Annotated in this window: 56 protein-coding genes and 1 tRNA gene (1 of these 57 only partly in view); 24 read left to right on the forward strand and 33 right to left on the reverse strand. The window is 67.1% G+C overall.

What is annotated here, in order from left to right; genetic code table 11:
* The 3 genes from K343_RS24620 to K343_RS24625 form a co-directional block, all read left to right on the forward strand.
* The coding region (locus K343_RS24620) for a hypothetical protein (protein ID WP_211226289.1) at positions 1 to 647 on the forward strand (647 nt) is incomplete at its 5' end.
* A 91-nt stretch (positions 648 to 738) separates the two neighbouring features.
* A complete protein-coding gene (locus K343_RS0114815; RefSeq protein WP_028008741.1) occupies positions 739 to 1113 on the forward strand; it encodes a hypothetical protein in 375 nt (124 codons plus the stop codon).
* Between the two features lie 75 nt (positions 1114 to 1188).
* Positions 1189 to 1560, forward strand: coding sequence for a hypothetical protein (locus tag K343_RS24625; RefSeq protein ID WP_154662595.1), 372 nt, complete (start codon positions 1189 to 1191; stop codon positions 1558 to 1560).
* Positions 1561 to 1640: 80 nt separating this feature from the next.
* Here K343_RS24625 and K343_RS24140 read toward each other — a convergent pair.
* Positions 1641 to 2752, reverse strand: a protein-coding gene (locus K343_RS24140) for an IS3 family transposase (protein WP_154662596.1) whose coding sequence is annotated in 2 segments (ribosomal slippage) — positions 1641 to 2491 and positions 2491 to 2752 — 1113 coding nt in all. Because the reading frame shifts where the segments join, the coding sequence is not laid out codon by codon here.
* A gap of 349 nt (positions 2753 to 3101) precedes the next feature.
* On the opposite strand from K343_RS24140, the gene K343_RS24920 reads away from it, so the two are divergent.
* Complete coding sequence (locus tag K343_RS24920) at positions 3102 to 4295, forward strand: hypothetical protein (RefSeq protein ID WP_211226291.1); 1194 nt, start codon at positions 3102 to 3104, stop codon at positions 4293 to 4295.
* A gap of 360 nt (positions 4296 to 4655) precedes the next feature.
* Here K343_RS24920 and K343_RS22370 read toward each other — a convergent pair whose 3' ends face one another.
* The 10 genes from K343_RS22370 to infC all read right to left on the reverse strand — a co-directional run bounded on the left by K343_RS22370 (position 4656) and on the right by infC (position 13150).
* Positions 4656 to 5837, reverse strand: a complete 1182-nt coding sequence (locus K343_RS22370; protein WP_084615912.1) for an HNH endonuclease — start codon at positions 5835 to 5837, stop codon at positions 4656 to 4658.
* Between the two features lie 241 nt (positions 5838 to 6078).
* Complete coding sequence (locus tag K343_RS0114840) at positions 6079 to 7314, reverse strand: tyrosine-type recombinase/integrase (protein ID WP_028008744.1); 1236 nt, start codon at positions 7312 to 7314, stop codon at positions 6079 to 6081.
* A gap of 174 nt (positions 7315 to 7488) precedes the next feature.
* Positions 7489 to 7565, reverse strand: a tRNA-Pro gene (locus K343_RS0114845).
* Between the two features lie 78 nt (positions 7566 to 7643).
* Positions 7644 to 8066, reverse strand: a complete 423-nt coding sequence (locus K343_RS0114850; RefSeq protein ID WP_028008745.1) for a MerR family transcriptional regulator — start codon at positions 8064 to 8066, stop codon at positions 7644 to 7646.
* The gene (locus K343_RS0114855; protein WP_026352958.1) at positions 8050 to 8346 is read right to left on the reverse strand and encodes an integration host factor subunit alpha; all 297 of its coding nucleotides are present in this window, start codon (positions 8344 to 8346) and stop codon (positions 8050 to 8052) included. The genes K343_RS0114850 and K343_RS0114855 overlap by 17 nt, the downstream gene beginning before the upstream one ends.
* 20 nt (positions 8347 to 8366) lie before the next feature.
* A complete protein-coding gene (gene pheT, locus K343_RS0114860) occupies positions 8367 to 10736 on the reverse strand; it encodes a phenylalanine--tRNA ligase subunit beta (RefSeq protein ID WP_028008746.1) in 2370 nt (789 codons plus the stop codon).
* A 36-nt stretch (positions 10737 to 10772) separates the two neighbouring features.
* Positions 10773 to 11774, reverse strand: a complete 1002-nt coding sequence (locus tag K343_RS0114865; protein WP_028008747.1) for a phenylalanine--tRNA ligase subunit alpha — start codon at positions 11772 to 11774, stop codon at positions 10773 to 10775.
* A gap of 87 nt (positions 11775 to 11861) precedes the next feature.
* Positions 11862 to 12224 (reverse strand): 50S ribosomal protein L20, encoded by a 363-nt coding sequence (gene rplT, locus K343_RS0114870; protein WP_028008748.1) that lies wholly within the window; start codon positions 12222 to 12224, stop codon positions 11862 to 11864.
* Positions 12225 to 12239: 15 nt separating this feature from the next.
* The gene (gene rpmI / locus K343_RS0114875) at positions 12240 to 12437 is read right to left on the reverse strand and encodes a 50S ribosomal protein L35 (protein WP_020649084.1); all 198 of its coding nucleotides are present in this window, start codon (positions 12435 to 12437) and stop codon (positions 12240 to 12242) included.
* 179 nt (positions 12438 to 12616) lie between these two features.
* A complete protein-coding gene (infC, locus tag K343_RS0114880; RefSeq protein ID WP_084615913.1) occupies positions 12617 to 13150 on the reverse strand; it encodes a translation initiation factor IF-3 in 534 nt (177 codons plus the stop codon).
* Positions 13151 to 13445: 295 nt separating this feature from the next.
* On the opposite strand from infC, the gene K343_RS0114885 reads away from it, so the two are divergent.
* Complete coding sequence (locus K343_RS0114885) at positions 13446 to 13679, forward strand: hypothetical protein (protein ID WP_154662597.1); 234 nt, start codon at positions 13446 to 13448, stop codon at positions 13677 to 13679.
* Entirely contained in the window at positions 13676 to 14164 is a 489-nt protein-coding gene (locus K343_RS0114890) for an OsmC family protein (RefSeq protein WP_051278503.1), read from the forward strand. Before K343_RS0114885 ends, K343_RS0114890 begins: the two co-directional genes overlap by 4 nt.
* Before the next feature lie 3 nt (positions 14165 to 14167).
* Here the strand turns inward: K343_RS0114890 and K343_RS0114895 are convergent, their stop codons facing one another.
* The 3 genes from K343_RS0114895 to K343_RS0114905 are packed head-to-tail and all read right to left on the reverse strand — an operon-like array spanning position 14168 to position 18695.
* Positions 14168 to 15409, reverse strand: a complete 1242-nt coding sequence (locus K343_RS0114895) for an MgtC/SapB family protein (protein ID WP_028008752.1) — start codon at positions 15407 to 15409, stop codon at positions 14168 to 14170.
* Complete coding sequence (locus K343_RS0114900; protein ID WP_028008753.1) at positions 15376 to 17748, reverse strand: bifunctional acetate--CoA ligase family protein/GNAT family N-acetyltransferase; 2373 nt, start codon at positions 17746 to 17748, stop codon at positions 15376 to 15378. Before K343_RS0114900 ends, K343_RS0114895 begins: the two co-directional genes overlap by 34 nt.
* Positions 17745 to 18695: a histone deacetylase family protein gene (locus tag K343_RS0114905; RefSeq protein ID WP_043112874.1), complete on the reverse strand. Its 951-nt coding sequence runs from the start codon at positions 18693 to 18695 to the stop codon at positions 17745 to 17747. Before K343_RS0114905 ends, K343_RS0114900 begins: the two co-directional genes overlap by 4 nt.
* Positions 18696 to 18858: 163 nt before the next feature.
* Here K343_RS0114905 and K343_RS0114910 point away from each other — a divergent pair, with 163 nt between their 5' ends.
* Entirely contained in the window at positions 18859 to 20052 is a 1194-nt protein-coding gene (locus K343_RS0114910; RefSeq protein WP_028008755.1) for a cytochrome P450, read from the forward strand.
* Here K343_RS0114910 and K343_RS0114915 read toward each other — a convergent pair.
* Positions 20018 to 20209 (reverse strand): hypothetical protein, encoded by a 192-nt coding sequence (locus K343_RS0114915; protein WP_028008756.1) that lies wholly within the window; start codon positions 20207 to 20209, stop codon positions 20018 to 20020. The two genes, K343_RS0114910 and K343_RS0114915, sit on opposite strands and share 35 nt — an antisense overlap.
* Before the next feature lie 123 nt (positions 20210 to 20332).
* On the opposite strand from K343_RS0114915, the gene K343_RS0114920 reads away from it, so the two are divergent.
* Positions 20333 to 20842, forward strand: coding sequence for a CC0125/CC1285 family lipoprotein (locus K343_RS0114920; RefSeq protein WP_028008757.1), 510 nt, complete (start codon positions 20333 to 20335; stop codon positions 20840 to 20842).
* A gap of 21 nt (positions 20843 to 20863) precedes the next feature.
* On the opposite strand, the gene gcvA is transcribed toward K343_RS0114920, so the two are convergent.
* Positions 20864 to 21859: a transcriptional regulator GcvA gene (gcvA, locus tag K343_RS22375; protein WP_211226293.1), complete on the reverse strand. Its 996-nt coding sequence runs from the start codon at positions 21857 to 21859 to the stop codon at positions 20864 to 20866.
* A 187-nt stretch (positions 21860 to 22046) separates the two neighbouring features.
* The gene (locus tag K343_RS0114930) at positions 22047 to 22634 is read right to left on the reverse strand and encodes a 2-hydroxychromene-2-carboxylate isomerase (protein ID WP_028008758.1); all 588 of its coding nucleotides are present in this window, start codon (positions 22632 to 22634) and stop codon (positions 22047 to 22049) included.
* Positions 22635 to 22794: 160 nt separating this feature from the next.
* Here K343_RS0114930 and K343_RS0114935 point away from each other — a divergent pair, with 160 nt between their 5' ends.
* On the forward strand, positions 22795 to 23565 hold the full coding sequence (locus tag K343_RS0114935) for a proteasome-type protease (RefSeq protein WP_028008759.1): 771 nt from the start codon (positions 22795 to 22797) through the stop codon (positions 23563 to 23565).
* A 64-nt stretch (positions 23566 to 23629) separates the two neighbouring features.
* On the opposite strand, the gene K343_RS0114940 is transcribed toward K343_RS0114935, so the two are convergent.
* Together K343_RS0114940 and K343_RS0114945 are read right to left on the reverse strand one after the other, a co-directional pair.
* The gene (locus tag K343_RS0114940; protein ID WP_028008760.1) at positions 23630 to 24601 is read right to left on the reverse strand and encodes an alpha-E domain-containing protein; all 972 of its coding nucleotides are present in this window, start codon (positions 24599 to 24601) and stop codon (positions 23630 to 23632) included.
* Complete coding sequence (locus K343_RS0114945; RefSeq protein ID WP_043112875.1) at positions 24602 to 26056, reverse strand: circularly permuted type 2 ATP-grasp protein; 1455 nt, start codon at positions 26054 to 26056, stop codon at positions 24602 to 24604.
* A 126-nt stretch (positions 26057 to 26182) separates the two neighbouring features.
* On the opposite strand from K343_RS0114945, the gene minC reads away from it, so the two are divergent.
* The 4 genes from minC (at position 26183) to K343_RS0114965 (ending at position 29127) form a co-directional block, all read left to right on the forward strand.
* Complete coding sequence (gene minC, locus K343_RS0114950) at positions 26183 to 26908, forward strand: septum site-determining protein MinC (RefSeq protein WP_028008762.1); 726 nt, start codon at positions 26183 to 26185, stop codon at positions 26906 to 26908.
* A gap of 45 nt (positions 26909 to 26953) precedes the next feature.
* Complete coding sequence (minD, locus tag K343_RS0114955; protein ID WP_028008763.1) at positions 26954 to 27763, forward strand: septum site-determining protein MinD; 810 nt, start codon at positions 26954 to 26956, stop codon at positions 27761 to 27763.
* A 10-nt stretch (positions 27764 to 27773) separates the two neighbouring features.
* A complete protein-coding gene (gene minE, locus K343_RS0114960; RefSeq protein WP_028008764.1) occupies positions 27774 to 28031 on the forward strand; it encodes a cell division topological specificity factor MinE in 258 nt (85 codons plus the stop codon).
* A 319-nt stretch (positions 28032 to 28350) separates the two neighbouring features.
* A complete protein-coding gene (locus K343_RS0114965; RefSeq protein WP_028008765.1) occupies positions 28351 to 29127 on the forward strand; it encodes a ferredoxin--NADP reductase in 777 nt (258 codons plus the stop codon).
* Positions 29128 to 29338: 211 nt separating this feature from the next.
* Here the strand turns inward: K343_RS0114965 and K343_RS0114970 are convergent, their stop codons facing one another.
* Complete coding sequence (locus tag K343_RS0114970) at positions 29339 to 30691, reverse strand: MFS transporter (RefSeq protein ID WP_028008766.1); 1353 nt, start codon at positions 30689 to 30691, stop codon at positions 29339 to 29341.
* Between the two features lie 234 nt (positions 30692 to 30925).
* Between K343_RS0114970 and cyoA the strand changes: the two genes are divergently transcribed.
* The 7 genes from cyoA (at position 30926) to K343_RS0115005 (ending at position 37724) form a co-directional block, all read left to right on the forward strand.
* A complete protein-coding gene (gene cyoA, locus K343_RS22380) occupies positions 30926 to 32017 on the forward strand; it encodes a ubiquinol oxidase subunit II (protein WP_245585208.1) in 1092 nt (363 codons plus the stop codon).
* Entirely contained in the window at positions 32014 to 34026 is a 2013-nt protein-coding gene (gene cyoB / locus K343_RS0114980; RefSeq protein WP_043112878.1) for a cytochrome o ubiquinol oxidase subunit I, read from the forward strand. Before cyoA ends, cyoB begins: the two co-directional genes overlap by 4 nt.
* Positions 34027 to 34030: 4 nt before the next feature.
* Positions 34031 to 34648: a cytochrome o ubiquinol oxidase subunit III gene (gene cyoC, locus K343_RS0114985; protein ID WP_051278505.1), complete on the forward strand. Its 618-nt coding sequence runs from the start codon at positions 34031 to 34033 to the stop codon at positions 34646 to 34648.
* A complete protein-coding gene (gene cyoD / locus K343_RS0114990; protein ID WP_020649106.1) occupies positions 34648 to 35052 on the forward strand; it encodes a cytochrome o ubiquinol oxidase subunit IV in 405 nt (134 codons plus the stop codon). The genes cyoC and cyoD overlap by 1 nt, the downstream gene beginning before the upstream one ends.
* 74 nt (positions 35053 to 35126) lie before the next feature.
* Positions 35127 to 35843 carry an SURF1 family protein gene (locus K343_RS0114995; protein WP_051278519.1) on the forward strand — a complete coding sequence of 239 codons (717 nt, stop codon included), beginning with the start codon at positions 35127 to 35129 and terminating at the stop codon, positions 35841 to 35843.
* Between the two features lie 26 nt (positions 35844 to 35869).
* Positions 35870 to 37195 carry an ATP-binding protein gene (locus K343_RS0115000; protein ID WP_043112896.1) on the forward strand — a complete coding sequence of 442 codons (1326 nt, stop codon included), beginning with the start codon at positions 35870 to 35872 and terminating at the stop codon, positions 37193 to 37195.
* Positions 37179 to 37724, forward strand: a complete 546-nt coding sequence (locus K343_RS0115005) for a response regulator transcription factor (protein ID WP_028008771.1) — start codon at positions 37179 to 37181, stop codon at positions 37722 to 37724. The genes K343_RS0115000 and K343_RS0115005 overlap by 17 nt, the downstream gene beginning before the upstream one ends.
* A 34-nt stretch (positions 37725 to 37758) precedes the next feature.
* Here the strand turns inward: K343_RS0115005 and K343_RS23580 are convergent, their stop codons facing one another.
* The 4 genes from K343_RS23580 to K343_RS0115025 all read right to left on the reverse strand — a co-directional run bounded on the left by K343_RS23580 (position 37759) and on the right by K343_RS0115025 (position 41616).
* Entirely contained in the window at positions 37759 to 38715 is a 957-nt protein-coding gene (locus tag K343_RS23580) for a hypothetical protein (RefSeq protein WP_051278508.1), read from the reverse strand.
* A gap of 13 nt (positions 38716 to 38728) precedes the next feature.
* A complete protein-coding gene (locus K343_RS0115015; protein WP_028008772.1) occupies positions 38729 to 38956 on the reverse strand; it encodes a hypothetical protein in 228 nt (75 codons plus the stop codon).
* Between the two features lie 75 nt (positions 38957 to 39031).
* Positions 39032 to 40447 (reverse strand): DUF1329 domain-containing protein, encoded by a 1416-nt coding sequence (locus K343_RS0115020; RefSeq protein WP_043112880.1) that lies wholly within the window; start codon positions 40445 to 40447, stop codon positions 39032 to 39034.
* 140 nt (positions 40448 to 40587) lie between these two features.
* Positions 40588 to 41616 (reverse strand): AraC family transcriptional regulator, encoded by a 1029-nt coding sequence (locus K343_RS0115025; protein ID WP_028008774.1) that lies wholly within the window; start codon positions 41614 to 41616, stop codon positions 40588 to 40590.
* Between the two features lie 165 nt (positions 41617 to 41781).
* Here K343_RS0115025 and K343_RS0115030 point away from each other — a divergent pair, with 165 nt between their 5' ends.
* Complete coding sequence (locus K343_RS0115030) at positions 41782 to 43911, forward strand: DUF1302 domain-containing protein (protein WP_084615917.1); 2130 nt, start codon at positions 41782 to 41784, stop codon at positions 43909 to 43911.
* Between the two features lie 108 nt (positions 43912 to 44019).
* Here K343_RS0115030 and K343_RS23585 read toward each other — a convergent pair whose 3' ends face one another.
* On the reverse strand, positions 44020 to 45327 hold the full coding sequence (locus K343_RS23585) for an OmpA family protein (RefSeq protein ID WP_051278510.1): 1308 nt from the start codon (positions 45325 to 45327) through the stop codon (positions 44020 to 44022).
* A 150-nt stretch (positions 45328 to 45477) separates the two neighbouring features.
* On the opposite strand from K343_RS23585, the gene prfB reads away from it, so the two are divergent.
* The 3 genes from prfB to K343_RS0115050 all read left to right on the forward strand — a co-directional run bounded on the left by prfB (position 45478) and on the right by K343_RS0115050 (position 49605).
* A protein-coding gene (gene prfB / locus K343_RS0115040; protein ID WP_154662599.1) for a peptide chain release factor 2 occupies positions 45478 to 46573 on the forward strand; the annotation gives its coding sequence in 2 pieces (ribosomal slippage) (positions 45478 to 45549 and positions 45551 to 46573; 1095 coding nt in all).
* A gap of 2 nt (positions 46574 to 46575) precedes the next feature.
* On the forward strand, positions 46576 to 48147 hold the full coding sequence (gene lysS / locus K343_RS0115045) for a lysine--tRNA ligase (protein WP_051278512.1): 1572 nt from the start codon (positions 46576 to 46578) through the stop codon (positions 48145 to 48147).
* A 270-nt stretch (positions 48148 to 48417) separates the two neighbouring features.
* A complete protein-coding gene (locus K343_RS0115050; protein ID WP_028008778.1) occupies positions 48418 to 49605 on the forward strand; it encodes a multidrug effflux MFS transporter in 1188 nt (395 codons plus the stop codon).
* A 19-nt stretch (positions 49606 to 49624) separates the two neighbouring features.
* Here the strand turns inward: K343_RS0115050 and K343_RS0115055 are convergent, their stop codons facing one another.
* From K343_RS0115055 to K343_RS0115090, 8 genes are all read right to left on the reverse strand, one after another.
* Positions 49625 to 50752 carry a sulfate/molybdate ABC transporter ATP-binding protein gene (locus K343_RS0115055; RefSeq protein WP_028008779.1) on the reverse strand — a complete coding sequence of 376 codons (1128 nt, stop codon included), beginning with the start codon at positions 50750 to 50752 and terminating at the stop codon, positions 49625 to 49627.
* A 106-nt stretch (positions 50753 to 50858) separates the two neighbouring features.
* Positions 50859 to 51704, reverse strand: a complete 846-nt coding sequence (cysW, locus tag K343_RS0115060; RefSeq protein ID WP_043112900.1) for a sulfate ABC transporter permease subunit CysW — start codon at positions 51702 to 51704, stop codon at positions 50859 to 50861.
* Between the two features lie 225 nt (positions 51705 to 51929).
* Entirely contained in the window at positions 51930 to 52775 is an 846-nt protein-coding gene (gene cysT / locus K343_RS0115065) for a sulfate ABC transporter permease subunit CysT (RefSeq protein WP_043112882.1), read from the reverse strand.
* 78 nt (positions 52776 to 52853) lie between these two features.
* Positions 52854 to 53852, reverse strand: a complete 999-nt coding sequence (locus tag K343_RS0115070; RefSeq protein WP_028008782.1) for a sulfate ABC transporter substrate-binding protein — start codon at positions 53850 to 53852, stop codon at positions 52854 to 52856.
* Positions 53853 to 53880: 28 nt separating this feature from the next.
* Positions 53881 to 54504, reverse strand: coding sequence for a class II glutamine amidotransferase (locus K343_RS0115075; RefSeq protein WP_028008783.1), 624 nt, complete (start codon positions 54502 to 54504; stop codon positions 53881 to 53883).
* A 5-nt stretch (positions 54505 to 54509) separates the two neighbouring features.
* Positions 54510 to 54728 carry a TOBE domain-containing protein gene (locus K343_RS0115080; protein ID WP_028008784.1) on the reverse strand — a complete coding sequence of 73 codons (219 nt, stop codon included), beginning with the start codon at positions 54726 to 54728 and terminating at the stop codon, positions 54510 to 54512.
* Positions 54729 to 54768: 40 nt separating this feature from the next.
* Positions 54769 to 54999, reverse strand: coding sequence for a TOBE domain-containing protein (locus K343_RS0115085; protein ID WP_020649126.1), 231 nt, complete (start codon positions 54997 to 54999; stop codon positions 54769 to 54771).
* Positions 55000 to 55081: 82 nt separating this feature from the next.
* On the reverse strand, positions 55082 to 55815 hold the 3' portion of the coding sequence (locus K343_RS0115090) for a sulfate ABC transporter substrate-binding protein (RefSeq protein ID WP_028008785.1). It continues 265 nt past the right edge of the window; 734 of the gene's 999 nt are visible here — the last part of the coding sequence; its start codon lies beyond the right edge, outside the window; its stop codon occupies positions 55082 to 55084.

Genomic DNA, 55815 nt, shown 5'->3' on the forward strand with positions numbered 1-55815 from the left:
TGCCTGACAGAGCCATCGCCTTCGCCATGAATCGCTCTGAAGACGCGATCGCAGATAACCGTGTCTCGCGCGGCGTTTTTCTACAGCCTCGTTGGACCTACAGGAACCACTCCATGAAGGAAATCTCTTTCTGCGCGGCGCTGCTTCTGTTTGCCTCATCTGCCTCCGCAGAGCCGGCGGCACTGCCATGCAGTGCTAAGGGCGCATTCGGCCAGTTGTTTGGATCGGGAAAGGTCATGGGAACAGTTCAGTCTGAAATGATGAACGGTGCGTCCTTTCTGCCGCCGGACCCGCTGCCTCCATTTACATATTTCGAGGCTCTGACCACCCAAAGAACAAAGAAGGTATGGGGTGCTCGCGGCGTATCGCCATTACCTGGCAAGAGTGAAGCGGTCGCATTTTCTCAGAGGCTTGAAGGCGATTTTCGCTCGGCGCTCTCCGTGTCCGAAGTGAAAAAAACACGGCTCGGCGTTACTGAAATATACACAGGCACCGGTGGGTTTAAGGACACCGTTGGCGGCGAAGAGAAGTTCTATCACACAGATGGGCTGCTCATTCAGATTGAACCCACCGAGAAAGATGTCATGGTTACTTGCAAGGACTTAAAGCTGGAAGCGAAGCAAGTAGAAGAAGCGATGGGCAGGTGAGCAAGGTCCAACTAGCGGTTCCACGCGACGTCCACGCCTTCAGCGTGGCCGCGCGTGAACCTGAGCGTTATACGGCACAAGCGAAGATGCGATGAGCGACAAAAACTACGAAATGCAGAGCCTGGCTGCGGCCCGCGCCGCAATCGCAAAGGGATGGCGTGATCCCGAGGCCTTGAGAGAACTCCTAATCTGGACGACATCCAAAACCACGGCCGAGATTGTGGAGGACTACTTTGCCAAGCACAGAAGGGAGCCTGCCCTGCTCGAAGCGTTGATTACCATTGCGGAGGAAGGGGAGGACGCTGGTGATGCCCCATGGGCCGCAGCTAACGAGGTTGAAGAGTTTTCCGCTGAACTGCTTCGCCCGCATGTGTCGCGTTTAGAGGCGTTGAGCCAGCATCCTTGGATGTACCTAAGCGATCCGGCCGTGAGAGCCCTTCGTAAGGTGGGTACCAGTGCTGTATAACCAGCTAATGCAGCCGACGGCCTCGCCTCCGCTTCGCTCCGGCGAGTCCGCGGCTGATCGCCGGCGTTGGGCGTCATGAACTATTACGAAGAGCACGAGCGTCATACAACACCGGCGCAGAAGCTGCTGGTGGACGAAATTAAGGGGCTTCTGGCCCAGTGCCTAGCCGAAGTGGAGAGCGCCTCTAAAGAATTGCACTCTCAGCCTGATACAGAGCAGTCATTTGTGCGCCGCTGGGACGACACGCTTGTTGGCGGTCTAAGAGTTTGGAAACAGAACTTTGATGAAGGCTTGTGGCGGCGCGCGGTAGAAGCGGTTGCTCAGCTCGGGCGCATGATGGACTACTACTACACAGACACAGTTTCAAACAGCAAACGGATAGAAGCCCTGGCAAGGTCACTCACACTGAAGGCTTACGATCTATGCGACATCAAGTGGGATCGCTAGCAGCTATGCCGCCCAACCAGCGCTTCCATCCGACGTGCCCGCCTTGCGGCGGTCACGCGGCTGAAGCGTAAGCTTCCCCATCAAGGCGACAGTTCAAACCCAGAGCTTCTGGCGGCTTGAGCGTACTCGATCGGTGTGAGATCGCCGAGCGAGTCATGGGGTCTTTGCTCGTTGTATTCCAGCATCCACCAGTAGACCGCTTCGCGGACGTCGTCGAGCCTGGAAAAGAGGTGCTGGTCCAACAGTTCGTTGCGCGGCGTGCGGTTGAAGCGTTCGATGTAGGCGTTCTGGTTGGGCTTTCCGGGCTGGATGTACTGGATCGCCATGCCGGCCGCCTTGGCCCACTGCGTGAAGGCTTCGCCGAGAAATTCGGGGCCGTTGTCGGTGCGAAGCACTTGCGGCAGTCCGCGTGTCTGCCGCAGGTGCTCGAAGACGCGGATCAGCCGCTCCGAGGTAATCGACGTGTCGACCTCGATATGCAGTGCTTCGCGGTTGAAGTCGTCGACGACATTGAACAGGCGATAGCGTCGGCCACAGATCAGGGCATCGCTCATGAAGTCGGCCGACCAGACGCTATCGGGTAGCCGCGGTACGTACGGCGGAATGCGTTCCCGCTTCGGCAGTCGCCGCTTCGCAGCACGGCGCAGGTTGAGCTTCATGAGTTTGTACACACGATAGATGCGCTTGTGATTCCAGGGCCGGCCCTGTCGGCGCAGCTGCTTTCGACACTTCCAGAAACCACGGCTCGGGCGATTCTCGACCAGCGATGCGAGCGCAGCGATCACTTCGGCGTCCCGAACCGTCCAGTGCGCAGGCTCGCGATAGAACGCTGACCGCGATAATCCAACGCAGCCACACGCGCGAACGATCGATAGCTCGTGCTGATCGACCAGAAAGCCGGCCGCTGCGCGCTTGGCGTCCGGCCCTACATTTTTTTTGCGATGAGATCCTTCATCGCACGGTTTTCCAGCGCCAGGTCGGCGTACATCCGCTTGAGCTGCGACAGCTCGGCTTCCAGCTCCTTGGTCCGCTTCAGGTCGGAAGCCTCCATGCCGCCGTACTTCGACTTCCAGCTGTAGTACGTCGGCTCGCTGATCCCGGCCTTGCGGCAGATGTCCTTCACCAGCACGCCGGCGTCAGCCTGCTTCAAGATCGCGATGATCTGCGTCTCGGTAAAACGCGACTTCTTCATGATGCCTCCTGGCAGTTACGATGCCAGAAAGCTCTGGTTATGAGTTGTTGCTCAGGCAGGGAAGCTTACGCGGCGCTATACGCGATGCTGGCATGCCACCAGCCCCAGGGTTGGGACGGCGTCTTTACCACCTTGGTGATTATTGTGTACCGGCGAGGTGGGAGGATCTTCTACACTCGGATGGATGGGGACAAGTACGAGGCTCGCGTTGACTGGAGCCAGCCATCAGAGTTTCCGCTACGTCCACATCTTGAATAGGTCCGACCGGTCGGCTCCTACGTTACGGTATGAACCTGCCGTACTCGATGTTCCTAACCTGCTCGAAGGCTGGAAGGTCTAAGCGTGGCTCATGGCTAAGCAAAAGAATGAAGGCGGTGCGCCTGTAGGCGCCAAGTCCGGCATCCTTGTGGGCAACCTGGGTGAGCCCATCAAGCTGAAGGACGTGAATCTGGCCGGCATCTCGGCCGAAGCCGCGCCGAAGGGCGGCAACGTCAAGATCTGGACGAAACTCGCCCTCACATCCGACGAGCCGCTCTTCCACCAGGCTGCCGAGGGATTCGCCGGGGTGCTTGCACATCATGCCCAGCAGGCGCAGGTCCCTCTCTCCCTGAGGCACGCCGACACTGTGCTGCTGGTGATCAAGCCGGATCGGACAGCTGAGATTTGGGTCGACACGGCAGCGATGGCGATGCAGATGCGCGTCACGAGGGATATGGCCGCGGGAAGCGTCGTTTTCGAAAGTGACATCGCCGACGTCATCGGAATGAGCTTCCCGCTCGTAAAGATCGAGAAATCCGACCAGGTTGTCTGCATCTTCAGACAGGACTGGCGGTTTGGAATGTATTTCGACTTCAACCCCAAGCGGGACTTATCGCTGGAGGAGATGAGCAAGACCCTCGGCGCGCTCTATCGAGAGCTTCGCTATCGCCACCTTTACGAGGCGCTGGCCAACAAGGGCGTCGTCGAGCGGCTTACGGCTGCAGGCTGGTTTCCGTTCGTGGAAATCATTGGCTCAGGATTCAAGGGGCTGGCGGATTCCTGCGCGGCCGGCTTCGACCTGGTGGACGAAGAAGCAAAACTGGTGGCGAAATTTGATGCGGCGCGAATTGAACGAATGTACGAGCGCTGGGTCGCCAAGCCTCATTTTGGATCAAGGGCAAACATACTGCGGGCTGCGGTCGATGCATACTTGAGGAATGAGCCAGTCCCCGTCCTCAAGATCGTCCTTACAGAAATCGAAGGCATCCTGCAGGAGGCGTACACCGTGAAGCACGGCACGACGACGAAGCTTGCCGGCTTGCTCAAGTTTGCTACCGAGTCGGCCGAGGAAAGGGCAGGGGCGCCCGACACGCTGTTCTTCCCGCATGCGTTTGCAAACTATCTCAGTGACTACACATTCGCCAAGTTCGATCCGCTGGGGCCCCCGGGCCTTGCCGGATCACGCCATGCTGTCGGGCACGGAGCTGCGCGCGCTGATTCGTACACGGTGACGCGAGCGTTGCAGGCGCTGCTGACCATGGACCAGCTCGCGTTCTACACCTGAGCCCTTTGATGCCCGCTTTTTGACCCCTCTCATGTCAACGTCTGCGTTTGTGCGTTTTAGCCTTTGGCCAGTTGCAGCCAATGATGGCGAGCCGGCCGGCGATGATCTAGTAAGGGCGCCGCTGATGCGGAGCATGGCGACAAGGCGCCTTATCGCGGCACTGGTTGCGAGGGCGCGCCGTTGCCGCGCGTGGCACCTGACAGTGAGTACAGTCGCGGGGCTGTGCAACGACGCATTGGAAGAACAGAGATGTATTCGAAGTCACCTTCGCGAGTTATCCGAGCGGCATCGTCGAAACCGTATCTATGTAGAAGATAGCGCACCGTTCCTGATCATGAGCGCACCTAGCGACAGAGCCGGCTAGCTCGTTCCGCTGTCCTGTTGGGCATCGTCCGACTCTGGATCGAATGCCGGCAAGGGGCGATCGCGAACCAGTCTGGGAAGAATGTACGGCATCATCTTCTCGGTCATCAGGGCAGAGAGACGGGAAATATGTTCATCCGTGAGTACCTCTCCTTCCTTGGCGCCGCAATGCTCGAATGCGTAGTGCACGGCTTCGCTGATGACCCGGTCTCTGACCCGCTCGGAGGAGCGTTGATGGGCCACTGCCAGCGGCATTGAGAACGCCTCTTCCACCGCGCGCGCAGGGCTCTCTTTTCCGGCGAGGCAGTCGTTGACGACATCCCTGCCGAGATTCAGTGCGAAATTGAGTTCGAGCGTCGTGCCTGTCGTCGGATCGATGGCGTGCGAACAGTGGACTTCGGGGCCATCGTAGTTACCCGCGAGGCGGACGAGACAGCGCTGCGCGGTGAAGAGCTCGATGTAGCCGAGCAGTTCCCCCTCTGTCCCTTTCGAGCTGACGCCAATGAAGTGCAGCGGGACACGAGCTGGACGGTCGATCAGCAGGTCGCGCTCATAGAAGTAGCCGAAGCAGGCTTCGGCTTGTGGATCTCGCAGATACTGGCGCGCCGCATTGCAGTGTGCTGCATCGACACCGGCTGATACGGCCAGACACAGCACAGACTTGACCAGCGATCGCCCAGCCAGGGGACCGCCGAATTGGGGCTGGAAGTGAAAAGGACTGGTCGGATAACTCGATTCGACCTTTATTTCCCGCAGTAGCGCGTCGACATCGAGATTCGGATACTTGCCCTTCGCGCCGGTCAGCATGCGGCGTGCTTCGGCGTTCGTGCGCGCCATGATCTGGATTTGTACGCGGCCGTCTGGCATTGGCGTCGCCGAGTAGCTCGGCTGCACTGGTGTCAATGAACCATGGTGATACAGTGTGTATTGCTCACCGCCGACGGTCTTCACGCGTTCAGGAGGGCTCACCCCGCGGTCACGACTGATACCGAGGAGTAGGCATAACCAATTGAGTTGCGCAGCGAGCACGCTGTCCCACTCCTCGCCGCTGCGACTGTTGCATGCCGCGCAGAGCACGTCTGGGAGTTTCTTGCGACCGCCCAACGCGTTGAGGATGACGTGCTCGAGCGAGCGCTGTTCTTGGCCGTCGAGTGGCTCGCTACAGATTGCGCAGGGCATGCGGGTCTCCCATGAGGTTTCCGCCCATGATCTTTCAAAAATTGAGCTAAGCGTCTATAAAAGGACGGGACGTACTAGATTGAGCCGACCTAAGTTATGCGGTGTTTGACGGTACTCGGATAGGGGCTACCGGGTGAGGTGCGGCACTAGGCCACCTTCAGGGGTGGGCTGCGATGTATGCATCGAACTTCAGCTGTCAGCGCTAGCCAAGTAAGTTAGTGGCGAGGAGGGGTACGTGCATCTATGCAGCGCACAGTGCTGCAGCGTCACGATCCTCGCGGAGAGCGTCTAAGTAGTCGGCCCAGTCCTGCATCATACGGCGGCGTTCATCGAGAAAGGCGGCGCGATCGTATGCCGCTCCAAGTGGGCCGGCAGCCTTATGAGCTAGTTGCCGCTCAATCGCATCGACTCTCCAGCCGCGCTCAGCCAGCAGGCTGCGCGCCATAGCGCGAAACCCATGTGGAGTTACATCGTCGTTCGTAAACCCCATCGTTCGCAGTGCCGAGCGTACTGCGTTCTCCGAAAGGGGGCGCAGCTTCGACGATTTCGGGGAGGGAAAGACATAGTGCGGAGTGCCGGGCTTTAGGCCCAGCTGGTGTCCCGTCAGCGGGTGCAGGTCGCGCAGAATTTCCACGACCTGCTTCGCCAGCGGAACAATATGCGCGGTTTGCGTCTTGCTGACGACATAGCGCCACTCGGCTTTTTCAAGGTCGATATGAGGCCACTGCATCGTGCGGATTTCGCCTGGCCGCTGAAAGGCGAGAGCAGACAGCTTCAAAGCAGCCCGGACCTCGGGCGTGCCTTTGTAGTTGTAGATCGCGCGCATCAGCTTGGAGACATCCGCGGGATCGGTGTAGGCGGGAAAGTGCCGGACCGGCTTGATGCGGCGCTCGCCGCGCAACGCTTGCGTGGGGTCGTTCTCGGCAATGCCACGTCGGATGGCGTATCGGATGATCTGTCCGACGATGGCTCGGGCTCTCCTGGCTGTTTCGTCCACTCCGCGCTCACGGATGCGGTCGAGGAGGGTGACCAGGTCGCGCGCCTTGATCGAGTCGACTGTCTGCGCACCAATATAGGGCAAAACATCGCGTTCCAACATGCGGCTGATGTTGTTGCAATAGCTTTCGGAGGTCGATGCCAGTTCGTCGCCCTTCCAGCGCTCAACCACCGCCGCGAACGTGTGCTCGACCGCTGCCGCGGCGGCAGCGCGAGCTTCCCTGCGCTGTTCGGCCGGGTTCACCCCAACGGCTACCAGCTTCCGGGCTTCGTCGCGGCGCTCACGGGCCAGAGCCAGTGAGATATCAGGGTAGCTACCGAGCGACAGGGTGGTTTCCTTCCCGGAGAAGCTATATCCGTACCGCCAGAGCTTGCTTCCGTTGGGCATCACCATGACGTAGAGGCCGTCCTCTCGCAGAGACTTCTGCCGTTTGGTCGTTGGCTTGAGGGATCGCAGGTAAATGTCGGTCAGCTTCTTCACGGTCGGGTCACTTTTTCGCGGGTAGCGGCGAAATACAAAGTGACCCGAGAAGTGACCCGACGCAAGCGGTGGATGTTGCTGGACATCGATGGACGGCTAAAAACAAAAAACCAATAAAAAACCGCGCAAAAGCGCGGTTTTCTGGACGGCCTTGGAGGCCGCTGTACATATAGTTGGTCGGGGCGAGAGGATTTGAACCTCCGACCACTTCCACCCCAAGGAAGTGCGCTACCAGGCTGCGCTACGCCCCGACGCGAGGCTTGAAACGGGATACAGCGGGGCGCGCAGTGTAACGAAGGGCGCCCCGGTTTTGAAGGCGAGCGGGCGCCTTATTCCGGGAACAGCCGCAGCAGCGATTCGAGCTCGTCGCGCAGGTTCTTGATTTCCTGCACGCGGGCCGGCATCGCCACCTCGATCGTGCGCGGCTTGCCGACAGCGACGACGGTGCTGATGCTGCGGACGCCGTCGTGGCCGTTGCGCGGCATTTCCTTGAGGCGCTGGCGCGCGCCGCCGATCGTGAAGCCCTGTTCGTAGAGCAGGCTGCGGATACGACGCACCATCTGCACGTCGTCCTGCTGGTAGTAGCGGCGGTTGCCGCGCCGTTTCACCGGCTTGAGCTGCGGGAATTCCTGCTCCCAGTAGCGCAGCACGTGCGGCTTGACGTCGCACAGCTCGCTGACCTCGCCGATCGCGAAGTAACGCTTGCGCGGAATCTCCGGAAGGGCGGCGAGCGGCTTATCGGCGGGTCGCATCGGCTTCCACTCGCAGGCGCAGCTTCTGTCCGGGGCGGAAGGTGACGACGCGACGCGCGGAGATCGGAATCTCCTCGCCGGTCTTCGGATTGCGGCCCGGGCGCTGGTTCTTCGAGCGCAGCTCGAAGTTGCCGAAGCCGGAGAGTTTGACCTCCTTGCCGGCTTCGAGGCGCTCGCGGATTTCTTCGAAGAAAAGATCGACGAATTCCTTCGCCTCGCGCTTGTTCAGCCCGAGATCTTCGAACAGCGCTTCCGCCAGTTCGGCTTTCGTCAATGCCACGAACTTCTTCCCCTTGTTCACTACTGTCGAATCGTGGCCCCCAGATCACGCGCCAAAGCTTGCGTGATCGTAGCGCTCGCCGTATCGATTTCTTGCAAAGTTAGGGTGCGCGAGGCGTCATTGAAAAGCAAGCCCAGCGCAACACTTTTGTCGCCGTCGGCGAGACCCTTGCCGCGGTAAATGTCGAAGATTGTCGCCTGCGTCAGGAAGGTGACGCCGGCGCCACGGACGGAGGCAAGAATCCGATCGGCAGCGACGTCTTCCGGCACGACGATCGCGAGGTCGCGGCGCGACGACGGGAACTCGGACAGCGGTGCGGCTCTGGGCACGCCGACGTTGCGGATCGCTTCCCAGTCGAGTTCATAGACGAGCGGCGCTTCCGGCAGATCGAGGTTCTGTACCAGCTGCGGATGCAGTTCGCCGATCCAGCCGCAGATCTGCTCGCCGCGGCGGATGCATGCCGCGCGGCCCGGATGCAGAGCCGGATGGCTGGCCGCCTCGAAGCGGTACTCGGCGGCGGCGTTGCCGAACAGGGCGAGCACCTCGGCTTTCACGTCGTAGAAATCGACCGGGCGCGCGGCGCTGGCCCATTGCTCGGGCAGCGCGCGTCCGGCGGCGAGGCCGGCCAGACGCGCGGTCTCGACGATTTCGCCGTCGCGCTGCGTGAAGCAGACGCCGGCCTCGAACAGCCGTACGCGATCCTGCTGGCGCGCGCGGTTGTAGAGCCAGGCCGGGATCAGGCCCGCCCACAGCGTCGTGCGCATCACCGACAGGTTGTCGGCGATCGGGTTGTCGAGCGCGATCGCCGCGACATCCGGATTGAGCGCCTGCTGCAGCGACGGCTCGACGAAGGCCAGCGTCACGACTTCCTGCCAGCCGCGGGCGGCGATCTGCTCCTTGACGCGCTGCAGCGTGCGCTGCGCTTCCGGCGGGCGCGACGGCGCGAGCTGCGCGGCGTAGGGCCTGGCCGGAATGCGGTCGTAGCCGTACAGGCGGCCGACTTCCTCGATGAGGTCGGCCTCGATGCGCAGGTCGTAGCGGTAGCTCGGCACGCGCGCGATCCAGGCGTCGCCGACTTCGGCGCGCAGCATGATGTTGAGGCGGCCGAGCAGGGTCTCGATGTCCTTGGCGCCGACCTCATGGCCGAGCACCTGCACGAGGCGCGAGCGGCGCAGGCGGATCGACACGGTTTCCGGCTGGCTGCGGCCGGCGTGCGTGACCGGATGCGTCTCGCCGCCGCAGATCTGCAGCACGAGCTGCGTCGCGCGCTCCAGCGCCTGGCGCTGCAGGCCCGGATCGACGCCGCGCTCGTAGCGGAACGAGGCATCGGAGAACAGCTTGTGGCGGCGGCCGGTGCCGGCAACCGCGGCCGGCGCGAAGCAGGCCGATTCAAAGAAGATGCGCGTCGTGCCGCCGTGCACGGACGTCGACTGCCCGCCCATGACGCCGGCCAGCGCGATCGGACCGGAGTCGTCGCAGATCAGCAGCTCGCGGTCGCGGCATTCGACGAGCTGTTCGTTGAGCAGGCGGATCTCTTCGCCGCGCTGCGCGCGGCGCACGCGGATGGCGCCCGACAGCTTGTCGGCGTCGAAGGCGTGCATCGGCTGGCCGAGCTCGAGCATCACGTAGTTGGTGATGTCGACGACCGGGTGAATGCTGCGGATGCCCGAGCGGCGCAGGCGCTCGCGCATCCAGTCCGGGGTGCGCGCCTTCGTGTTCAGGCGCGAGATCACGCGGCCGGCGTAGCTCGGACAGTCATCGAGGTTCTCAAGCTCGACCTTGAGCTGCTGATGGCCTTCGACCACGGTCTGCGGCAGGTTGGGGCGCTTGACCGGCGCGCCGTACAGCGCCGAAATGTCGCGCGCCAGGCCGAGCACCGACAGGCAGTCGCCGCGGTTCGGCGTGATTTCCAGATTGAGGATCTTGTCGGCGAGCTGCAGGTGCTCGGCGATCGGTGTGCCGGGCCGGGCGTCGGCGTCGAGTTCGAGCAGGCCCTCGGACTTGTCGGACAGCGCCAGCTCCTTGGCCGAGCACAGCATGCCGAAGCTGTCGACGCCGCGCAGCTTGGCCTCGGTGATCGCCAGCCCGCCGGGCAGCACGGCGCCGACCAGCGCGCACGGCACCTTGATGCCGACACGTGCGTTCGGCGCGCCGCAGACGATCTGCAGCAGCCGGCCTTCGCCGGCGTCGACTTCGCAGACCTGCAGGCGGTCGGCCTGCGGGTGGCGTTCGGCCTTGACGATGTGGCCGACGACGACGCCCTCGATCGTTTCGGTCATCGCCGGCTCGATCTCGAGTTCGAGGCCGCCCATCACCAGACGCTCGGCGACCTGCTCGATGGTGGCCGCCGGGTTGACCCATTCGCGCAGCCAGTTTTCGCTCAGTTTCATGATCTCGATCCTGTGTTCTTCGTTGGCGACGGCACTTCAGCGGAACTGCTCGAGGAAGCGCAGATCGTTGTTGAAGAACAGACGCAGGTCGTCGACGCCGTAGCGCAGCATCGCCATGCGTTCCATGCCCATGCCGAAGGCGTAGCCCGAGTACTTCTCGGAATCGATGCCGACGGCTTCGAGCACCTTCGGATGCACCACGCCGCAGCCGAGCACCTCCAGCCAGCGCCAGCCGCCGTCGGGCAGCGTCCACTTGATGTGCACGTCGGCGCCGGGTTCGACGAACGGGAAGTACGACGGACGGAACAGGGCTTCGACGTCGCGCTCGAAGAAGCGCGACAGGAAGTTCTGGATGTCGTACTTGAGGTCGGCCAGCGACACCTTCTCGGCGACGTAGAGGCCTTCCATCTGATGGAACATCGGGCTGTGCGTGCGATCCGAGTCGACGCGATAGACGCGGCCCGGGCAGATGATGCGGATCGGCGGCTGCCGCTTCTGCATCGCGCGGATCTGCACCGGGCTGGTGTGCGTGCGCAGGAGGCGCGCGCCATTCAGCACGTAGAAGGTATCCGCCATCGCCCGCGCCGGATGCGCGTCCGGAATGTTGAGCGCGCCGAAGTTGTGGAAGTCGTCCTCGATCTCGGGCCCTTCGACCATCTCGAAGCCCATCTCGCCGAAGATTTCGGCAACCCGGTTGATCGTGCGCGTGATCGGATGCAGGCCGCCGCCGGCTTCGCCGCGACCGGGCAGGGTGACGTCGATGCGCTCCGAAGCCAGGCGCGCTTCGAGTTCGGCGCTGGCCAGCGCCAGGCCGCGCGCTTCGAGCGCCGCGGCCAGCGTTTCCTTGGCGCGGTTGACGCGCTCGCCGTAGGCCTTGCGCTCGTCCGGCGCCATGCCGCCGAGCTGCTTGAGCAGGTCGGTGACGCGGCCCTTCTTGCCGAGCAGGTCGACGCGCAGCGCTTCGAGCGCGCGACCTTCGCCGCAGGCGGCGATGTCGACCTGCGCCTGCTGCACCAGTTCTTCGAGTTGGTCAGTCATGTCCGGGTTCTTGAAAACAAAAAAGGGGAACGGCAGGGCGCCGCTCCCCTTTCGCAACAGCTTTGGTCAACGACAGGCTGGCTGTGCTTAGGCGACGCCGAGCTGGGCTTTCGCCTGGGTCACCAGAGCCGCGAACGCCGCCTTGTCGTGAATCGCCAGATCCGCGAGGACCTTGCGATCGAGGGCGACGCCGGCCTTGGCGAGCCCGTTGATAAATCGGTTGTACGACAGACCGAGTTCCTTGGTCGCCGCGCCGATGCGCACGATCCACAGCGAACGGAACTCGCGCTTCTTGACGCGACGGTCGCGGTAGGCGTACTGGCCCGACTTGATGACCTGCTCCTTGGCGGAGCGGAATTGGCGCGATTTGGCGCCGTAGTAGCCCTTGGCCTTCTTCAGGACCTTCTTGTGCTTGGCGCGGGCGGTAACACCACGTTTGACGCGTGCCATGTGCTATCTCCTCGCTTAAGCGTACGGCAGCATGATGCGGACTTCGCGGACGTCCGACGCGTGAATCTGCGCCTCGCCACGGAGCTGACGGATGCGCTTGCCCGACTTCTTGGTCAGGATGTGGCGCTTGTGCGAGTGAGAGCGCTTGAAGCCGCCCTTACCAGTCTTGGAAAAGCGCTTGGCCGCGCTCTTCACGGTTTTCATCTTCGGCATGACTAACTCCTTTTCTCGAACCACATTGCCGGTTTCACGTCCTTGCCAGGGAGCTGACCGGGCCTTCCCCGACGGGGAAGGACTTTTTCTCGAGTTCGGGTCCGACTGCGACCCTGTCCCGCTTCATCGGGGATGTCTCCCCGCTGACCGTGCGGGCCGGCAAGCCGGCCCGCGTGTTCTCACTTCTTCTTCGCCGCCATCACCATCACGGACTGGCGGCCTTCCATCTTCGGGTGCTGCTCGATGGCAGCCAGCTCGGAGAGTTCGGTCTTCAGGCGTTCCATCACCTGCATGCCGAGTTCCTGGTGCGCCATTTCGCGGCCGCGGAAGCGGACCACGATCTTCACCTTGTCGCCTTCTTCCAGGAAGCCTCTGATCTGACGCAGCTTGGTCTGGAAGTCCGCGTCTTCGGTGCCCGGACGGAACTTGATTTCCTTGATCTGGATCTGCTTCTGCTTCTTCTTCGCAGCGTGCGCGGCCTTGTCCTTTTGGTAAAGGTACTTGCCGTAATCCATGATCTTGCAGACCGGCGGTTCCGCGTTCGGCGAGACCTCGACCAGATCAAGGCCGGCTTCCTCGGCCTTGGCGATGGCGTCGCGCGTCAGCATGATGCCGACTTGCTCACCATCATCCGCAATCACGCGGACCCGCGGCGCCGTGATCTGGTGGTTGCGCCGATCTTCACGTTCAAAAGCGATGCGACATCTCCTGATGTATCCGTCCCCAGGGACGGACCGGATACTCGTGCCGTGGGCATGAAATGCCCATCCGGTTCGAGGACAAGGGCGCGCATTCTACGGACCTGCGGCCCTTCTCTCAAGGGGAATCAAGCGCTTCGCCGCCGTTGACGGCCGTTTGGCGCCTTGCCGGAGGGTGCCGGCGCTGCGTAGCCTAAAGATCCCGGCCGCCGGGCCGCTAAGAGGCAACCCCCTTGGGGGCGCGGTGACGGCATAAGGATGTGTGCCGTCGCGGCCACTTTCGACAAGGATCATCAGGGATATCCGGCTGTTGCGCCCCAGACGCCCCTCCTGGCTCGTCACGTTCCTCGTGGCGGTCGTGCTGCCGCTGCTGGCCTGGGCGCTATGCCTGTGGCTGGCGCTGGAGCCGCTCGAGGCGCCGCTGCACGGCCTCCATCACGCCCTGCAGCTGCCGGCCGCCGGCCGCGAAGCGCGACCGCCCATAGGCACTGCAGAGCCGGCGTGCGACGATCGCCGCTTCACCTGCACGCCTGACACGCCATGAACGACATCATCGTTTCCGCCGCCCTCCCGGCCTCGTTGCCGCACAACGAAGTGCAGGTGGTCGAGGCGGGCGAGGGCAACTATGTGCGCCAGCTGCGGATGGGCTCGCACTTCGCGCTGGCCGACGAACCGCTCGACGTCGGCGGTCAGGACGCCGGCCCCAACCCCTACGAGTATCTGCTCGCCGCGCTCGGCAGCTGCACCAGCATCACGCTGCGCATGTACGCGGATCTGAAGAAGCTGCCGCTGACGCGCGTCACCGTCCAGCTCAAGCACCGCAAGATCCACGCGCGCGACTGCGCGGAATGCGCGGCGCAGGCGGCGCCCAATGCCAAGATCGACGAGATCGAGCGGCATATCCTGCTCGAAGGGCCGCTCAGCGACGAGCAGCGCCAGCGCCTGCTGGAGATCGCCAACCGCTGTCCGGTGCACCAGACGCTGATGTCGGATATCCGCATCACCACGGCGCTGGTGGCCGAGTTCTGAGGTCTACAGCAGCCGGTAGCCGACCAGCAGGCCGCCCATGCTCAGCAGATAGCCGACCGCCACGTGGCGCGCCGCCGCGCGACCGCCGATGCCGGCGACCAGGCCGAACTTGAAGATCAGGTTGGCGCCGAACGCGGTCAGCACGACGCCGAGCGCGGTCGCCGCGGCGACCTGTCCGCCGCCGAACAGGCGCAGCGTCGACAGGGTGATCGCGTCGACGTCGGTCAGGCCGGAAATCGCCGCGACCGCGTAGAGGCCGCCGGTGCCGAAGCTGTGGTGCGCGGCGGCGGTGACGACCAGGACCAGCGCGAACAGTGCCGCGAAGCCGAGTGCCGCTTTCAGCTCGGCGGGATTGGTGACGCTCATGGCCACCTGCGGCTGCTCGGCCGGCAGGTGCAGCCGCAGCCAGAGCGGCGCGATCATCCCGCCGGCGACGCCGCAGGCGATGACCGGCAGCAGCGACGGCAGGATCGCCGGCGCGGCGATGCCGGCCAGCACGCCGAGCCGCAGCAGCACGGTCAGGTTGGCGAGCAGGATGCCGAGCGCGGCCAGCTCCGGCGGTACGCCGGCGCTGCGTACCTGACGCGACAGCGCCAGCGTCGTCGCGGTGCTCGACACCAGGCCGCCGAGCAGGCCGGTGATGGCAACCGCGCGGTGGTCGTCGAACAGGCGCAGCGCCGCGTAGCCGCACAGATTCATCGCGCAGATCAGCACCGCCATCTGTCCGACGCGGGCCGGATTGACGGCCGCGAACGGCCCGAAACCGCGATCCGGCAGCAGCGGCAGCAGCACGAAGGCGATCACCGCGAACTGCAGGAACGACAGCAGCTCCTCGCGCGTCAGGCGATGCGTAATGCCGTGCAGCTCGGCCTTGAAGTAGAGCAGCAGGGTCACGACCACCGCGATGGCGACGGCGATGTAGGTGGCGTGATAGACGAGCATCGCGCCGAGCAGGAAGCACAGCACGAAGGCGATGCCGGTCGTCGTGCCGGGGTCGCGGGCGTGCTCCGGATCGCGCAGGTCGGCGGCCAGCCACAGTGCGACGACGCCGAGCAAGGCGACCGGCAGCAGCCACGGCGTGCCGCTCTCGCGCGCCAGCCAGGCGGCGGTGGTGCCGGACAGCGCGATCAGCGCGAAGCTGCGCAGGCCGGCGCTGCCGGCGTCGGCGCGCTCGCGCTCGACGCCGATCAGCAGGCCGATGCCGAGGCTGATCAGGTACGCGCGAAGGATCTCAGGGTCGTCCACGAGCGGGCCTTCTCCGGCGGGACCTCCAGCACCACGCGCACGCAGCCCGGGTCGTCCGGGTGGCGTTCGCGGCGGAAGCCGAGGCTGTGCGAGAGCGCCAGCATCGGCGCGTTCTCCAGCAGCACGTCGCCGTAGATGCGGCGGATGCCGCGCTGCGCGCCGTAGTCGAGGATCGCGCGCATCAGCTGGCGACCGAGACCGAGGCCGGCGAAATTGTGGTGCACCAGCGCCGCGAACTCGGCTTCGCTGCCGGTCGGATCGGACACCAGCGTCGAGACGCCGGCCAGCTCGCCGGGCCGCGAGTCGGCCTCGGCGACGAACGTCATCTCGCGGTCGTAGTCGATCTGCGACATGCGCGCCGCCATCGCGTGCGTGAACTGGCGGATGTAGCGGAAGAAGCGCAGGCGGATTTCCTCCGGATCGAGTTCGGAGAGCATGCGGATCAGTGCCGGCTCGTCGGTCGGCCGGATCACGCGCAGCAGCATCTGGCGCTCGCCCTTGAGCGGTGCGACGCGGGCCAGCGCGCTCGGATACGGCGCCAGCGCCAGGCGGTCGCGCTCGCTCGGCGGCTCGGCTTCGGCGACCAGACGGGCGTAGCCGATCTCGGCGATGCCGTCGGCCGGCAGCAGGCGCACGTCGGCCTCGAGCAGGCGCGGCTGCTCGACGGCGAGCTGCGACAGGCGCGCGACCGCGGTCGCGTAGTCCGACGCGCGCAGGCCGAGCGGGGCGTTGACGCGCGAGCCGAGACCGATCTCGCCGAGCATCGTCGTCGCCAGCACGTCGTCGACCGGCGGCAGGGCGTAGGTGGTCGGCGCCGCCGCCGAGGCCGGGTCGAGGCGGGCTTCGATGTAGACGCCCATTTCCGGGTGACGCTTGAGCTTGACGCGCAGGCCGCGGCCGGCGGCTTCCGCCCAGGCGGCCGGCTGCAGGCCATAGCCGATCAGCAGTTCGGCGGCATCGGCGGCCGGCAGGACCCAGCTGCCCTTGAGCTTGGCCGGCACCGGCAGCACCGGTGGTTCGCGGCCGTGTGCGAGCGGGTCGAGCGTCGGCGTCTGCATCAGCAGTTCCTGCGTGCGGCGATGCTCGCGGCGGTAGCGCAGCGCGCGCGCGGCGGCCTCGACCGAGGCGAACGCGGCGATGCCGCCTTCGGCGCAGCGGCGCAGTGCCGGCGCGGCGCGAGCCTGGCCGAGGAACACGACGACCAGACGCTCGCGCAGCCGCGCCGTGACCAGGCGCTGCGCGAAGGCTTCGTCGTCACGGCCGGGCGCCGGGCTGCGCACGAACATCACCATGTCGACGCCGGGCGCGGCCAGCGTCGCGCGCAACGCGTCGAGCGTCTGCTCGTCGGACGCCAGGCCGACGTCGAGCCATTGCGTGCCGCTCTGCATGTCGGGCAGATGCTCGCGCAGCGCGGTCCAGGCGCCGTCGCTCGGCGCCGCCGGCGTCAGGCCCTCGCGCCACAGCGAGGCGCGGGCGAGCTGGCAGATGCCGCTGCCGGTGCCGACCACGGCGATGCGGCCCTGCATCGCTTCGCCGATGCGCGACATCGCGGCGAGCGCGCTGAAGATCGCGGTGATGCGATCGACCTCGACGAGGCCGGCGCGGCGGAACGCCGCCGACAGCACCGGGTCGGTCGGTTGCGCGGCGTCGTCGTGCGCGTCCGGCGTCTGCAGCACGACGACCGGCTTGCTGCGCGCGCAGGCGCGCGCCGCCGACATGAACTTGCGCGGGCTGCGGATGTGCGAGAGCTGCAGGACCACGGCCTGCGTGCTCGGATCGAGCGCCGCGTAGTCGAGCAGGTCGGCGACGTCGACGTCGGCCTCGCCGCCGGTCACCGCGATCCACGAGAAACCGAGCGCATGGCCGGCCGCCCAGTCGAGCGCGGCGGCGGCGATCGAGCGCGACTGCGCGATCAGCGCCGTCGTCCCGGCGGCCGGCAGGCCCCAGGCCGACAGGCTCAGCGTGCGCGCGTGCGCGGCGCCGGAGCTGCCGGGGCCGAGCACGCGCAGCGTCTCGTCGCGACCGGCGCGCAGGATCGCCTCGGGCACCGGCGTGTCCGGCAGCCAGATCAGCGCGCGGCAGCCCTGCTCGGTCAGGCCGCGCACCAGCGATGGCGTCATTTCGGCGGCGTCGAAGACGATGCCGAGTTCGTAGTTGGTGGCGTCGCGGATCTTGCCCAGCGTGCGCCAGCCGTCGAGCGTGTGCGCGTACAGCGCGCGATACTCATCCGGCAGCGCGGTCAGGCGGCGCAGCATTTCCTCGGCGGGCACGTCGGCCGGCCGGCCGATGCCGAGCACCGCCTTCGGGCGGAAGAAGGATTCGACATGGCGGATCGTCATGCGGGCAGCTCGTCTCCGCCGACGAACGGCGTCAGGAACGATTCGACGCTGCGCGCCAGCGCCGTCAGGTCGTAGCCGCCCTCCAGCGTCGCCAGCACGCGCCCCTGGGCGGTGACCGCGGCGATGTCGCGGATCAGCGTGCCGAGCCACTGGAAGTCGCCGTACTGCAGGCGCAGGTCGCCGAGCGGGTCGGCGAGGTGCGCGTCGAAGCCGGCGGAGACCAGCAGCATCTGCGGGCGCTGCGCTTCGAGCGCCGGCAGCCAGTGTTCGACGACCTTGGCGCGGAACGCCGGGCCGTCGGTATACGGCTTGAGCGGCACGTCGACGAGGTTCTGCGCGTGCAGCACGCCGCTCCAGTACGGATAGAGCGGATGCTGGTAGGTCGACAGCAGCAGCGCGCGCGGTTCGTTGAGAAAGCAGTCGGCGGTGCCGTTGCCGTAGTGCAGGTCGAAGTCGAGCACGGCGACGCGCTCCAGGCCGCGCGACAGCGCGTACTTGGCGGCGACCGCGACATTGTTGAAGTAGCAGAAGCCCATCGCGCGCGTGCGCTCGGCGTGATGGCCGGGCGGGCGCACCGCGCAGAACGCGAGGCTGGTGCGGCCTTCGAGCAGCAGGTCGACGCCGAGTACGCCGGCGCCGGCGGCGCGCAACGCGGCCGCGACCGTGTGCTCGGTGACCGCGGTGTCGCCGTCGATGTCGTGCCGCACCGTGCCGGTGTCGCGCAGCGACAGGATGTGCTCGATGTGGGCGCCGTTGTGGACGCGCGCGAGGTCCTCGTAGCGCGCCTCGGGGGCCTCGTGCTGCTGCATGAAGTCGGCGTAGCCGCAGGCGATCATGCGGTCCTCGATCGCCGCCAGCCGCCGCGGCGACTCCGGATGATCGGGCGCGATCTCGTGGCGCCGGCATTCGGCGTGCGTGATCCAGGCGACGGGCAGCGAGGCGGGCATGGCGGCGGCGAGCGGGCTCTCTGGGGGTGGCGTGTCGCCCCATTCTGCCGGACTCGCGCCGGCCCGGCACTCCGTACTGGCCGCAATTCATGCGCCGTTTGGGGGTGGGCTGAACCCCCGGGGGCACTTCTATGCTCGGGCGGCTCAATCGCCGGAGACGCCGATGCCGTCCGCCACGCCGCCGCTGCAGCTCGATCCCTACGACCATCGCTTCCACTGGGATCCGTATCCCGCGTACGCGGCGCTGCGCGAGCACGATCCGGTGCATTACAACGCCGCGCTCGACTTGTGGTTCCTGACCAAGTGGGACGACGTCTACAACGCCTTCCGCGACTTCAGGACCTTCATCAACACCGGTGCGACCTCGCTCGAGAAGGGCTCGACCGAGAAGCTGCCGTATCCGATGTTCATCTTCAGTGATCCGCCCGAGCACACCCGCGTGCGCAATCTGTTCATGCCGCTGATGACGCCGGCGGCGGTGCAGGCGATGGAGTCGTACATCCGCGACCAGGCGCGGCGGCTGCTGCAGCGGCACGCGCCGAGCGGCCGCTTCGATTTCGTCGCCGATCTCGGCTGCTATCTGCCGATGGACGTGATCTCGACGCTGACCGCGGTGCCGGTCGAGGATCAGGACCGGGTGCGCGGCTGGGCGGACGACCTGATCGCCCGCGAGGACCGGCAGCACGAGCTCTCCGAGCGCAACGTGCAGGGCTTCATCAACATGGCGACCTACTTCGAGGGCCATCGCGCCAAGCACCGGGCGCTGCCGCCGCGCGAGGATCTGCTCGGCGTGATGCTGCGCGCCGAGCAGGACGGCAAGCTGTCGCAGGCACAGGTGGTCGGCACGCTGATCCTGCTGGCGATCGCCGGCAACGAGACCACGACCAAGCTGATCGGCAACATGGCCTACCGCCTCTGGCAGTACCCCGAGCAGCGCCGGCTGCTGGTCGAGGATCCGGCGCTGATCGCCGGCGCGGTCGAGGAAACGCTGCGCTTCGACGGCTCCTCGCAGATCATCGTGCGCCGCGTCGGCCGGGACGTGACGCTGCGTGGCAAGCCGCTGCGCCAGGGCGATCGCGTCGGCCTGTGCATCATTTCCGCCAATCGCGACGCCGACAAATACCCGAACCCCGATGTCTACGACGTGCGCCGCGGCGCACGCGATCATCTGGCGTTCGGTTTGGGCATCCACGCCTGTCTCGGCTCGGCGCTCGCGCGGCTGGAGGCGCGCGTGGTGTTCGAGGAGATCCTGAAGGTGATGCCCGACTACGAGATCGACGAGTCGGGCCTGCAGCGCGCGCACAATCCCAACGTTCGCGGCTTCACGCACGTGCCGGCGCGCTTCGCCCCGCGCTGAGCGCGGCCGCGATGCCGAAGGCTTCGGCGCCGGCGAGCAGCAACGGGGCGATCGGCGATTCGACGCGCTCGATCGCCACCGGCGGCGCGGCGAACCGCCGCAGATCGAAGCCGCTCAGGAGCAGGACGCGCAGCGTGGCCGCGGCGAGGGGCGGCACAGCCGGCGGCCCGCGCCGTCGGCGCCTGGGGGCGCGTCCGGGGCGGGATCGGCCGGTCCGCTTGCGCGTCGGCGGCGTAAGATTGCGCGCAAGCGTCTTGCTCCTACGACCCGGGATTCCGCCATGCAGCCGTTTCCGTTTCGCGCCGTCCTCGCCGCTGCCGGCCTCGCCACGCTGGTCGCGTGCGCGGGGGTGACGCCGTACCAGCCCGCGCGCAAGGGCTATGGATATTCGGCGCAGATGCTCGAGACCAACCGCTATCGCGTGAGCTTCACCGGCAGCTCCGAGACGCCGCGGCAGACCGTCGAGAACTACCTGCTGTACCAGGCGGCGGAAGTCACGCTGAACAGCGGCAACGACTACTTCATCGTCGCCGGCAGCTCGACCAGCGCCAAGCCCGGCAGCGGGCCGAGCTTCAGCGTCGGCGTCGGCGGTTTCGGCTTCGGCTCGCACAGCGGCGTCGGCGTCGGGGTCGGCACCGAGACCGGCAGCCGCGACAAGGCCGAGTACACCGCGCAGGCCGAGATCCTGACGTTCAAGGGGCGCAAGCCCGCCGACAATCCGCAGGCCTTCGACGCGCGCGAGGTCAAGACCAATCTGGAAGCGCAGATCGTGCGGCCGGCCACGCCCTGAGGCGCGCGGACGCAGCGTGGCTCAGCCGCTGAGGTCCGGGACGGCGGCGAAGGCGCTCGGCACCTGCGGCGGTTCCGCCCAGGGCTCGGCGCGGGCCTCGGCGAGTATCCACTCGCGGAACGCGGCGACCGAAGGCTCGTCCTGGTTCTCCCGGCTGTAGACGAGGTAATAGCTGGCGCCGGTCGGCAGGCTCAGCGGGAACGGCGCGACCAGACTGCCTTCGGCGAATTCTCCGACCGCCATGATCGGGATGCCGAGCACCACGCCGAGACCGTCGGCCGCGGCCTGCATCGCTAGCGTGACGTGATTGAAGGTCGGGCCGCGCCGCGTGTTGACGCCGCGCACGCCGGCGGCTTTCAGCCACGAAGTCCAGTTCGGCCGGCCGACGTCGACCATCGCGATGTCGTTCTCATAGTGCAGCAGCGTGTGGTGGCGCAGATCGTCCGGCGTACGCAGCGGATTGGGCCCTTCGAGCAGGCGCGGACTGCACATCGGCAGGGCATACGAGTCGAACAGCTTGTGCACGACGTAGCCCGGATAGTCGCCGTCGCCGAAGCGGATCGCGACGTCGCCGCCCTCGAGCAGATTGGCGCCCTGGTCGAGCTCGCCGCGCGCGCGGTCGACCAGCGTCTGCCGTGCCGAGATGCGCAGGTCGATGTCCGGATTGCGATCGCGAAAACCGGCCAGCTTGGGAATCAGCCACTTCGAGGCCAGTGCCGGCGGCACGCTCAGCATCAGGCGGCCGGCGTGCGCGAGGTGCTGCGCCGCCGCGACCGCGTCGGCCATCTGCGCGAATGCGGCCGTCAGCTTGGGCAGGCAGGCTTCGCCGGCCGGCGTCAGGGCGATGCGGCGCGGCATGCGCTTGAACAGCGCCACGCCCAGGTGTTCCTCGAGCGCCTTGATCTGGTGACTGATCGCCGCCGGCGTCACGTGCAGCTCCTGCGCCGCCTTGTACACGCTGCAATGGCGTGCGGCAGCCTCGAAGGCGCGAAGCGCGTTGAGCGGCGGGAGGCGCATGGCGGGCGGCGGATCTCGACAGACAGGCGGGAAAGACTGGGAGGGTGCCGGTGCGGGCGTCCGGTCATCCGACGCAAGCATCACGCCGCCTCACCGCAGCCGGTATGCATGATGACGGAAAGCCTGCGCCACTGCACGCGGCGCGCGGCGCCGTCCTGCGATGTGTTTCGCAGTCGCGCGCGGCGCGCTACGCGGCGTCGGCCAGCGTGCTCGCCATCAGCTCGAAGCGGTCGTTGCCCCAGAACATCGCATCGCCGATGAAGAAGGTCGGCGCGCCGAACGCGCCGCGCTGCGCCGCTTCGTCGGTATAGGCCTTCAGCTGCTCCTTGGCTTCCGGCGTCTGCGCCCGGGCGAGCAGATCCGGGCCATCGAAACCAAGCTCGGTGGCGAGCGCTTCCAGCACCGGCGGCTGGCTGATGTCGAGATTGCGCGCCCAGTAGGCGCCGAGGGTGGCGCGCGCCCAGCGCGCGCGGTCCTCGCCGCCCAGCGCGCTGGCGATGCGCTGGGCATTCAGCGTCGAGACCGGGAACGCGCTGGGCACCTGCAGCGGCACGCCGTAATGGCGCGCCCAGCGCTGCAGGTCGGCGAACATGTACTGGCCCTTGGCCGGCACGGTCAGCGGTGCGCGGTTGCCGCAGGCTTCGAACAGCTTGCCGAGCAGGACCGGCTTCCAGACCAGTGCGGTGCCGTGTTCGGCGGCGAAGCGCTCGATCTGCGTTGCGGCGAGGTAGGTGTAAGGGCTGACGGCATCCCAGTAGAACTCGATCGTCGCCATCGCGGCAGCGCTCCTCTGCGTTTGTTTTTTGTCCAGACCGGCTTCCGGCAGTCTGTCATGCGCCGCGGAGGCGGCACAACTTGTGCTTCAGCCTCGGCGGGCGAGGCGTGACGAAGCCCGGCGAGCTGCCTACACTGGCGCCCCCTGCAAGGTAGGAATCATGACGTACTGTTGTGCGATCAAGGTGAACGATGGACTGGTGTTCGCGGGCGATACGCGGACCAGCGCCGGCGTCGACGACGTGCGGACGTATAACAAGGTCCACGTCTTCGAGTTTCCCGGCGACCGTGTCTTCGTGCTGCTGTCGGCCGGCAATCTGGCGACGACGCAGGCCGTGCTGGCGCATATCAAGCGCGATCTCGAAGAAGCCGTCGTGCCGATGAGCCTGCGCCTGGCGCGCTACATGTTCGACGCCGCCGAGTACGTCGGCGCGCTGTCGGTCAGTGCGCAGAAGCATGTCGCGCAGCAGACCCAGTACAGCAGCGTCGATCTGCGCACGACCTTCATCCTCGGCGGCCAGATCCAGGGCGAGGAGCCGGCGATCTACATGATCTACCCGGAAGGCAACTGCATCGCCTCGTCGCCGGAGACGCCGTTCCTGCAGATCGGCGAGAGCAAGTACGGCAAGCCGATCCTCGACCGCGTGATCCGTCCGCCGGTGCCGCTCGAGGACGCCGCCCGCTGCGCGCTGGTTTCGATCGACTCGACGATGCGCTCGAACATCTCGGTGGGCCCGCCGGTCGATCTGGCGATCCTGCCGCGCGACGCGCTGCGCATCACGCACCGGCTGCGCCTCGATCTCGATACGCCGTTCTACGCGCAGCTGCGCGAGTCCTGGGGCCGGCAGCTGGTCGCCGCGTTCCGCAATCTACCGAAGTTCGACTGGGAAACGCCGGACGCGCAGGGGCGGCTGCTCGACGCCAACGGCTGAGGCCGGCGTCCGGACGCGTCGCCGCCCGCCGCGGGCCGGCGGGCCGCCCGGCGTCGGCGAGGGCTCAGCTGTAGGCCACCTGCCGCTGCGTCGGCGCGGTGCCGGAATCCACCTGGAAGTAGCTCTTCGCCAGCGACTCGTGCACGGCGCCGATGCCGACCTGGATCTCGTCGATCCATTCGTGCAGGCCCTGGTCGAGCAGGCGCTCGAAGTTGGCGTCCTGGATCAGCGCGCGGATGCGGTCAATCGAGCGCTCGCTGGCGCGGTTGTGCGGCAGGTTCGGCAGCGTCCGGCCGATGTGGTTGAGGCAGAACATCACCGAACGCGGGAAGTCGCGATTCTGCAGCAGGAAGCGCAGCACGGCCGGGCCGCTGACGCGGATCTTCTCGTGCCGGCGATAGGCCTGGTAGGCCATCAGCGAGCGCAGCACGCTCATCCACTGGATCTGCACGAACGGCCGCAGCTCCTCGGCGGTGCGGGCGCGGATCAGGTCGACGGTGCGCACGTCGACGATGCGCGTCGTCATGTCGGCCTGCTCCAGGCTGAGACCGACCTGCAGGAAGTGATAGCCGACGTCGTGCGTCATGTTCGCGGCCAGCATGCCGCGCAGCAGCAGGATGCCGTCGATCACGCGATCGAGGCCGGCCTGGCGGTGGGCGCGCGGCAGGTGCTTCTCGCCCTTCTCCTGCAGGAACAGGTGCAGGGCGTTGATCTGCTCCCAGGCGTCGCGCGGCGTGCTGTCGCGAACGGTGCGCAGGATCTCGCGGGCATGGCCGACCGAGGCGGCGATCGAGCTGCCGTTCTCCGGATCGGTGATCAGGAAGCGCACGACCTGCGCCTCGGAATCGTCGGCGTACAGGCTCTCGAACGCGTGGTTGGCGCCGAGGATGTCGACCAGCGGCGACCAGCCGAGCGTCATGCCGCGCGGCAGGTCGAGCAGCAGATGCGAATGGACGCTGATGAGGCGTGCGGTGTTCTCGGCGCGGGCCAGGTAGCGGCCCAGCCAGTACAGGTTGTCGGCGACGCGGGATAACACTTAAGCGGCCTCCAGATCGACGATCCAGGTGTCCTTGGCGCCGCCACCCTGCGAGCTGTTGACGACCAGCGAACCCTTGGTCATCGCCACGCGGGTCAGGCCGCCGGTGGTGACGTAGGTGCTGTCGCCGCGCGACAGGATGAACGGGCGCAGGTCGAGATGACGTGGCTCGATGCTGCCGTCGGCCAGCGTCGGCGCCGTCGACAGCGCCAGCGTCGGCTGTGCCATGTAGTTGCGCGGATTGGCGACGATCAGTTCGCGGAACTTGTCGCGCTCCTTCTTCGTCGCCCGCGGCCCGATCAGCATGCCATAGCCGCCGGACTCGTTCGCCGGCTTGACGACCAGCTGGTCGAGGTGGTCGAGCACGTAGCTGCGGTCGTGCTCGTCCATGCACAGGTAGCTCGGCACGTTCGGCAGGATCGGTTCCTCGCCGAGGTAATAGCGGATCATCTTCGGCACGAAGGCGTAGACGACCTTGTCGTCGGCGACGCCGGCACCGGGCGCGTTGACCAGCGCGACCTTGCCGGCGATCCACGCCCGCATCAGGCCCGGCACGCCGAGGATCGAGTCCGGGCGGAAGGCTTCGGGGTCGAGGAACAGGTCGTCGACGCGGCGGTAGATGACGTCGACGCGCTTCGGCCCGTAGACGGTGCGCATGTAGACGCAGTTGTCGTCGCCGACGAACAGGTCCTGGCCCTCGACCAGCTCGATGCCCATCTGCTGTGCAAGCCAGGAGTGCTCGAAGTAGGCCGAGTTGTAGATGCCCGGCGTCAGCAGCGCGATCGACGGCGTGTCGCCGGGCCGCGGCGACATCGCCGCCAGCATGTCGTAGAGCTGCGCCGGGTAGTCGTCGACCGGCAGGATCGCGCCGGTCTGGAACAGCTCCGGGAACACGCGTTTGGTGACCTGGCGGTTCTCGACCATGTAGCTCACGCCGGACGGCACGCGCAGGTTGTCCTCGAGCACGTACAGCGTGCCGTCGAGGTCACGGACCAGATCCGAGCCGCAGATATGGGCCCAGACCCCATGGCGCGGACGGATGCCGACGCACTGCGGGCGGAAGTTGACCGATTCGGCGAGCAGCTCGGCCGGGAAGATCTTGTCCTTGACGATCTTCTGCGGGCCGTAGATGTCCTGGATGAACAGGTTCAGCGCGCGCACCCGCTGCTGCAGGCCGGCTTCGGTCTTGTTCCACTCGGTCTTCGGCAGCGTGCGCGGGATGATGTCGAACGGCCAGGAGCGGTCGACGTTACGGCCTTCCGAGTACACGGTGAAGGTGATGCCCATCACCTTGATCGCCAGCTCGGCGGCCAGGCGCCGCTCGGCGAGCTCCTCGGGCGTCAGGCTGCCGAGGTAATGGACGAGATGCTGCGCGGCGGGACGCGGCTGGCCGGGCGCGGCCATTAACTCGTCGTAATAGTCCTTGCAGCGGTACTGACTCCAGTCGATGGCCATGCGGTGGCTGAGCTTTTCCGTGTCGAGTCGTGATGACAGCGATGAAGCAAAACGCGAGCCAACGGCCGCAGCACGGCTGGAGGCGATATGAACTGTGTAGAATTCCGCAATCTCTTTTGCAAGACCATGACGTCCATCAAAGCGCTGGAATTCAAGGGCCGCATGCTGTCGCTGACGCGCGCCCGCGTGCTCGATCCCGATCTCGCGGCCATCGGCGCCCAGCTGCGCGATTTCGCCCGGCAGATGCCGCAGGCCGTGCAGGGCATGCCGATCATCCTCGAAGCCGACGCGCCGATGGACCTCGGCGGCGTGCTGGCGGCGCTGCGCGAGGTGGGCATGCAGCCGATCGGCGTCGGCGACGGCCCGCTCGCCGAATCGGCGCGCAGCTGGGGGCTGGCCGTGCTGCCGCCGGAAGGCGCCAAATCGCGACCGCTGCCGGCCGCTGCGGCGCCGGCCCCGGCGTCCGCCCCCGCCCCCGCCGAGCCGGCGCCCGTGCCGGCGCCGGCCGCCGGTGCCCGCAAGCCGACGCGCATCATCACCGATCCGGTCCGCTCCGGGCAGCAGATCTATGCCGCCGACGGCGATCTGATCGTGACCTCGACGGTCAGCCCGGGCGCCGAAGTGGTCGCCGACGGCTGCGTCCATATCTACGGCGCGCTGCGCGGCCGGGCGATCGCCGGCGCCCGCGGCGAGACCACCGCGCGGGTATTCTGCCGCCGCTTCGAGGCCGAGCTGGTGGCGGTGGCCGGCGTCTATGCCGTCGCCGAGCAGATGCAGGGCGATTTGCGCGGCAAGCCGGCGCAGGTGCTGCTGGCCGATGGCAAGCTTAAGATCGAACGACTGGACTGGTGAGCCCGTCTCGCCGGCCCGCAGAACCCAACCCTTAGGGAAGACCCCGTGGCAAAAATCGTCGTAGTGACCTCTGGCAAGGGCGGCGTCGGCAAGACGACGACCAGCGCGTCGTTCTCGACCGGCCTTGCGATGCGCGGCTACAAGACCGTCGTCATCGATTTCGACGTCGGCCTGCGCAATCTCGACCTCATCATGGGGTGCGAGCGCCGCGTCGTGTTCGACTTCGTCAACGTCATCAATGGCGAGGCGAACCTGCGCCAGGCCTTGATCAAGGACAAGACGCACGAGAACCTCTACGTCCTCGCCGCCAGCCAGACGCGCGACAAGGATGCGCTGACCGAGGCCGGCGTCGAGCGCGTGCTCAATGAGCTTGCCAAGGAATTCGACTACATCGTCTGCGATTCGCCGGCCGGCATCGAGCGCGGGGCGCATCTGGCGATGTACTTCGCCGACGAGGCGCTGGTTGTCACCAATCCGGAAGTCTCCAGCGTGCGCGACTCCGACCGCGTGCTCGGCCTGCTGTCGAGCAAGACGCGCCACGTCGAGAAGGGCGAGGGCCGCGTCAAGGAGCATCTGGTCCTGACCCGCTACAACCCGGCGCGCGTCGCCAAGGGCGAGATGCTGTCGGTCGACGACGTCCGCGAGATCCTCGCGATCCCGCTGCTCGGCGTGATTCCGGAATCGCCGGCAGTGCTGACTTCGTCGAACGCCGGCTCGCCGGTGATCGTCAACAAGGAAACCGACGCCGGCCGCGCCTACGAGGATCTCGTCGCCCGCTTCCTCGGCGAGGCACGCGAGCACCGCTTCATCACCGCCGAGAAGAAGGGTCTGCTCGGCCGCATCTTCGGGACCTGACGCAATGGCGATGGACTGGCTGAAATTCTTACGCGGCGAGCCGAAGAACACCGCTTCGGTCGCCAAGGAACGGCTCAAGGTCGTCGTCGCGCACCAGCGCGAGGGGCGCGCCAACGGCCCGGTCTACCTGCCGATGCTGCGCGAAGAGCTGCTCAACGTCGTGCGCAAGTACGTGCAGGTGCCGGACAATGCCGTGCAGATCAATGTGCAGCGCGAGGACGGACTCGAAGTGCTGGAGATGAACATCACGCTGCCTGAGACCGGCTAGCAGAGCCGTTTCCCACGCCGTGCAGTTTGCGCGGCCGATGTTGCAAGACGATGCCCGCCGCGTGCGGGCATCGTCGTTTGCGGCCCCGGCGAAGTGCGGGGGGCGGGTGCGGGACGGTGCGCATAAGCTTAGAAGCAAACGTTCCTTGAGCGGTGCGGCGACGGCCGGCAGACTCGCGCGCCGTCTGTTGCAGTCCGCGCCGGTGCGCGCCGGCGCGCAAGAAATGCGGCGCGACTCACCCGGACGCAGGAGTGCGCCCCCGGGGGATTTTTCTTAAACTGCGCCGCCTTTGGTCGGCTTCTCCCGGGATTTTCGTCGAATGGTTGCTCTCGCTACTGAAACCGTGCTGTCGGTCCGGCACTGGAACGACACACTGTTCAGCTTCACGTGCACGCGCGATACCTCGCTGCGTTTTCGCAATGGCCAGTTCGTGATGATCGGGCTCGAAGTCAACGGCAAGCCGCTGATGCGCGCCTACAGCATCGCCAGCCCGAACTACGACGAGAATCTCGAGTTCTTCAGCATCAAGGTCGAAAACGGCCCGCTGACCTCGCGGCTGCAGCACCTCAAGGTCGGCGATCAGCTGATCGTCAGTCGCAAGCCGACCGGGACGCTGGTGGTCGACGACCTCAAGCCCGGCAAGCACCTGTTCCTGATCGGCACCGGCACCGGCCTCGCGCCGTTCATGAGCCTGGCGCGCGATCCGGACGTCTACGAGCGCTACGAGAAGGTCGTGCTGTTCCACGGCGTGCGCCACATCAACGACCTTGCGTACTACGAGTACATCACCGAGGAGCTGCCGAACCACGAGTTCCTCGGCGAGCTGGTGCGCGACAAGCTGATCTACTACCCCTCGGTGACGCGCGAGCCATTCCGCAATCAGGGCCGCATCACCGACCTGATCGAAAGCGGCAAGCTCTGCCAGGACATCGGCCTGCCGCCGATGAGTCCGGAGACCGACCGCGTGATGATCTGCGGCAGCCCGTCGCTGCTGACCGATCTCTGCGGCGTGCTCGACCGCCACGGCTTCGGGATCTCGCCGCACATCGGTACGCCGGGCGACTACGTCATCGAGCGCGCTTTCGTCGAGAAGTAGCCGGCGATCGGCACGCCGCAGATGCGATGCGGCGTGCCCGGTGCCGCGCGTCCGGTGCCTGACGTCGCCCTGGCGGGCGAACCCCTTTCTTTGCGACCTGGGCGGGCGACGAGGCTTCGCGTCCGGTGTGCCGCCGCCCGCGCCAGCCGGTCCGGCGCGGGCGTTCGCCTTTGCGGTCCGACGCGCGCCGCGGCGGCCGGAAGCGGGTGTCCTATCGGCCGGCCGGTACGGCGGATGTATCGACCGAGCGGCTCATCCACAGCGCGATCAGCGTGACGACGGCGCCCGACAGCAGATAGAGCCCGACGTAGCCGACGCCGAGGTGCGTGGCGATCTGCAGCGCCACCAGCGGCGCGAAAGCCGCGCCGAGCAGCCAGCCGAAGTCCGAGGTCAGCACGGCGCCGCTGTAGCGGAAGCGGGTGGCGAAGCTCGAGTTGACGATGCCCGAGGCCTGGGCGTGCGTGAAGCCGAGCAGGGCGAAGCCGGCCAGGATGAAGATGTAGGCGCCGGTGGTCGTGCCCTTGAGGAACAGCGGCATCAGGCCGGCGACGCTGAACACGGCGACCAGGGCGGCGCCGAAACCGAAAGTCGTGCGCCGACCGTAGCGGTTGGCGAGCTTGCCGGAGATCAGCATCGTCAGCACCGCGAGTCCGGCGCCGCAGATCTCGACGACCAGGTACTCGGCGACCGATTCCTTGGTGAACAGCGTGACCCAGGACAGCGGGAAGATCGTCACCAGGTGGAACAGCGCGTAGCTGGCCAGCGGCGCGAGCGCGCCGAGCAGCACGTTGCGCCATTGCAGGCGGAACAGTTCGCCGAGCGGCGAAGGCTCCAGCGCGCGGGTTTCGAGCAGGTGCGCGAACTCCGGCGTGACGACCAGGCGCAGACGTGCGAACAGCGCGACGACGTTGATCGCGAACGCGACGTAGAACGGGAAGCGCCACCCCCAGTCGTAGAAATCGGCGTCGGCGAGGTTGACGCGCAGATAGGCGAACACGGCGGCGGCGATGATGAAGCCGATCGGCGCGCCGAGCTGCGGGACCATCGCGTACCAGCCGCGCTGGCCGGGCGGCGCGTTCAGGGCCAGCAGCGAGGGCAGGCCGTCCCAGCTGGCGCCGAGGCCGATGCCCTGGGCGATGCGGAACAGCGCCAGCAGCAGAATCGCGTTGCTGCCGAGCACGGCGTAGCCGGGCAGGAAGGCGATGCCGGCGGTGGCGGTGCCGAGCACGAACAGTGCGAAGGTCAGTTTGGTGCCGCGCCCGTAGCGACGATGGATCAGGCGGGCGAGCAGCGAGCCGAACGGGCGGGCAATGAATGCCAGCGCGAACAGCAGGAACGAGTACACGGTGCCCTGCATCGGGTCCGTGAACGAGAAGAAAACCTGCGGGAAGACCAGGGCCGCGGCGATGCCGAACACGAAAAAGTCAAAGAATTCAGATGTTCGGCCAATGATGACGCCGATCGCGATGTCGCCGGGGTGGATGTCGTGAGCCCCGTGCGGCTGTGCCTCGATGGTGTCGGTCAGTGCGCCGGCCGGGGTGGCCGCCTGAAGGTTTGCGTTCATGGTCCTCCTTCCTTGAGCCCTCGGGGGCATTTATGCGTTATGGCGCCACTATGAACCGCCGGCAGGCCTTTTGCCAGCGCGTTTCCGGGGGCTGGCCGGGCGTTCGTCGGCCCGCTGCGGCCGTCCGGAAATCAAGCGCTTGGCCGCACGCAATGGGACAAAACGTCCAATCGAGTTTCGTGTCGCGAAACCGTAAAGTCGCGCTCCCGAAATCTCCCCTGAAGTGCATATGCCATGCCTGTGCGTCTCTTTCGCGGCCTGATAGCGGTTAGCCTGCTGGCGGTCCTCGCCGGCTGCCATTCGGATGTGCTGCGGCCGGCCGGCGACATCGCCCTCCAGCAGCGCGATCTGATCTACCTGTCGACCTTCCTGATGCTGCTCATCATCGTGCCGGTGATGCTGCTGACGCTGCTGTTTGCCTGGCGTTACCGCCAGTCCAACAAAGAGGCCGCCTACGATCCGGAGTGGAGCCATTCGACCAAGCTCGAACTGGTGATCTGGTCGGCGCCGCTGGCGATCATCATCGCGCTCGGCACGGTGACCTGGATCGCGACGCACAAGCTCGATCCATACCGTCCGCTCGACCGCATCGACGCGGCGCGTGCGCTGCCGGCCGACGTCCAGTACCTGGATGTCGAAGTCGTCGCGCTCGACTGGAAATGGCTGTTCATCCTGCCGGAGCAGGGCGTCGCCACGGTCAACGATCTGGTGCTGCCGGTCGACAAGCCGGTCCGCTTCCGGATCACCGCCTCGACGGTCATGAACACGTTCTACGTGCCGACGCTGGCGGGCATGATCTACGCGATGCCGGGCATGCAGACCGAGCTGCACGCGATCGTCAACCAGCCGGTCGACACCACCGGCGTCTCGGCGCACTACAGCGGCGCCGGCTTCACCGACATGCGCTTCCGCTTCCGCGGCCTGCCGCAGGCTGAGTTCGATCAATGGGTCGCGCAGCTGCGCGCGGACGGCGGCGAGCTGAACCGCGAGGTGTATCTGCAGCTTGAGCAGCCGACCCGTGCCGAGCCGGTGCGCCACTACGCGAAAGTCGATCCGGCGCTGTTCAAGGCCGTGCTCAACATGTGCGTCGATCCGAACAAGATGTGCATGAGCGACATGATGGCGATCGACGCCAAGGGCGGCCTCGGCAAGGCCGGCATCTTCAACGTCTCGCAGCTCTCCTACGACGCACAGCGTGCGCGCGGCCTGGAGCGCCCGCGTCCGAACTACGTGCTCGCCATGTGCGACACCGACACGCCTTCCTATCTCGCACGCACCTCGCTGTCGAGCGAGGCCGCCGCCCGTGCCGCTGGTAACACGCCATGATTCATCAAAGCGCTGAAACGACGTCGAACTTCCTGACCGGCCGGCTCACCTGGGAGTCGGTCCCGTTCCATGAGCCGATCCTGCTCGCGACCTTCATCGCCACCGCCCTGATCGGCCTCGCCGTGTTCGCCTGGATCACGGCCAAGGGCAAGTGGGGCTATCTCTGGAACGAGTGGTTCACGTCGATCGACCACAAGAAAATCGGCATCATGTACATGGTGCTCGGCTTCGTCATGCTGCTGCGCGGCTTCGCCGACGCGATCATGATGCGCCTGCAGCAGTCGATGGCCTTCGGCGACAACATGGGCTATCTGCCGCCGCATCACTACGACCAGATCTTCACCGCGCACGGCGTGATCATGATCTTCTTCGTGGCGATGCCGTTCATCACCGGCCTGATGAACTTCGTCGTGCCCAAGCAGATCGGCGCGCGCGACGTCGCCTTCCCGTTCCTCAACAATTTCAGCTTCTGGATGACGACGGCCGGCGCGATGCTGGTGATGCTGTCGCTGTTCATCGGCGAGTTCTCGAAGACCGGCTGGCTGGCGTTCCCGCCGCTGTCGGGCATCGACTACAGCCCGGACGTCGGCGTCGACTACTACATCTGGGCGCTGCAGATCGCCGGCGTCGGCACCACGCTGTCCGGCATCAACTTCATGGTGACCATCATCAAGATGCGTTGCCCGGGCATGACCCTGATGAAGATGCCGGTCTTCACGTGGACCGCGCTGTGCGCCAACATCCTGATCGTCGCTTCGTTCCCGATCCTGACCGCGGCGCTGGTGCTGCTGTCGCTGGACCGCTACGTCGGCACGCACTTCTTCACGAACGACTTCGGCGGCAACCCGATGATGTACGTGAACCTGATCTGGATCTGGGGCCATCCCGAGGTCTACATCCTGATCCTGCCGCTGTTCGGCGCGTTCTCGGAGATCGTCGCGACCTTCTCGCGCAAGAAGCTGTTCGGCTACACCTCGATGGTGTACGCGACGGTGTGCATCACCATCCTGTCGTATCTGGTGTGGCTGCACCACTTCTTCACGATGGGCTCGGGCGCGAGCGTGAATACCTTCTTCGGTATCACGACGATGATCATTTCGATCCCGACCGGCGCGAAGCTGTTCAACTGGCTGTTCACGATGTACCGCGGCCGCATCCGCTTCGAAGTGCCGATGCTGTGGACGATCGGCTTCATGCTGACCTTCACCATCGGCGGCATGACCGGCGTGCTGCTCGCGGTGCCGCCGGCGGACTTCGTGCTGCACAACTCGCTGTTCCTGATCGCGCACTTCCACAACGTGATCATCGGCGGCGTGGTCTTCGGCACCTTCGCGGCGGTGAACTACTGGTGGCCGAAGGCGACCGGTTTCCGCCTCGATCCGTTCTGGGGCAAGGTCTCGTTCTGGTGCTGGCTGATCGGCTTCTGGGTTGCCTTCACGCCGCTGTACGTGCTCGGCCTGATGGGCGTCACCCGCCGTCTGTCGCACTTCGAGGACCCGAGCCTGCAGATCTGGTTCCAGATCGCGCTGGTCGGTGCGCTGATCATCGGCTGCGGCATTCTCGCCAACATCGCCCAGATCGTCGTGTCGATCCGCAAGCGCGACCAGCTGCGCGACGAGACCGGCGATCCGTGGGACGGCCGCACGCTGGAGTGGTCGAGCTCGTCGCCGCCGCCGGCCTACAACTTCGCGTTCACGCCGGTGGTCCACGAGCAGGACGCCTGGTGGGACATGAAGAAGAACGGCTACGTGCGCCCGACCGAGGGCTTCATCCCGATCCACATGCCGAAGGGCACGACCGCCGGCATGGCGCTCGCGGCGCTGGCGACGATCTCCGGCTTCGGTCTGATCTGGCACATCTGGTGGCTCGCGTTCGCTTCGTTCGTCGGCATGGTCGCCTACGCGATCTACCACACGTTCAATTACGACCGCGATTTCCACCTGTCGGCCGAAGAGGTCACGGCCGTCGAGAACGCGCGCACCGCGCTGCTGGCCAAGGCCAAGGGTTAATCACATGAGTTCTCACGCAATCAGCAACATCGACCGGAAGACCTTCTTCCTGCGCGAGGAGCATCACACCGAAAACGGCACGATGCTCGGCTTCTGGCTGTACCTGATGAGCGACTGCCTCATCTTCTGCAGCCTGTTCGCGATGTTCGCGCTGTTCGGTCACAGCTATGCGGCCGGACCGAGCGGCAAGGATCTGTTCGATCTGGAACTGGTCGCCGTCAACACCGGCCTGCTGCTGCTGTCGTCGATCACCTACGGCTTCGCGATGCTGCAGATGGCCCAGGGCAAGAAGAGCGGCACGCTGATCTGGCTGTTCATCACGCTGATCTTCGGCGCCGGCTTCCTCGGCATCGAGCTTTACGAGTTCCACCACCTGATCCACGAAGGCGCCGGTCCGCAGCGCAGCGCGTTCCTGTCCTCGTTCTTCACGCTGGTCGGCACGCACGGCGCGCACGTGTTCTTCGGCAGCATCTGGCTGGTGGTGCTGATGGTGCAGGTCGCCAAGCGCGGTCTGACCGAGGCCAACTGCCGCCGTCTGTCGTGCCTGTCGCTGTTCTGGCACTTCCTCGACGTGGTCTGGATCGGCGTGTTCACCTTCGTCTACCTGATGGGAGTCCTCTGATGAGCGCAGCGCACGACACCGCGCACGACGCGCACGGCCACGGCCATGAGCACGGCCATGGTCACGGCGGCGCGGCGCACGGCTCGCTGAAGAGCTATCTGACCGGCTTCATCCTGTCGGTCATCCTCACCGCGATCCCGTTCTGGCTGGTGATGGGCCACGTCTTCGAGTCGCGCGACACGACGATCTTCGTGATCGTCGGCTTCGCCGCGGTGCAGGTCGTGGTGCACATGATCTACTTCCTGCACATGAACACGTCGTCGGAAGGCGGCTGGAACATGATCGCGCTGATCTTCACCACCATGCTGCTGGTGATCATTCTGGCCGGCTCGCTGTGGGTCATGTACCACATGAACGCCAACATGATGCCGACCGCCTCGCACGACATGCGGGACATGCCCTGAGTCGCGGTTCCGTCAATGACCGGCAGGACCCCGCCGCGAACGCGCCGGCGGGGCGCAGCGCCGGCAGCCTCGTGCTGCTGGCGCTGTTGGCGTTATTGCTGTTCGCATGGTTCGTCTCGCTGGGCCAGTGGCAGGTGCGGCGGCTGGCGTGGAAGCTTGAGCTGATCGAGCGCGTCGAGCGCCATCTGCAGGCCGAACCGGTCGCGGCGCCCGGCCGCGAGGCCTGGCCGGCGATCGCCGCCGGCGCGGTCGACGAGTATCTGAAGGTGCGCCTCGATGGCGTGTTCGTGAACGAGCGCGAGACGCTGGTGCAGGCGGTGACGGAGCAGGGCCCGGGCTTCTGGGTGCTGACGCCGCTGCGCGGCGCTGACGGCGCGTTCTATCTCGTCAATCGCGGTTTCGTCGATGCCGCGCACCGCGCGCCGGCGACGCGCGCGGCCGGGCAGCCGGCCGGCGCGGTGACGGTCACCGGTCTGCTGCGGCGCACCGAGCCGCGCGGCGGCTTCCTGCGCCGCAACGATCCGGCCGCCGGCCGCTGGTACTCGCGTGACGTCGCGGCGATCACCGCCGCCGACGGTCTGCCGGCCGCCGACGTGGCGCCGTATTTCGTCGATGCCGACGTCCGGCCGAACGCCGGCGGCTGGCCGCTCGGTGGTCTGACGGTGGTGCGTTTCCATAACAGCCATCTCGTCTACGCCATCACTTGGTATACGCTCGCGCTGATGGTGGCCGGCGCGGCGGGGCTGGTCGGCCGCCAGGAATGGACCCGGCGCCGCGCGCGGCGCGCCTGATACCGCGGCGGCAGCCCGCCTTGACCATGCAGATGCTTTCCGCCGCCGGCCGGCGCTCGCTGTTCGCCTCTCCGCGCGAGACGGTCGGCCAGCAGAACATGATGCAGCTGATCCAGCTGCGCTGGATCGCCGTCACCGGCCAGATCCTGACGATCGCCTACGTGACGCTGGCGTTCGACGTGCGCCTGCCGCTGGCGGCGATGTCGGCGGTGATCGGCGGCCTGGTCGCGCTGAACCTGTTCAGCCTGTGCCGGCCGCGCAAGCTCGGCGAGGTGCGCAACGGCGATCTGCTGGTCGGCCTGCTGTTCGACGTCGCCGCGCTGACCGCGCTGCTGTATCTCAGCGGCGGCGCCACCAATCCGTTCGTCTTCCTCTATCCGCTGCAGGTCACCGTCGGCGCGGTGATGCTGGAGGCCTGGTCGACGTGGACGCTGGTCGGCGTCACCACGGCCTGCTTCCTCGGCCTGACGCGCTGGTATCTGCCGCTGTCGCTGCCGTACGGCGGCGTCACCGAGCTGTTCCGGCTGCACATCATCGGCATGCTGATCTGCTTCGTGCTCGACGCCGGGCTGCTGGTGATCTTCGTCACCCGCATCAACCGCATCCTGCGCGCCCGCGACGCGCGCCTCGCGGCGCTGCGCCAGCGCGCCGCCGAGGAGGACCACATCGTGCGCATGGGCCTGCTGGCGTCCGGCGCCGCGCACGAGCTCGGCACGCCGCTGGCGACGCTGTCGGTGATCCTCGGCGACTGGCGGCGCATGCCGGTGTTCCGCGACGACGCCGAGCTGCGCGCCGAGCTGGAGGACATGCAGGCCGAGGTGCAGCGCTGCAAGACCATCGTCACCGGCATCCTGCTGTCGGCCGGCGAGGCGCGCGGCGAGACGCTGAAAGTGACGACCGCGGTGCGTTTCTTCGACGAACTGGTCGCCGACTGGCGCGCGACGCGATCCGCCGCCGCGCTTGAATACGACAACGAGATCGACGAGGACGCGCGCATCGTTTCCGACACGGCGCTGCGCCAGATCATTTATAACGTGCTGGACAACGCCTTCGAGGCCTCGCCGGGCTGGGTCGGCATGCAGGTCCTGCGTGACGGCGAGACGCTGACGCTGACCGTCAGCGACCGCGGCCCCGGTTTCGCGCCGGAGATGCTCGCCCAGTTCGGCAAGCCGTACCAGTCGAGCAAGGGGCGTCCGGGCGGCGGGCTGGGCCTGTTCCTGGTCGTCAACGTGGTGCGCAAGCTCGGCGGCCGCGTGCTGGCGGAGAATCGTCCGGAGGGCGGGGCGCGCGTGACGCTGCAGCTGCCGCTCGCGGCGCTGGCGATCGGGGAAGAGGATGAGCGGATCGACTGAAACGGAACTTCTGATCGTCGAGGACGACGCCGCCTTCGCGCGCACGCTGAAGCGCTCGTTCGAGCGGCGCGGCTATCGCGTGCTGCTGGCGACCAGCCCGGCCGAGGCGCAGGCGCTGCTGCAGGACTGCGCGCCGCAGCGCGCCGTGGTCGACCTCAAGCTCGGCACGGCCTCGGGCCTGAGTGTCGTGCAGGCGCTGCACGAGCACGACGCCGGCATGCAGATCGTGGTGCTGACCGGATTCGCGAGCATCGCCACCGCGGTCGAGGCGATCAAGCTCGGCGCCTGCAACTATCTGGTCAAGCCGTCGAACACCGACGACATCGAGGCGGCGTTCGTGCAGCAGCCAGGCAAGGTCGACGTGCCGGTCGCGGCGCGGCCGACCTCGATCAAGACGCTGGAGTGGGAGCGCATCCACGAGGTGCTCGCCGAAACCGGCTTCAACGTCTCCGAAGCGGCGCGGCGCCTCGGCATGCACCGCCGCACGCTGGCGCGCAAGCTCGGCAAGCGCTGGGTGCCGGAGTCCTGAGCGTCCGCCGCGACGCTGTCGGCGTTGACCGGCCCTAGTCCGGCGCCATGATCGCCGCGCGCAGCGGCGCCGGCCAGTCGAGCCGGGCGAGACGCGCGTACATCGGGCTGTGGCGGGCGGCCGCGGCCATGCGTTCGAGCAGGGCGACGTCCTGCGCCAGCAGCGCCGCGTGCAGGCGGCGCACCGCCTCGGGTTCGTCGATGCTGTCGGCGACCGGCAGCAGCGCCGGCCACAGTTGATGCGCATCGCTGAGCTGCACGATGTGGCGGATGCTGTCCTCGGCGCGCGACAGCGCGAGCTCGCCGAACTTGCGCCGCCAGCGCGGCGCCAGCTCGGCGATCAGCGACAGCGCTTCCGGCCACAGCGTGCCGCCGCCGTCGAGCGCGGCGTCGATGATGCCGCCGAAGCGGGTCTCCGGCAGGTGCTCGATCACGCGGTCGAGACGCGCGCGGTCCTCGGCGTAGAACGCGACCTTGAGCAGCACGGCGTCGTCCGTCAGCCGTGTCACCGTCGCCAGCAGTGCGTCGAGTCCGAGGATGTCGACGAAGCGCCCCATCGTCACGTACTCGCCGCGGCGCGCGAGTTCCAGCGAGACCGCCACGCAGCGTTCGACCGGCATGCGCTCGACGACGGCGCGCGCGCGGCGTGGATCGAGCTCGAGGCAGAGGTCGGCGAGGAAGGCGTCCGGCAGGCGCCGGGCGATGTCGAGCGCGGTGTCCGGCGGCAGCAGCCCGGCGATGCGCGCGCACAGCAGCGGACCGAGGCTTTTCTCGGCGATCAGCGCGGCGATCGCCGCCGGCAGCAGCCGGGTCGCCGCGGCGATGCGCTGCAGGTGCTCGCGGTCGGCGTCGTAGAGCATCGCCGTGGCCCGTTCGCGCAGCTGCGCGAGCGGGCCGTGGCCGACGACCTCCAGGGCGCGCAGGCGTTCGCCGGGCACGTCGAGCAGGCGGGCGAGGCGCTGCAGTTCGGCGCGGGTGCGCAGGGTGCTCATCGGGCGGCTGCGGCTAGCGGATCCCGAGGATTTTTCTGACCGCGCCGCGCAGCAGCAGCGGCACATGCAGCAGCGCGCTGTCGGTGGCGGCCGCCATCTGCGCGCGCTGGCGCCGGCGCGCGTCGCGCAGCGCGTCGGCGAGCTGCTGCAGCGACGCCGCGTCGAGTGCGGCGAGGGCGTCCGGCGCCGGCGCGCCGAGTTCGCGGGTGACGATCTGGAGTTTGCTGGCCTTGCCGCTCATGTCCGGTCCGTGGGGCTTAAAAGAAGGCGGCCTTGCGGCCGCCGAAGAACACACATCCCCAACCTTTCATACTGCTTATCTGCTGCGCGCCTTGCGCTTGAGATTCGCCGGATCGAAGTAAGAATCCGGGAAACGGATCTCGAAATCCGTGATCGCGTCCTCGTTGGCCAGCGTCGTCGCGAAGTAGCGCGTCGACTGCAGATCGTAGATCAGCTCCGGAATGCCCGTCGTCGTCGGAATGAACGGCACCGTCAGCAGGTGCGCCTCCTGGACTTTCCAGAGCTGGCCGCGACCATCGTAGCAATCCTCGGCGGCGATCGCCCAGCTGTCTTCGTCGATATAGAAGGTGCGACGCGCGAAGTTGTGGCGCATGCCCGGCTTGAGCGTCGCGTCGACGACCCAGACGCGGTGCAGCTCGTAGCGGGCGAGGTCCTGATTGATATGGTGCGGCCGCAGGATGTCGGCGTACTTCACCTTCGGCGAATTGATCTGGTACGAGTTGTACGGAATGTACATCTCCTTGCGGCCGACCAGCTTCCAGGTGTAGCGATCGAGCGCGCCGTTGAAGACGTCGATCTGGTCGTTGTACTGCTCGTTGTCGGTGCCGACCGCCGGATTGTCGTAGCCGACGTCGGGCGCGCGGTTGACGCGGCCCAGACCCGGCGAATAGATCCAGGCGAGACGGCCGCCGGTCGACTGGTCCAGCGTTTCGTGCACCAGCGTGATCTGGCCGGCGACGCGCGGCGGCGAGACGACGGTGGACAGATAGTAGGCGAGCAGCTTCTGCGTATTGGTGTCGCCGGGCTCTTCGAGGTTCGCGTACTTGAACTTCACGTCCTCGACGATCTTGGTGATGATGTAACTGCCGTCGGGCTTGACGATCGCCTGATTGTTGAAGCGCCTGGCGGCCGAGCCCTTGTACTTGAGCTTGTGGTTCCAGACGACCTCGGCGCCCGACTTCGGGATCGGGAACGGAAAGCCGAGCCGCGCATTCCTGATCGTGTCGGTGCCTTCGAGGCTGGCGCGGGTGGCGTTGTCGATCGTCGCCTTGTAGATCGCGTCCGGGTAGAACGCGGTGCGTACCGACTTGTAGACGTTCATCTTGTACGTCGGGTACTTCTTCAGCAACGCCTTGTGACCTTCCGTCAGCTGGTCGGCGTACTGCGCCATGTTGGCGGCGGTGATGGTCACGACCGGCTTCAGATAGTCCGGCGCCATCGTGCCCTTGAACTTCGCTTCGAGCTCGTCGGGCTTGTTCTTGCGCAGGTCTTCGAGCTGGGCGCGCGTGTAGTGCTTGGTCTCTTCGGGGAAGTTCTTCTCGCCGGTCCAGTCGGGGATCGAGCCGTCGGCGTTGCCCTGGCGGATCGCACCGACCGGCGTCAGGTCCTGGCCCAGATGCGCGGCCTCATCAGGCGTGGCGGTGGCCCACGCGCTGGCGTTCACGGTCACGGCCACGACGGCCGCCAGCGCGGCCCGGTGCATCGGCTTCATCCCTCTCTCCTCCTGACGCCGCCCTTCCTGGGCAGGCTGGCGCGGCTCTTGGCAGTCCGCTTGTGCGACGCACGGTAAGAGACGGGCGCGGAGGCGTCCTTGGCTGCTCGGCGCCGGTGCTTGGCGGCAGGGTCAGTCGCTCAGCGTGCCGAGGCGCGTGCCAGACGTCGATGCGAGCGTTTCTGCTCGCGGTACTGCACCGGGGTCATGTTCGACCAGCGCTTGAACGCGCGGTAGAAGGTGCTGGGCTCGGAGAAGCCGGTCAGGTAGACGATGTTCTCGATCGGCTCCTCGGTGCCGGCGAGCAGGCGCTTGGCGAGCGCGAAGCGGAAGTCCGACAGCAGTTCGGAGAAGCTGGTGCCGGCGCGCGACAGCTCGAAACGCAGGCGCCGCGTCGGCACGCCGAGTTCGTCGGCGACGTCCTCGAGCGTCAGCTGGTCGAGTTCGAGCCGCTGCGCGAACAGCTTCTGGATGCGCTCGATGAGATCGTGGCGGCGCAGCTTCGACAGGCGCCGTTCGGCGAGATCCTCGTGCAGCTTGAGCAGGTCCGGGTCCCAGCGCGGCGAGCGGTATTCGAGGATCGCCGGATCGAACCAGATCTCGCTTTCCGGCGCGCCGAAGCTGACCGGGCAGCCGAAGGTCTGGTCGTATTCGGCCTGGCCGGCGCGCTGGCTGCAGTGCAGGGCGACGCGCAGCGGCGCGAAGCGCTGCTCGGTGACGCTCTTGAGGAACTGGATCAGTTCGTAGACCACGCAGATTTCGGTATGGCGCAGCTGCGGCGCGTCGGCCGCGGTGCCCTTGACCAGCGCGCGCGCACCGTCGCCGTCGTTGACGACGCGCACGTTCAGCGCGTCGGACAGCAGGCGCAGGTACTTGAGTGCGCGCTCGACGCCTTCGCCGAGCGTGGCGCTGCTGAAGATCAGGTATTCGAGCACTTCGCCGTGGAACACCGGCAGGTGCTTGCACAGGTGCAGGCCGATCTCGGCATCGCCGGTGACGGCTTCGACGGTTTCCCAGAAGTAGGCCTGCAGCTGGTGCGGGGTGCGCATCTCGCGCAGCGGCAGTTCTTCGGCGTTGTAGCCTAGCCGCTCGTAGATGGCGTTGACCTTCAGGCCGGCGTTGACCATGCCGGTGTGAATGATCTCCAGGAAGTAACCCGAATCCCGCATGCGCGTGGTCCTATGGAAATGGTCCGAGGCTGTGCTGCCGATGCGACAGTTTGCCGAAATGACAACGCCAGGTCACGCTCGGGCAATGCCGCCCGGCAGGTGCACTGCTAGCGTCCGTCGCCATTACCCGCCGGCAGAGCGGGGTCATGGACGGGAGGAGCAAGGATGCGTTTGGCACGACACGCGTGGGTGCTGGCGCTCGCGGCGCCGGCGGCCGGCGCCGCTGACTGGCAGCTCGGCGACGTCAACTTCATGCTGAACAACCGCTTCAGCGCCGGCGCCGCGATCCGCATGCAGGACATCGACTACCGGCACCAGATCGGCAAGCTCAACGTGCCGGGCCAGCAGGATCTCTGCGCGGCCGACAACTGTCTGTCGCTGACCGGGGATCCGGCGCCGAACCAGCGCCTGATCGACGCCAGGGGCGCGTTCAGCGGCGTCAACGGCGACGACGGCGATCTCAACTACCGGCAGTACGACATCGTCGCCGCGACCACCAAGCTGTCGGCGGACCTGACGCTGACCTGGAACGACTGGACGGCGCGCGTGCGCGGCCTCGGCTTCTTCGATCCGGTCAACAACGATTTCGACGAGCGCCACAACGACACCACCTACCAGCCGCGCCGCACCGAGCGGCCGGAGCAGATCGACCGCCGCTACGCCGAGGGCGCGCGCCTCTACGATGCCTACGTGCAGTACGCCTTCACCTGGGGCGAGCGCCAGGGCACGGTGTCGGTCGGCAGTCAGACGGTGCGCTGGGGCGAGAGCACCTTCGTCGCGCTCAACAGCATCGCCGAGGTCAATCCGCCGGACTCGAACATCCTGCACATGCCGGGCTCCGAGTTCAGCGAGGTGTTCCAGCCGGTGCCGGTCGCGCTGCTGTCGTCGGATCTGTTCGACGGTGTTTCGGCGGAGGTCTTCTACCAGCTCGGCTGGCGGCGCACGCGGCCGGATGCGCGCGGCAGCTTCTACTCGGACAGCGATATCGCCGGCGGCGGCCGCTACGCGATGTTCAGCCTCGGCCAGCTCGGCGAGGACCCGGACGGCATCGGCCATCTGGCCGGCCCGCTCGGCTTGATCAGCGGCACCTCGGCGCGCATGCTCGCGCACGAGGGCCGCGCATCGAACGACGGCCAGTACGGCGTGCGCCTGAACTACTTCGCCGACTGGCTCAACGGCGGCACCGAACTGAGCCTCTACTACCTGAACTATCACTCGCGGCTGCCGTACGCCTCGGCGTACGCCGCCGACGATTCCTGCACGCGCGACGTGAGCAACGTGGTCAGCGCGTACTTCGCCTGCAACGGATTCAACGGCACGCTGCCGCTGCCCCGGCCGCGGCCCGGCGATCCGCGCGGCGAGCCGCTGCCGATTGACACCATCCGCCTCGCGCTCGAATACCCCGAGGACATCCACCTGTTCGGCGTCAGCTTCAACACCAACGTCGGCTCGTGGTCGCTGGCCGGCGAATACGCGTTCCGCGACAACCTGCCGGTGCAGATCCAGCTGACCGACGTGATCTTCACCGCCGCGCAGCCGGCGTTTCCGGCGCAGCAGTACTCGGTGACGCCGAACGGCCTCAACGATCTCATCAACCTGCTGCCGACCGGCAGCGGCGGCCTCGGCGACATCGTCGAACTGCTCGGCTCGACCTTCCCGTCGGCCGACGTCGCGGTGCCGAGCTTCATCAAGTCCTACCGCCACCTCGGCCGCATCGAGGCCGGCCAGTACGTGCGCGGCTACGAACGTCTCAAGGTCGGCCAGCTCGACCTGACGGCGATCCGCGCGTTCTCGGAGAACCCGTTCGGTGCCGACCAGATCATCCTGATCAGCGAGCTTGGCCTGACGCATGTGGTCGACATGCCGCGGCACGGCCAGATCCAGTTCGAGGGCTCCGGCGCCGGCCGCACGCACCACAGCCCGGGCGCCGACGGCACCGGCACCGCCGACGGCGAGCCCGACCCGCGCCGCCTCAATCCGACGCAGCAGAACCGCGGCTTCGCCGATTCGTTCGCCTGGGGGCTGCGCTTTGCGCTGCGCGCCGAGTACAACGACCTGCTGTTCGGCTGGAACTTCAAGCCGACGCTCGGCTATTTCTGGGACATCGGCGGCATCGCGCCGTCGCCGATGCAGAACTTCGTCGAGGGCCGCAAGGAGATCGCCGCCGGCACCGACATCAACTTCACTGAAGGTCTCAGCGCCCGCGTGCTCTACCAGTGGTACACGGGCGGCGGCGGCTACAACACGCGCCGCGACCGCGACAATCTCGCGCTGAGCTTCAGCTACGCGTTCTGAGGCGTCGTCGCCGCCGCTGCCGCGCGGCCGCCGCCGGGCGCCGCGCAAAGAAAAAGGGGCCGCGCGGCGGCCCCTTTTTTGTGCGACGGCGGCGTCGGCCGCCGGTCTTTACTCCATCACCTTCAGCTCGACGCGACGGTTGTTCTCGCGGCCCTGCTCGGTGTCGTTGCTCTCGATCGGCTGGCTCTCGCCGTAGCCGACCGGCGACATGCGCGCGGCGGCGACGCCGTGCTCGGCGAGGAAGGCCTTGACCACGCGCGCGCGGCGCTCGGAGAGGCCCTGGTTGTAGGCGTCCGAGCCGATGTTGTCGGTGTGGCCCTGGATCTCGACCTTGACGTCCGGATAGGCCTGCAGCGTCTCGGCGACCTGCGCGAGCACGGTCTTGGCGTCGTCGGTCAGGCGGTCGGAGTCGAACTCGAACTTCACGCCCTTGAGCACGAAGCGCTTGTCGACCGCGCAGCCGTTGGCGTCGACCTGTTCGCCCGCCTTCGGCGTGCGGCAGTCGCCGACCAGCGCGCAGCCGTTGGCGAGCACCTTGGCGCCGGCCGGGGTGTGCGGGCATTCGTCGACCGTGTCGAGCACGCCGTCGCCGTCGCCGTCGAGCGGGCAACCCTTGTCGTCGACCTGCATGCCGGCCGGCGTGTCCGGGCACTGGTCGGCGCGATCCGGCACGCCGTCGGCGTCGGCGTCGGCCTCGCAGCCGTTGGCGTCGACCACGGCGCCGGCCGGGGTGTTCGGGCACTGGTCGGCGTCGTTCGGCACGCCGTCGTTGTCATCGTCCGCGGACGTGATCGCCGCGATCTCGGCGCCGCTGTCCTGCGCCTGTTCCTCGGGCAGACCGAACGGGAACAGCAGGCCGAGGTTGTAGACGCCCTCGGCGAAGTTCGAATCCTTGCCCTTGGCGCCGGTCGGTTCGCTGCCCTTGGCATCGGTCCGGTAGCGCGCCTCGGCGCGAATCATGATGTGGCGCGTGACCGGCTGCAGGTAGCCGAGGCCGACGTCGAACACGGTCGAGTCGTAGTTGGCGCGCGGGCCGGGCAGGTCGCTGGTGTGGCCGACCATCAGCGACACCACGCCGAACAGGTTCGGCAGCGTCTGCGACGGGAAGAACAGCGCGCTGGCGCCGTAGCCGTTGAGCTCGGCGCTGCCGCCGCCGCTCTTGGCGTCCATCGTCGAGTAGAAGCCGGTCGCTTCGACCGTCAGGCCCCAGGTCAGCTTCTTGCCGACCGAGAGGATGCCGCCGAGACCGCCGTCGGTGCCGCGGTCGCTGTCCGAATCGGTGTACGAGAACATCGGCGAGACGTACCACGGCGTGCCTTCGAGTCCGCGCGGGCCTCTCTCGCCGTCATCCTGTGCCCAGCCCTGGCCGGCGCCGAGCAGCGCGCACAGCAGGCCGATTACCTTGAGTCCCTTCATGGCATTCCCCCATTGATTTCGTTTTGAGAATCGCTCCGCTGGACTATAGCAGCGCCTCCGGCGGGCCGCCGCGCTGCGCGCGGACCACGCGACGGGCGCGGCGGCAACGTATAATCCCGGCCCTTTTCCCCTTGAAGACACGCATCCGCAATGGAAGCGCATCAGTTACGCAATGAGGTGACGGCCCTGCAGGCGCGTTTCGACGCGCTGCGGGGCTATCTTTGACTACGAAACCAAGCGCGATCGCCTGGTCGAAGTCAACGCCGAGCTTGAGCGCGGCGAAGTCTGGAACAACCCCGAATACGCCCAGAACCTGGGCCGCGAGCGCGCCAAGCTCGAGGACGTGATCCGGCCGATCGAATCGGCCGACAACGGTCTCAAGGACGCGCTCGACCTGCTCGATCTCGCCGAGGCCGAGGCCGACCAGGCCACCGTCGACGAGGTCGCGCGCGACGTCGCCCGCTTCGAGAAGATGGCGGCCGACATGGAGTTCCGCCGCATGTTCAGCGGCGAGCTCGACGACGCCAACGCCTATCTCGACGTGCAGGCCGGCTCCGGCGGCACCGAGGCCCAGGACTGGGCCGAGATGCTGGCGCGCATGTACATCCGCTGGGCCGAGAGCAAGGGCTTCAAGGTCGAGCTGATGGAACGCTCGGATGGCGAAGTCGCCGGCATCAAGTCGGCGACGCTGTATATCCAGGGACCGTATGCCTACGGCTGGCTGCGCACCGAGACCGGCGTGCACCGCCTGGTGCGCAAGTCGCCGTTCGACTCGGGCAACCGCCGCCACACCTCGTTCGCCGGCGTGTTCGTCGCGCCGGAAGTCGACGACGACATCGACATCGAGATCAATCCGGCGGACCTGGAAGTCGCGACCTACCGCTCGTCCGGCGCCGGCGGCCAGCACGTCAACAAGACCGAGTCGGCGATCCGCATCAAGCACGTGCCGAGCGGCATCGTCGTCGCCTGCCAGACCGAGCGCAGCCAGCACGCCAACCGCGACCGCGCGATGAAGATGCTCAAGGCGCGTCTGTACGAGCAGGAAATCCAGAAGCGCAACGCGCAGAAGCAGGCGCTCGAGGATTCCAAGAGCGACATCGAGTGGGGCAGCCAGATCCGCTCGTACGTGCTCGATCAGTCGCGCATCAAGGATCTGCGCACCGGCGTCGAGATCGCCGACACGCAGAAAGTGCTGGACGGTCACCTCGACCCGTTCATCGAGGCGAGCCTCAAGCAAGGATTGTGAGAATGAGCGAAGAGCAGAAGCCCGCGACCGCGGCCGCCGAGGGCGCAGTGCCCGTCGACGAGAACTACGTCATTGCCGCCCGCCGCGACAAGCTCGACAAGCTGCGCGCCGCCGGCAACGCCTACCCGAACACCTTCCGCCGTGACACGCTGGCCGAGCACCTGCACGGCTTCTACGGCGAGCGCGACGCGGCGTCGCTGGAAACCGAGACGCAGATGTTCGCGCTCGCCGGCCGCCTGATCGCCAAGCGCGTGATGGGCAAGGCCAGCTTCGGCCAGCTGCAGGACATGTCCGGCCGCATCCAGATCTTCGTGCAGCAGAACGCGGTCGGCGCCGAGGCCTACGACGCGTTCAAGCACTACGACGTCGGCGACATCGTCGGCGTGCGCGGCACTGTGTTCAAGACCAGGACCGGCGAGCTGTCGGTCAAGGCGCAGACGGTCGAACTGCTGGTCAAGGGCATCCGCCCGCTGCCGGAGAAGTGGGCCGGTCTGACCGACACCGAGATCCGCTACCGCCAGCGCTATGTCGACCTGATCGTCAATCCGGAGGTCAAGCGCACCTTCGAGAAGCGCGGCCAGGCGGTGCGCTTCATCCGCAACTTCCTCGACACGCTCGGCTTCGTCGAGGTCGAGACGCCGATGCTGCAGCCGATCCCGGGTGGCGCGACGGCGCGCCCGTTCATCACGCATCACAACGCGCTCGACCGCGATCTGTACCTGCGCATCGCGCCGGAGCTGTTCCTCAAGCGCCTGGTGGTCGGCGGCTTCGAGAAGGTCTACGAGATCAATCGCAACTTCCGCAACGAGGGGCTGTCGACGCGGCACAACCCCGAGTTCACGATGCTGGAGTTCTATCAGGCCTACGCCGATTACCAGGACGCGATGGATCTGGTCGAGACGCTGATCCGCGATCTGACGCTGTCCGTCAACGGCGGCGGCAAACTCCGGTATCAGGATCGCGAATACGATCTCGGGCAGCCGTTCAAGCGCATCTCGATGCTCGACGCCGTCATCGAATACGCGACGCTGGCGCCTGGCGCCGTCGAGACCCTGAGCGGCTGCGAGCCGCTCGACGCCGCCGAGCTGCGCAAGCTCAACGAGGTCTACATGCAGCAGGTGCTCGGCGCCTGGGGCGTCAAGACCAAGGGCATGGGACCGGGCAAGCTGCTGACGGAGATCTTCGAGAAGACCGTCGAGCCGAACCTGTTCGACCCGACCTTCATCACCGAGTATCCGACCGAAGTCTCGCCGCTGGCGCGCCGCAACGACGACAACCCGGACGTCACCGACCGCTTCGAGTTCTTCATCGGTGGCCGCGAGGTCGCCAACGGCTTCTCGGAGCTCAACGACGCCGACGACCAGGCCGCGCGCTTCAAGGCCCAGGTCGCCGCCAAGGACGCCGGCGACGACGAGGCGATGGTCTACGACGCCGACTACATCCGCGCGCTCGAGTACGGCCTGCCGCCGACCGCCGGCGTCGGCATCGGCATCGATCGCCTGGTGATGTTCCTGACCGATTCGCCGAGCATCCGCGACGTGCTGCTGTTTCCGCAGATGCGGCCCGAAGCGTAGGGCTTCGCGGCGGCAGACGCGTACGCCGCTTCGAGCGGGTGGGCGGCGGGCGGCAGGAGGCGGGGCCTGGCCCCGCCGGCTGATCCGGCAGACCCGGTCCCTGACCCGGTCTGCCGTCCCTGACGCACGGCCGCCGCAGCGTCCCGCGCCCTGAGGCCGGAGCCTGCGCGGCATGCGGCCCGGCGCACTCGGGGCCCGCGCCGCGCGGCGGCGCAAACGAATGAAGCCGGCGCCGCGCCATGGCCGGCCCGGCAAGCGAACGAGGAGCGGATGGATCGTCAGCTGCGCATCTGGATCATCGCCTCCGCCGCGATCATCGCGATCGGTCCGTTCTCGATCGACATGTACCTGCCGAGCTTTCCGGCGCTGCAGGCGCATTTCGGCGCCGACGCGGCCGCCGTGCAGGCGACGCTGTCGGCCTTCTTCATCGGCCTGGCGATCGGCCAGCTCGTCTACGGTCCGCTCGCCGACCGCTACGGGCGGCGCAAGCCGCTGCTGTTCGGCATGGCGGTCTACGCGCTGGCCTCGGCGGGCTGCATCTTCGCCCCGAGCATCGAAGGACTCGTGCTGCTGCGTTTCGTGCAGGCGCTCGGCGGCTCGGCCGGCATGGTCATCGTCCGCGCGATGGTGCGCGATCGCTTCCCGCCGCAGCAGATGGCGCAGGTGCTGTCGGCGATGATGGCGGTGATGGGCATCGCCCCGGTGCTGGCGCCGACCATCGGCGGGCAGGTCTTCCACGCCTTCGGCTGGCAGGGCATCTTCGCGGCGCTGACGCTGTTCGGCGCGTTCTGCATGCTGCTCGCCGCGCGCGTGCTGCCGGAGACCATCGCCCAGCGTCGCGCGCATGGCGTCGCCGAGGTCGCACGCAGCTACCTGCACCTGCTCGGCCATCGCCGCTTCATGGGCTATGCGCTGGCCGGCGGCACCGCGCAGGGCGCGATGTTCGCGTACATCTCGGTCGCCGCCTTCGTCTTCATCGACGCCTACCAGCTGAGCCCGCTGCATTTCTCCTGGCTGTTCGGCATGAACGCCGCCGGGCTGATCGTCGCCTCGCAGCTCAACGCGCTGGCGCTGCGGCGCCTGCCGGCGCAGCGCGTGATGCGCCGCGCGCTGGTCAGCAGCGCCGGCGCCAGCTGCGTGCTGCTGCTCGACGCCGTGACCGGCTTCGGCGGTCTCGCCGGCATCGTCGTGCCGCTGTTCTTCGCGATCGCCAGCCTCGGCTTCTCGTTCCCGAACGCGACCGCGGCAGCGATGGCGCCGTTCGGCGATCGCGCCGGCATCGCCTCGGCGCTGCTCGGCACGCTGCAGTTCACCATCGCCGCCGTCACCGGCGCGATCGCCGGCGCGCTGCACGATGGCACGCCGGTGCCGATGGGCGCGGTGATGGCGGCCTGCGGCATCACCGCGGTGACGCTGGTGCACGTGCTGGTGCCGAAGGTCCAGGCCGACGGCACCTGAGCGCTCCGGCGCGGGCCGCTCAGGCGCGGCCGCGGGCGCGGTACTCGGCCGGCGCGTTCGGCACCACGTCCGGCAGCGTGCCGTCGCGGTTGCGTGTCTGCCGCGGAAAAACACTGAACTGGTTGAGGCGCAGGCGCACGTGCTGCTGCGGACGCAGGGTCTGCGTGTCGTAGTGCAAATGCGGCACCTCGATCTCGATCGCCTGGCCGGATGCGGTCACCGCCTCGCAGCGCAGGATCGGGCCGGTGCGCTGCGTGCTGCGGATGACCGCGTCGAAGCCGGGCGCGCCCGGCTCGGTGACGCGCAGGTCGCCGGGCCGCACGTAGACGTCGACCGGGCCGGAGCCGTGCAGGCTGGCGGTGACGATCGGCGTGTCCTGGCCGTCGACGTAGACCTCGCGGCCGCGCACCTCGCCCGGCAGCACGTTGGTATTGCCGAGGAAGTCGAACACGAACGGCGTCGCCGGCTGCTCGTAGACCTCGTCGGTGGTGCCGACCTGCTCGATGCGGCCGCGATTCATGACGACGACGCGGTCGGCGAGTTCGAGCGCCTCCTCCTGGTCGTGCGTGACGAAGATCGTGGTCACGCCGGTCTTGTCGTGCAGCTGGCGCAGCCAGCGGCGCAGGTCCTTGCGCACCTTGGCGTCGAGCGCACCGAACGGCTCGTCGAGCAGCAGCACGCGCGGCTCGATCGCCAGCGCGCGCGCCAGTGCCACGCGCTGGCGCTGGCCGCCCGACAGCTGCGCCGGATAGCGCTGGTCGAGGCCGCCGAGCTGCACCAGTTCGAGCAGCTCGCGGGCCCGTTCGCGGATGAGCGCTTCCGGCGGCCGCTCGCGACGTTCGCGCACGCGCAGGCCGAAGGCGACGTTGTCGAGCACCGTCATGTGCTTGAACAGCGCGTAGTGCTGGAACACGAAGCCGACGCGGCGCTCGCGGATCGGGCGCCCGGCCATGTCCTCTTCGCCGAACACGATCGCGCCGCGGTCGGGAAACTCCAGGCCGGCGATCACGCGCAGCAGCGTGGTCTTGCCCGAGCCCGACGGGCCGAGCAGGGCGACCAGCTCGCCGGAGGCGATGTCGAGATCGACGCCGCCGAGCGCGGGGAAGCTGCCGAAGGCCTTGTGGATGCCGCGAACTTTGATTTCCATGTGCATCGATTCCGCTGGTTTTGAAAATCCGCGCCGGTGAGGCGATCGGCCGGACGTCCAGTGAGTGTCCGGACCGCCGAACGGCGCGGTGCCTGTCGGGACGACATCAGTGGCGACGGGTCGCCACGAGTTCGTCGCCGTGCCGCCATTCGAGATAGGCCTTGAGGCCGAGCGTCACCAGCGCCAGCAGCGCCAGCAGCGAAGCCACGGCGAACGCGGCCGAGAACTGGTATTCGTTGTAGAGGATCTCGACGTGCAGCGGCATGGTGTTGGTCTGGCCGCGGATGTGGCCGGAGATCACGCTGACCGCGCCGAACTCGCCCATCGCCCGCGCGTTGCAGAGCAGCACGCCGTAGAGCAGGCCCCAGCGGATGTTCGGCACGGTGACGCGCCAGAAGGTCTGCCAGCCGCTGGCGCCGAGCGACAGCGCCGCCTGCTCGTATTCCGTGCCCTGTTCGTGCATCAGCGGGATCAGCTCGCGGGCGATGAACGGGAAGGTCACGAAGATCGTCGCCAGCACGATGCCCGGCACCGCGAACGCGACCTTGATGCCGTGCTCCATCAGCCACGGCCCGGCCCAGCCCTGCGCGCCGAAGATCAGGATGTAGATCAGGCCGGCGACCACCGGCGAGACCGAGAACGGCAGGTCGATCAGCGAGATCAGCAGCGACTTGCCGCGGAACTCGAACTTGGTGATCGCCCAGGCCGCGGCGACGCCGAACACCAGGTTCAGCGGCACGGTGATCGCGGCGGTCAGCAGCGTCAGCCGGATCGCCGCCAGCGCGTCGGGCTCGACGAGCGCGGCGAAGTAGGCCGATACGCCGTTGCGCAGCGCTTCGACGAACACCGCGATCAGCGGCAGGAACAGGAAGCCGAGCAGGAACAGCAGCGCCACCGCGGTCAGCGTCCAGCGCACCCACGGCGCCTCGGTGACCGCCGCGTTGCGCCGCATCAGCGGCCCCTGCTTGAATTCCGGCGGCAGGCGCGGCGGGTCCTGCAGCGTCGCATCGGTGATGGTACTCATGCGGGCGTACTCGAAGCGTGGGTCTGGCCGTCCGTGGCGCGACGGCGGTTCCTGAACGGGCTCCGGCCCGGCGTCCGGTTCACCCGGCACGACCTTGCGTCATGCCGGGCGAGGCCGAACGCCCCGCGGCCGCGCGCTCGGCGGCGCGATGGTTCAGCGCACATGCGCGTGTCTCCGCCTCGCCCAGGCCTGCAGGCCGTTGATGACGAGCAGCAGCGCGAACGACAGGATCAGCATCGCGCTCGCCACTGCGGTGGCGCCGGCGTAGTCGAATTCTTCGAGCTTGATGATGATCAGCAGCGGCGCGATCTCCGAGACCATCGGCAGGTTGCCGGCGATGAAGATCACCGAACCGTATTCGCCGACCGCGCGTGCGAACGCGAGCGCGAAGCCGGTCAGCGCGGCGGGCAGCACGGTCGGCAGGATCACGCGCGTGACGGTCTGCCAGCGATTGGCGCCGAGCGAGGCGGCGGCTTCCTCCAGCTCCTTCTCGGCGTCCTGCAGGACCGGCTGCACGGTGCGCACGACGAACGGCAGGCCGATGAAGGTGCAGGCGATGATGATGCCGAGCGGCGTGTACGCAACCTTGATGCCGAGCGGTTCGAGATACTGGCCGATCCAGCCGTTGCCGGCGTAAAGCGCCGTCAGGGCGATGCCGGCGACCGCGGTCGGCAGCGCGAACGGCAGATCGATGACGGCGTCGAAGAAGCGTTTGCCGGGAAACTCGTAGCGCACGAAGACCCAGGCGATCAGCGGCCCGAACACGGCGTTGATCGCCGCGCCGGCCAGCGCCGCGCCAAAGCTCAGCTTCAGCGCGGCGAGCACGCGCGGCGAGCTGACGACGTGCCAGTAGCCTTCGGCGCCGAGCCCGGCGGCGTGGACGAACACGCCGGCGAGCGGGATCAGGACGAGCAGGCTCAGGTACAGCAGGGTGTAGCCGAGGGTCAGGCCGAAACCGGGAATCACGGTTCGGGTGCGGGATCGGACAATGGCGCTCATGAGATGGAACTCGTGACGGACGGAACGAAGGCGGCGCCGGGCGCGCCGCCGCCGCGCAGCGCTGCGTGAGGACGGCGATCAGCGCTGTGCATAGATCTGGTCGAACACGCCGCCGTCGGCGAAATGCGTGGCCTGGGTCTTCGGCCAGCCGCCGAAGGCTTCGGCGACGGTGAAGGCCTGCACCGCCGGGAAGCGCTCGGCGTGCTTCTGCAGCACCGCCTCGTCGACCGGACGCAGGTCGTTGCGGGCGATGATTTCCTGGCCGGCCGGGCTGAAGTGGAATTCGAGATAGGCGCGCGCCAGCTGCTCGTGTCCCTTCCTGGCGGCGACCTTGTCGACCACGGCGACCGGGTTGTCGGCGCGCACGGAGAGCGACGGCACGACGACCTCGAAGCGGTCGGCGCCGAGTTCCTTCTGGATCAGGCGGATTTCGTTCTCGAAGGTCAGCAGCGCGTCGCCGATGCCGCGCTGGGCGAAGGTCGTGGTCGCGCCGCGGCCGCCGGTGTCGAGTACCGGCACGTTGGCGAACAGCCGGGTCACGAACGCGCGCGCCGCGGTGTCGTTGCCGCCGGGCTGCCGGCGCGCGTACTGCCACGCCGCGAGATAGCTGTAGCGGCCGTTGCCGGAGGTTTTCGGATTCGGGATCACGACCTGCACGCCGGGCCTGACGAGATCGCTCCAGTCGCGGATGGCCTTCGGGTTGCCCTTGCGCACGAGGAACAGGATCGGCGACCACGACGGGCTGGCGCCGTGCGGGAACTGGTTCGCCCAGTCGCGCGACAGCACGCCGGCCTTGGCGATCGCGTCGATGTCGAGCGGGTTGTTCATCGTCACCACATCGGCCTCCAGCCCGTCGATCACCGAGCGCGCCTGCTTGCTGGAGCCGCCGTGCGACTGGTCGATGCCGACGCTCGTGCCGGTCCTGGCCTTCCAGTCGGCGACGAACGCCGGATTGAAGTCGCGGTAGAAGTTGCGGGCGACGTCGTAGGACACGTTGAGCAGCGGCGTGTCGGCCTGCGCGAACGGCGCGGCAAGGCCGAGCGCGGCGGCGGCGAGGGTGCGGATCCAGATTTTCATGGCGGGGGTTCGGAAGGGACGGATCGGTTCAGACGAAACGCAGCTCGTCGGCGCCGTACTGGCGTTCCTGCGGCTGCAGCGGCCGGGCCAGCGGATAGCGCCGACGATCCAGCCAGCGGGTGTTGCTGAGCCAGAGCCCGTCGACCTCGGCGCCGTGCGCGCGGTTGACGAGCACGATGCGGCGCAGGCGCTGGTCGAGCAGCGCCAGCTTGTTCTCGGCCTTGAGGCCGTGTTCGAGCACCTGGATGAAGGCGTAGTCGCTGAGCAGGCCGGGGTGACGCTGCGCCAGCGGCCGCAGCACGTCGCTGACGAAGTGCCAGGTATCCGATTTGCCGGCGACGCGCGTTTCGAGCTTGAGCGTGCCGTTGTGCATCAGCCAGACGCCATCGACGATCTTGAACGGATGCACGTTGTCGATGCCGCTGCCGCCGCGAGTCTGGCGGCGCAGATGCAGGACGTACTCGGCGCTGCGGTAGGCGCGCTCGATGTCGATCAGTTCGTCGACGTCGACCCGCGCGCGCTTCTCGATCAGCACGCGGCCGCCGTCGTCGAAGCCCATCAGGCCCCAGCCTTCGCCGTTGTGCACGGCGGCGGCGGCGAGCAGATCGGCGGGAATCTCGGCGCCGGCGGGTTTGTGGATGATCAGGCACATCGGCGTCAGCCCAGTTTCGCCACCAGCACTTCGGTGGCCTTGAAGATCGCCAGCACATCGCTGCCGATGCGCAGCGGCAGGCGTTCGACCGAGCTGGTGGTGACGACCGCGCTGATGATGCCGGCCGGGGTCTCGACCTCGATCTCCGACATCACCGGGCTGCGATGGATCGCGACGATGCTGCCCTTGAACTGGTTGCGGGTGTTGATGGCGGTGACGCTCACGGACGGACTCCGGTCGGGGGATGCGAAGAAAGGCCAGCGGCTACGCGGCCTGGTCGCCGATCTTGGCGATCAGCACCTCGGTGGCCTTGAACAGCGCCAGCGCGCTGTCGCCGATGCGCAGCTTGAGGCGGTCGATCGAGCTGGTCGTGATGACGGCGCTGATGATGCCGGCCGGCGTCTCGATTTCGACTTCGGACACGACCGGGCCGCGGTTGATCGAGACGACGCTGCCCTTGAACTGGTTGCGGGTGTTGATGGCGGTGACGGACATGGGGGAGTGCTCCATGGTGGATTCGAGAAGGGCGGCGGGGCGGTCGCGTGCGTGCGGCCGTCCCGCCCACCACCGGGGTGCGCTAGTTCTTCAGATAGATCTGGTCGAAGACGCCGCCGTCGGCGAAGTGCGTCGCCTGCGCCCGGGTCCAGCCGCCGAAGTCGGCGATCGTGACCAGGCTCAGCTTCGGGAACTGGTCGGCGTAGCGGGCCGCCACCGCCGGATTGGTCGGACGGTAGTGATTCTTGGCGATGATCTCCTGCGCCGCGTCGGTGTACAGGTACTGCAGATAGGCCTCGGCGACCTTGCGCGTGCCCTTGCGCTCGACGTTCTTGTCGATCACTGCGACCGGCGGTTCGGCGAGGATCGACAGCGACGGCGCGACGATCTCGAACTTGTCGGCGCCGAACTCCTCGAGCGACAGGAAGGCCTCGTTCTCCCAGGCCAGCAGCACGTCGCCGATGCCGCGCTGCACGAAGGTCGTGGTCGCGCCGCGGGCGCCGGTATCGAGCACCGGCGCGTTCTTGAACAGGGCCTTGATGTACTCGCGCGCCTTGGCGTCGTCGCCGTTGTGCTTCTTCAGCGCGTAGGCGTAGGCGGCGAGGTAGTTCCAGCGCGCGCCGCCGGAGGTCTTCGGATTCGGCGTGACGACGCTGACGCCCGGCTTCACGAGATCGTCCCAGTCCTTGATCTTCTTGGGGTTGCCCTTGCGCACGAGGAAGACGATCGTCGAGGTGTACGGCGACGAGTTGTGCGGCAGGCGCGACTGCCAGTTCGCCGGCAGGGCCTTGGCGTTCCTGGCGATCGCGTCGATGT

This window comes from Solimonas flava DSM 18980 (assembly GCF_000426685.1).
In the GTDB taxonomy this organism is placed as follows: Bacteria; Pseudomonadota; Gammaproteobacteria; order Nevskiales; family Nevskiaceae; genus Solimonas; species Solimonas flava.

Coding starts and splice junctions, on each gene's coding strand:
- K343_RS0114815 (WP_028008741.1), top strand. CDS start 739: ATGAGCGACAAAAACTACGAAATGCAGAGCCTGGCTGCGGCCCGCGCC.
- K343_RS24625 (WP_154662595.1), top strand. CDS start 1,189: ATGAACTATTACGAAGAGCACGAGCGTCATACAACACCGGCGCAGAAG.
- K343_RS24920 (WP_211226291.1), top strand. CDS start 3,102: ATGGCTAAGCAAAAGAATGAAGGCGGTGCGCCTGTAGGCGCCAAGTCC.
- K343_RS22370 (WP_084615912.1), bottom strand. CDS start 5,837: ATGCCCTGCGCAATCTGTAGCGAGCCACTCGACGGCCAAGAACAGCGC.
- K343_RS0114850 (WP_028008745.1), bottom strand. CDS start 8,066: ATGCGACCCGCCGATAAGCCGCTCGCCGCCCTTCCGGAGATTCCGCGC.
- pheT (WP_028008746.1), bottom strand. CDS start 10,736: ATGAAACTGAGCGAAAACTGGCTGCGCGAATGGGTCAACCCGGCGGCC.
- K343_RS0114865 (WP_028008747.1), bottom strand. CDS start 11,774: ATGACTGACCAACTCGAAGAACTGGTGCAGCAGGCGCAGGTCGACATC.
- rplT (WP_028008748.1), bottom strand. CDS start 12,224: ATGGCACGCGTCAAACGTGGTGTTACCGCCCGCGCCAAGCACAAGAAG.
- rpmI (WP_020649084.1), bottom strand. CDS start 12,437: ATGCCGAAGATGAAAACCGTGAAGAGCGCGGCCAAGCGCTTTTCCAAG.
- K343_RS0114890 (WP_051278503.1), top strand. CDS start 13,676: ATGAACGACATCATCGTTTCCGCCGCCCTCCCGGCCTCGTTGCCGCAC.
- K343_RS0114900 (WP_028008753.1), bottom strand. CDS start 17,748: ATGACGATCCGCCATGTCGAATCCTTCTTCCGCCCGAAGGCGGTGCTC.
- K343_RS0114905 (WP_043112874.1), bottom strand. CDS start 18,695: ATGCCCGCCTCGCTGCCCGTCGCCTGGATCACGCACGCCGAATGCCGG.
- K343_RS0114910 (WP_028008755.1), top strand. CDS start 18,859: ATGCCGTCCGCCACGCCGCCGCTGCAGCTCGATCCCTACGACCATCGC.
- K343_RS0114920 (WP_028008757.1), top strand. CDS start 20,333: ATGCAGCCGTTTCCGTTTCGCGCCGTCCTCGCCGCTGCCGGCCTCGCC.
- gcvA (WP_211226293.1), bottom strand. CDS start 21,859: ATGCGCCTCCCGCCGCTCAACGCGCTTCGCGCCTTCGAGGCTGCCGCA.
- K343_RS0114930 (WP_028008758.1), bottom strand. CDS start 22,634: ATGGCGACGATCGAGTTCTACTGGGATGCCGTCAGCCCTTACACCTAC.
- K343_RS0114935 (WP_028008759.1), top strand. CDS start 22,795: ATGACGTACTGTTGTGCGATCAAGGTGAACGATGGACTGGTGTTCGCG.
- K343_RS0114945 (WP_043112875.1), bottom strand. CDS start 26,056: ATGGCCATCGACTGGAGTCAGTACCGCTGCAAGGACTATTACGACGAG.
- minC (WP_028008762.1), top strand. CDS start 26,183: ATGACGTCCATCAAAGCGCTGGAATTCAAGGGCCGCATGCTGTCGCTG.
- minE (WP_028008764.1), top strand. CDS start 27,774: ATGGACTGGCTGAAATTCTTACGCGGCGAGCCGAAGAACACCGCTTCG.
- K343_RS0114965 (WP_028008765.1), top strand. CDS start 28,351: ATGGTTGCTCTCGCTACTGAAACCGTGCTGTCGGTCCGGCACTGGAAC.
- K343_RS0114970 (WP_028008766.1), bottom strand. CDS start 30,691: ATGAACGCAAACCTTCAGGCGGCCACCCCGGCCGGCGCACTGACCGAC.
- cyoA (WP_245585208.1), top strand. CDS start 30,926: ATGCCTGTGCGTCTCTTTCGCGGCCTGATAGCGGTTAGCCTGCTGGCG.
- cyoB (WP_043112878.1), top strand. CDS start 32,014: ATGATTCATCAAAGCGCTGAAACGACGTCGAACTTCCTGACCGGCCGG.
- cyoC (WP_051278505.1), top strand. CDS start 34,031: ATGAGTTCTCACGCAATCAGCAACATCGACCGGAAGACCTTCTTCCTG.
- cyoD (WP_020649106.1), top strand. CDS start 34,648: ATGAGCGCAGCGCACGACACCGCGCACGACGCGCACGGCCACGGCCAT.
- K343_RS0115000 (WP_043112896.1), top strand. CDS start 35,870: ATGCAGATGCTTTCCGCCGCCGGCCGGCGCTCGCTGTTCGCCTCTCCG.
- K343_RS0115005 (WP_028008771.1), top strand. CDS start 37,179: ATGAGCGGATCGACTGAAACGGAACTTCTGATCGTCGAGGACGACGCC.
- K343_RS23580 (WP_051278508.1), bottom strand. CDS start 38,715: ATGAGCACCCTGCGCACCCGCGCCGAACTGCAGCGCCTCGCCCGCCTG.
- K343_RS0115015 (WP_028008772.1), bottom strand. CDS start 38,956: ATGAGCGGCAAGGCCAGCAAACTCCAGATCGTCACCCGCGAACTCGGC.
- K343_RS0115020 (WP_043112880.1), bottom strand. CDS start 40,447: ATGAAGCCGATGCACCGGGCCGCGCTGGCGGCCGTCGTGGCCGTGACC.
- K343_RS0115025 (WP_028008774.1), bottom strand. CDS start 41,616: ATGCGGGATTCGGGTTACTTCCTGGAGATCATTCACACCGGCATGGTC.
- K343_RS0115030 (WP_084615917.1), top strand. CDS start 41,782: ATGCGTTTGGCACGACACGCGTGGGTGCTGGCGCTCGCGGCGCCGGCG.
- K343_RS23585 (WP_051278510.1), bottom strand. CDS start 45,327: ATGAAGGGACTCAAGGTAATCGGCCTGCTGTGCGCGCTGCTCGGCGCC.
- lysS (WP_051278512.1), top strand. CDS start 46,576: ATGAGCGAAGAGCAGAAGCCCGCGACCGCGGCCGCCGAGGGCGCAGTG.
- K343_RS0115050 (WP_028008778.1), top strand. CDS start 48,418: ATGGATCGTCAGCTGCGCATCTGGATCATCGCCTCCGCCGCGATCATC.
- K343_RS0115055 (WP_028008779.1), bottom strand. CDS start 50,752: ATGGAAATCAAAGTTCGCGGCATCCACAAGGCCTTCGGCAGCTTCCCC.
- cysW (WP_043112900.1), bottom strand. CDS start 51,704: ATGCGGCGCAACGCGGCGGTCACCGAGGCGCCGTGGGTGCGCTGGACG.
- cysT (WP_043112882.1), bottom strand. CDS start 52,775: ATGAGCGCCATTGTCCGATCCCGCACCCGAACCGTGATTCCCGGTTTC.
- K343_RS0115070 (WP_028008782.1), bottom strand. CDS start 53,852: ATGAAAATCTGGATCCGCACCCTCGCCGCCGCCGCGCTCGGCCTTGCC.
- K343_RS0115075 (WP_028008783.1), bottom strand. CDS start 54,504: ATGTGCCTGATCATCCACAAACCCGCCGGCGCCGAGATTCCCGCCGAT.
- K343_RS0115085 (WP_020649126.1), bottom strand. CDS start 54,999: ATGTCCGTCACCGCCATCAACACCCGCAACCAGTTCAAGGGCAGCGTC.